Source organism: Mycolicibacterium sp. lyk4-40-TYG-92 (assembly GCF_030209435.1).
GTDB lineage: Bacteria > Actinomycetota > Actinomycetes > Mycobacteriales > Mycobacteriaceae > Mycobacterium.
Genome location: NZ_JARVRX010000010.1, coordinates 56,725 through 114,395, shown reverse-complemented (window position 1 = coordinate 114,395; position 57,671 = coordinate 56,725). Strand labels below are relative to the sequence as shown.

Here is a 57,671-nt window from a genome sequence, read left to right as displayed (position 1 = left end):
TGCCGACCACCATCGGCTTCGCCGACTCCGACATCTACGGCCTGTCGCAGGACGACGTGAACCGGACCCTGGCCCTGATGGCCAACAACCGGGTGAACACCATCAGGTTGATGATTCCGTGGGCCGGGGTCGAGCCGATCCTGGGCCAACTCGACTGGAGTCTGGTCGACAAGACGGTGAACGCCGCTGCCGCCATGAACATGTCGATCATCGCATTCGTCAACGCCACCCCGCCCTGGGCCATGTCGCAGGGCGGCCTGCCGCTGAGCAGCCGGCCGTCGGACCCCGACGCCTACGGGAATTTCATGACGAAGGTGGCCACCCGCTACAAGGGAAAAATCTCCGCGTACGAGATCTGGAACGAGCCGAACGCGGTGTTCTTCTACAGTCCCGCACCGGATCCCGCGGGCTACACCGATCTGCTGAAGTCGGCCTATCCGCGCATCAAGGCCGTCGACCCGGACGCGACGGTGATCGGCGGCGTCGTCGGCGCCGTGGTGGACTTCGGCTCGTGGTCGATCAACCCGGTGCGCTTCATCGCCGGGATGTACGCCGCCGGCGCCAAGGGGAACTTCGACGCGCTGTCGTTCCACCCGTACAACTACAACCTGAAGTTCTCCGACGGCATGCTGATCGCGAATTCGCCTGTCCTGCAGCTGGTTCAGATGCGCCAGGTGATGATCGACAACGGCGACGAGGGCAAGCGGATCTGGGCCACCGAATACGGCGAGCCCACCTCGGTGGTCAACGAGACCACGCAGGCCGCGTACCTCAAGGACATCTACACCAAGTGGCAGGAGATGCCGTACACCGGCCCGCTGATGGTCTACACCACGCGTGACCGCAAGACCGGCAGCAACCAGGCGGACGCCACGGTGGGGCTCTACCGAAGCGACTGGACACCGAAGCCCGCGGCCGCCGAACTGGCGGCGACCATCGCCGCCGGCGTCCCGAAATCGCCGGAGTTCCTGCGCTTTTCGCAGATCACCGACCCGGCGCACGGCTCGGTCCTGAGCCCGGTGTTCAAAGCCACCAAGACGGTGTGGGCGCAGGTCCGCACGATCAACACCATCTACGAGATGCCGAGCGGCTATGTGTCGTCGCCGCGCCCGGTGGCGGACGTCGCGATGCAGAAGAATTCAGTGCCCGCGAGCCTGTTCGCCAACGGCTACCAGGACTTCACCGGCGGTCAGGTGTTCCGCGTGTGGTGGTCACCCGAGACCGGCGCCCATTGGGCCTCGAGCGCTTTCGCCCAGGCCTGGAAACCGCAACTGGGGTTGGCCACGAGCGACGAGCGCTACGTCAACGGCTCCAACCGCGTCGACTTCCAGCACGGTTACATGGTCTGGGCACCGTGGGTCGGCGTGAAGGTCTACTACACGTGACGTTGGGTGGTGCCGCGTAGCAGGTCGGCCACCGCCTGGTGCGGCAATCTGTCCTGCCACCGCTGCCGGTTGATCTCGTACAGCTGGTTTCCCAGGTCGACCGCGGCCGGCACCTCGGTGAGCAGCCGTCGGCACTCGGCGATGAACGCCGCGTCGTCGTCCAGCGGGCGCAGGCCGAAGATCGGCCCGAGCGATCCGATGGCCGCGGCGGTGGCGACCGCCGGCAGCCCGATCCGGATGGTGTCGAGCAGCTTGACCCGGACTCCCCCGCCGGTGCGGATCGGCGCGATCAGGGCGCGGCAGGTGCCGAGGAACGCTCCGAGGTCGTCGACGAACCCGAGATCGCGGACCCCGTCGGGATACGCCGGATCGGCCGCTCCGGGTTTCTTGGCGCCGATGATGCAGAGTTCGGCGCCGGCGATCCCGGCCGAAATCCGCGGCCACAGTTCGAGGGCCCGCAGGAACCCCTCCTGGTTGGGCGGCCAGTCGCGGGTACCCATGAACACCAGCCGCGGCGGGGATGACGCGACGTCGACCTGCGTGCCGGGCGGCATCGTGATGTCCATGAACCGGGCGTCGCGGACGCCGTTGTCACGGTAGTACTCGGCTTCCTCCGCGTCGTAGGTGCTGACGGCGTCCGCCGCGCGTGCGACGCGCAGTTCGTCGCGGATCAGCCGCGGTTCCTCGATGCGCCCGAGCGCGCCGCGCGACGCCCGCCAGACCAGCGACTCGCTCACGTTCGTGTTGACGACGAGTCGCTTCTTCCCGAAATGCTTGCTGCGGAAGAAGGATTCGGCCATGTAGCTGTGTTCGGCGACGAAGACGTCGGCGTCGCTGCGGTCGATGGCGCGGACCAGTTCGTCGGTGTCGAACCGCACGTGCACCAGGCTGCGCCGGCGCCGCAGGGAGTCGATGAGCAGCCGGTGCGGGCGCACGGCCGGCTTGTGGACCCGCTCCAGCGGCAGGCCGCCGGGAATCAGATCGGCGGTGACGGTGCCCGGTTCGGGCGACAGCGCGATGGCCGACACCTCGGATGAGTCGGCGGCCAGTTGCATGAGCATCCGGGCCAGCGCGACGTCACCGGTGTGTTCGAGCACCGGGTCTTTCGACAGGATGAACGCGGTCTTCGGTGTGGTCATGATTCCTGGGTCTGTTCGGATGACTCCGCCGGGGCCACCTCGCGCGGCCGGTAGACCGCCCACGTGAACCCGGCAAGCATGACCGCGTCGGCGACGGTGGCCGCGATGGCCGCACCCACCGCGCCGAGCGGCGTCAGCGTTGCGAACGCCGCGACCATGCCGAGTTTCACCGGCACCAGGCCGACGGCGATGGTGAGCCGGAAGAAGTCGCGGCGCTGGGTGTAGAGGATCACCTGCAACACGAAGATGCAGATGCGCAGCGCGGCGAAGCCGCCCATGATGATCATGGTCGTGGCCAGCTGGGCGGGCGCCCCGAAGGCGAACAGGCAGGCGCCGATGATCAGCAGCAGCGAGCCGCCGAGCGCCGCCATCCGCAGGATGTTGCGCAGCGGCGGGGCGGCCGACAGGTCGCCACCGCTCTCGCGCAGCGGCTCGTGGTAGGTCATGCCGAAGGACTGACCGGCGGCCGCCACGGCAGCGGCGACCACCCAGGCAAGCTGGTAGTAGCCCGCGGCCCTGGTGTCCACGAGGGTGCCGAGCAGCAGCACGTCACCGCCCAGATACAAGGTGGTGCCGAGCATTTCGCCGGTAAGCGCCGCGATCAACCGGGGCGGGCCGGGCGGTGACGGCCGGTGGCCGATGGCCAGCTTGGCCCCGACGAGCAGGATCAGCACGTACGGCGTGCAGTACAACAGCGACGCGTGGGTGAGCGTCGGGTGCGCCGACGTGTACAGGTACACCGCGCCGATGCCGGCGCTGGAGAACTGACGCGCGGTGTCGAGTCGATACACCTTGTCCGGGTGGCCATCTCGCGCGGACTGGCTCTTCACTACATTGAGGGCGATCTCGCCGCCGGCCACCATCAGGCCGAAGCCGATGACGTAGGTGATGTTGAACGTGGCCGCTCCGGCAGTGACGAGGCCCAGCGCGACGAGGTAGCGCATGGTGCGCTCGCGCAGGAAGTGCTCCTCGGATTCCCGGATGGCCCGGACCGCGAAGGCGTTGTCGAGGGTATTGCCGACGATGCCGTTGAGCACGGTCGCCATGGCGTACAAACCGTATTCGGATACGCCGAGTCGCTGGACCAGGATCAGCGTCCACAGCAGGCCCACCCCGCGACCGCCGTAGATCCAGATCAGGGAGATGAGCGTCTTCGCCACATTGCGGGTGGGCGCTTCGGGGGCAGTCAGGTCACACGCTCACAGATGCTCGGGTCAACATGTCGGTCCACACGCGGCCGAACGCCTCGGCCGTCCGCGGCCCGGAGCAGGCCTCGCGGTAGGCCTCGACGTGCCGGCCGAACTCGGCCAGCCGCTGATCGTCGTCGACGAGAGCCACGATGGCCTTGGCCAGCGACGACGCGACCTGTTCGGCGTCCTGGTCGCCGATGCGGACGACGAGGGCACCGGCGCGCTCGTCCAGTTCGGCCAGCGCGCCGTAGTCGGTGCAGACCACGGGCGTGCGGTACGCCATCGCGTGGGCGACGGAGCCGGACGCGGGGTAGGTCTCGGCGTAGAAGTGCCGCTTGCCGTACGGAATCACCACGGCGCGCACCGAATCGAAGAACGCATCCTCGGCCGGACCGTCGACCGGGCCGACGATCTCGACCCCCGGGCCGCCCGTCAACGCCTCGGTTCCCCGGCCCGCGACCCGGATCACGATGTCCTCGGGCAGTTCCCGGCGGATGCGGGAGATCTGCTCGAATCCCTTGCCGCGGTACACATGTCCGAAGAAGCCCACCGCCTTGGGCCGCTCGGTGAGCGGGCGCAGCCGCGGCCGCTCGGAGACGATGTGCGGCACGGCGGCGACGGTGCTGTGGGGGTAGACGGCCTTGATGGAGTCCGCGCCGATCTGACTCAGCGCGACCATGGTCCGGTCCCCGTTGACGACACCCTCGATGCGTCGCGACAGCGGCCGCAGCGGGTAGTGCAGCCCGTGCATGACGAGCCGGTGCTGCGCCACGAACCGGGTTCGCGCCGGCCACCAGATGCCCTGCGGCGGATCGTGCACCGTCGCCGTCACCGGAACCCCGCGCAACCCCGCGATGGACCAGAACGCCGACACCGCACCGGCCGCCAGTTCGGCGTGCACCAACACCCGGCCCGGCTCACCACCGGCAACCAGGTCCGCCACCGCGCGCCGGTGCCCCCGCACCTGTGCCACCGTCTCGGCGCCCGGGCCCAGGGTGCGACGTTGCACGACCTCACCGAACAGGGGCCGGACGGCGTTGACGAAGTTCTCGGCGTAGTCGCCCACCGCGGTCTGGCCTTCGGCCGGACCGATGTAGACCAGCCGGTACTCGCGTAGATCGACCGGCATCAGCAGAACAGTGGCCGGTACTTTGCGCTGTAGCCCAATGCATCCGGATTACGTTTGGCGAACACTTTTGCGGGGTTGCCGCCGACCACGTCGAGCGGGGCCACATCCTTGACCACGAGCGCCTGCGCGGCGACGACGGCGCCGCGGCCGATCAGGGCGGGCAGCACCATGGCCCGGCTCGCGATCCAGACGTAGTCCTCGATCACCGTCGGGATCGGGATCGGCAGGAAATCCGGGTGGTTGATGTCGTGCCCGCCGCCGAGCAGGTGGACATCGCTCGCGATCGTCACGTTGTCGCCGATCCACAGGCCGGCCCGCGCGTCGAGCAGGCAGCGGAATCCGATGGTGGTGCCGTTGCCGATGGTCAGGAATTCGATGTCCAGGATCGTGGTGCCGCGCATGATGGTCGACCACTCACCGATGGTGGCGCCGAACAGCCGCAGGAACCCCTGGCGGATGGTGTGCGACGGGATGTGCGTGATGAACATGTTGAACAGCAGTTCGCCGATTCGGTTGCGCGCCTTACGGCGAACGCTCATCTTCTGCATCTTGTAGTAGGTGACACGGCCGTCCTCACCGAGCTCCCACTCGGGCTCCGGCGGCAATTTCAATGTCGGCGCGGCCGCTTTCTTGCGTGCCACATCTGCCGGGTCTGCCGTTGCCGGCTCGCCAATCACGTTCTTCGCTCCCGTCGTCCCGGATTCCGAGTTAACCACAGTGTTTCGGCCTCGTCAGTGCAGCCGGCCCTGGCGCGTCAGCATCTCCGACCACTTTGCGGCATAGGCGGCGGCGACGTTCTCCGGCGACCGCTCCTGGCGGGTCCGCTCGGCGTTCGCCTCCAGTTCCTTGAGCCTGGTTTCGTCATTGAGCAGGGCCTCGATGGCCGCCGAGAACCCGGCCGGCAGCGCCTTCGGATCGTCGGAGTCCATGGGCACCACGACCGCGCCGGTCTCGGTGCCGAACTCGGCCAGCGAGCCGTAGTCGGTGCACACCACCGGGGTGCGGTAGGCCATGGCGTGTGCCGCGACCGACGACGCGGGGTAGGTCTCGGCGTAGAAATGGCGCTTGCCGTACGGAATCACCACGGCGCGTACCGAATCGAAGAACTCATCCTCGGCGGCGCCGTCGACCGCACCCACGATCTCCACACCGGGGCCACCGGGCAGCGCCTCGGTCCCGCGGCCCGCCACCCGGATCACGATGTCGTCGGGCAACTCGCGGCGGATGCGGGCGATCTGCTCGAAACCCTTGCCCCGGTAGACGTGTCCGAAGAAACCCACTGCCTTGGGACGCTCGATCACCGGGCGGACCTTGGGCCGCTCGCAGACGAGGTAAGGGGCGTAGGCCACGTCGGTGTTCGGATACACGTCGCGAATCGACTGGGCACCGATCTGGCTCAGCGCGAATAGCGTCCGGTCCCCGTTGACCATGCCTTCCAGCATCCGCGACACCGGACGCAGCGGGTAGTGCAGCCCGTGCATCACCAGCTTGTGCCGGGCCACGAACTTCGTGCGCCCAGGCCACCAGATGCCTTGCGGCGGATCGTGCACCGTCGCCGTCACCGGAACCCCGCGCAACCCCGCGATGGACCAGAACGCCGACACCGCACCGGCCGCCAGTTCGGCGTGCACCAGCACCCGGCCCGGCTCACCGCCGGCAACCAGTTTCGCCACCGCGCGGCGGTGCCCCAGGATTTCCCGCGCGCTGTCCGAGCCCGGTCCCAGCGTGCGGTGCTCGACCAGTTCGCCGACGTGTGGCCGCAGCGCACGCGTCAGGTTCTCGGCGTAGTCGCCGACCGCCGTCTCGTGGTCGGCCGGCCCGACGTACACCAGGCGGTAGTCCTTCAGCGTGGCGACCGGAGTCGCGTCTGGCGCCATCAGCACCCGGCCAGCTTGTCGACCGCTTCATGCAGTCGAGCGCTGAACGCGTCCTCGGTGAACTGGGAGACGTGGTGCTTGATCTTCTCCTGATCCCACGTCGCCGACTCGAATCGGTCCAGCGCCTCGCGCACCGAATCCGGTTGCGGTTCATCGAAATACAGGCCGGTGGTGCCCTCGTCGATGGTGTCGAGGAAGCCGCCGAACCGCAGCGCGACGCTCGGCCGGCCCCACACGCCCGCCTCGATCGGGGTGAGGCCGTAGTCCTCGAAACTCGACGACATCAGCGCCCGGCAGTTCTTGTAGAGCCAGGCCATCTGCCCGTCGGTGAGGTTGTGCAGCATGGTCACGTTGTCGGTCTTCATCGACCGCAGCCGCTCGGCTTCCGGCCCGTTGCCGACCACCACGAGCTGCCGGTCGCTACCCGCGAACGCCCGCACGATGACGTCGACGTTCTTGTACGGCAGCAGCCGGCACACGACGAGGTAGAAGCTGCCGTCCGGATCGCCCAGATCGACCTTGTCCTCGAGTTCCTCGACGGGTTCGACGGCGTACGACCGCGACATCGCCACCGGAGCGAACATCACCTCGGCGTCGATGTCATAGGCCTTCTTGACGTACCCGCTGATCATGGTCGAGATCGCGAGGTATTTGTCGGCCGCGAGCGCCTGGCGGCGGTCCCAGTCCAGCAGGCGCTTCTTGGTGAGCTTGAGGCCCAGGCGCTTGATCGGGTTCGCGTGGTCCCCGAGGTAGGCCTCGGTCTGGTACAGCCAGCGCGCCGGGTTGTAGCAGTAGATGAGCTTCTTGCCGTTGGTGCGGAAGCCGTGCGACCAGCCGCTGCAGCTCGCCAGCACGACGTCGGCATCGACGTACATGGACTCGGCGACGCGCGGATAGATCGGCAGCGCCGCCCGGTGGTACTTGCGGGCCAGACCCACCTTGTTGAGCGCCGACACCCGGATGTCCAGGTCAGCAAACTCCGGGTAGGTCAGTTCGGGGTCGTAGAGCATCGTGTAGAGCGGGGCGTCCGGGAACGCCTTCGTCATCGACAGGACAACTTTTTCCGCGCCGCCGAACTGGGTCAGATAGTCGTGGGCGATGGCCACCTTGGGCCCGTCCACTCCGTCGTACTTGCGCGTCGAATGCACTGTTGAATATCCCCTTGCGCCGATCTGCTGATCGTTTCGCGGTCGTAGAGTCAGCTACCCGAAAACAGCGGGCACGCATATCGAACCGCAAACTTACGCAAATGACAAGCTAAATGCATCGAGCCTGCGCAGGGCGCGCCCGCGGCGCTGCGTGTATACCGGACCAGCTAAGGGTGAATCGGTACCCCCGGTCCGCGTTCCGCGGTACCGCACCGGCGCGGCGACCCCCGCATACCGACGGCCCGACCAGGCATTATCGCCCGGCTCAGGCAATCGGGCGCGGTCACGCTCACGGCTCGCTCAGCAAATGCCGCAGCCTGAACGGTGTTCAACCCAGATCACCGGCGGGGACCGCGCGGGAAGTGTATATTGACTTACCAGCAAACTGCTTAGGCAGGACGTGCAAGCCGCGGGGGCGGAAAAATCTATGAACGGTGCGCAAATGAGCGGTACACACGTGGATGTCCATTACAAGGACCTCGACACCCTCTGGCAGGGCTACGACGAGTCTGTCCGCACCCTGGCCGAGCGCGAAGGCGTCAAGGCCGTCGCCGAACTCGGGGGCGGCGCCAACCCGATCATCGGCGGGGACGACTGGAGCTTCGCCGACGAGCGCGTCGTCATCGACATCTCGGCCACCGAACTGGCCAAGGCCAACAGCCGCGTGCACACCCGCGTCGCCGATCTGTGCAAGCCGATCGACAATGAGCTGAACGCGTACGACCTGGTGTTCTCCAAGATGCTCTGCGAACACCTGCCCGACGCCCGCACGTTCCACGAGAACTGCTTCAAACTCCTTCGGCCAGGCGGACTTTCGGTGCACTTCTTCCCGACGCTGTTCGCGTTCCCGTTCGTGGTGAACCTGCTCATCCCGGAACAGGCGGCACGCACCGTCATCGGCAAGCTGCAGCCCGGTCGGTTGCAGAACCCGCACCACGAGAAGTTCCCGGCCTACTACCGCTGGACCACCGGCCCCACCCAGAAGGCCATCAAGCGCTACGAGAGCGTGGGTTTCCAGGTCGAATCCTGGTCCGGCGCCTACGGCCACGGCTACTACCGTGTGCTCCCCCCGCTCGACGCCCTCGAGCGCGCAAAGAGCCGCTTCCTTCTCAAGCACCCGGTGCCGGCGCTCACGAGTTTCGCGGCTGTGGTGCTGCGCAAACCGGCGTGACCCGCCGAGCGAGCACCCCAACTTCACAACTTTCTTAGAGAACCGTTAACATCGTCGCCATGACGAGCGTGACCGAGCCACCGGTGGACAAGGCGATCGACATCCACACCACCGCAGGCAAGCTGGAAGACCTGCGTAGGCGTACCGAAGAGACCCTGCACCCCGTCGGCGAGGCCGCCGTGGAGAAGGTCCACCAGAAGGGCAAGCTCACCGCCCGCGAGCGCATCCTGGCGCTGCTGGACGAGGGCTCGTTCGTCGAACTCGACGCGCTGGCCAAGCACCGCAGCACCAACTTCGGCCTGGCCGACAAGCACCCGCTCGGCGACGGTGTGGTGACCGGATACGGCACCATCGACGGCCGCGAGGTCTGCATCTTCAGCCAGGACGCCACCGTCTTCGGCGGCAGCCTCGGTGAGGTCTACGGCGAGAAGATCGTCAAGGTCCAGGAGCTGGCCATCAAGACCGGCCGCCCGCTGATCGGCATCAACGACGGCGCCGGCGCCCGCATCCAGGAGGGTGTGGTCTCGCTCGGCCTGTACAGCCGCATCTTCCGCAACAACATCCTGGCGTCGGGTGTCATCCCCCAGATTTCGCTCATCATGGGTGCCGCGGCCGGTGGCCACGTGTACTCGCCCGCGCTGACCGACTTCATCATCATGGTCGACCAGACCAGCCAGATGTTCATCACCGGACCGGACGTCATCAAGACCGTCACCGGTGAAGAGGTCACCATGGAGGAGCTGGGCGGCGCCCACACCCATGAGGCCAAGTCCGGCACCGTGCACTACGTCGCCTCGGGCGAGCAGGACGCCCTGGACTACGTCCGCGACCTGCTGAGCTACCTGCCCCCGAACAACTACGCCGAGCCGCCGCGCTTCCCCGCGCCGCCGCACCCGGGCGCCGTCGAGGACAACCTCACCGACGAGGACCTCGAGCTGGACACGCTGATCCCGGACTCGCCGAACCAGCCGTACGACATGCACGAGGTCATCTCGCGCATCCTCGACGACGACGAGTTCCTCGAGATCCAGCAGGGCTACGCGCAGAACATCGTGATCGGCTTCGGCCGCATCGACGGCCGCCCGGTCGGCATCGTGGCCAACCAGCCGACCCAGTTCGCCGGCTGCCTGGACATCAACGCCTCGGAGAAGGCCGCGCGGTTCATCCGCACCTGCGACGCCTTCAACATCCCGATCATCATGCTGGTGGACGTCCCGGGCTTCCTGCCGGGCACCGAGCAGGAGTACAACGGCATCATCCGCCGCGGCGCCAAGCTGCTGTACGCCTACGGTGAGGCCACCGTCGCCAAGATCACCGTCATCACCCGTAAGGCCTACGGCGGCGCCTACTGCGTGATGGGTTCCAAGGACATGGGTTGCGACGTCAACCTGGCGTGGCCGACGGCCCAGATCGCCGTCATGGGTGCCTCGGGTGCGGTCGGCTTCGTCTATCGCTCCGAGCTCAAGGCTGCCGCGGCCAACGGCGAGGACGTCGACGCCCTCCGCCTGCAGCTGCAGCAGGAGTACGAAGACACCCTGGTGAACCCGTACGTTGCCGCCGAGCGTGGTTACGTCGACGCGGTCATCCCGCCGTCGCACACCCGCGGCTACATCGCCAACTCGCTGCGTCTGCTGGAGCGCAAGATCGTGCAGACGCCGCCGAAGAAGCACGGGAACATCCCCCTGTGAGCGCCGACGTGTCAGAAGCCGAAGTCGTGTCAGCAGCAGAAGTTCAGCCGGAAGCGCCTGTCGCGCCGCTGTTCGAGGTCGTCAAGGGCAACCCGTCCGACGAGGAGCTCGCGGCCCTGGTGACGGTGCTGGCCAGCGCCTCCGGCGGCGGCGGTGCCCCCGAAGCCGGCGACCGCAACGACTGGGGCCACCCGGTGTCCAAGCTGCGGTACGCGTACACCAGCTGGCAGCTGGTCACGCTGGTGGAGCGCACCTTCATCCGGCGATGAGACTCATTCTGGGCTCGGCCTCCTCGGGCCGGCTCAGCGTGCTGCGCAGGGCCGGTGTCGAACCCGTCGTGCTGGTGTCCGACGTCGACGAGGACGCGATCATCGCGGCTCTCGGCGACGCCGGTCCCGGTGACGTCGTGCGCGCCCTGGCGACAGCCAAGGCGCAGCGGGTCGCCGAAGCACTCGACGCGAGCCTGTCGGCGGATTGCGTTGTGATCGGCTGTGATTCGATGCTCGAATTCGACGGCCGGCTGACCGGCAAGCCGGGCTCCCCCGATGTGGCACGGCGGCAATGGCATTCGATGGCCGGCCGCAGCGCCGTCCTGCACACCGGCCACTGCGTGCTCCGCCTGAACGACGGCGCCATCAGCGATCAGGTCACCGAATTCGGTTCCACCACGGTGCGTTTCGGCGAGCCCAGCACCGCGGACCTGGATGCCTATCTCGACACCGGCGAACCCCTGTGGGTCGCAGGTGCTTTCACGCTCGACGGCCTGGGCAGCTGGTTCATCGACGGCATCGACGGCGACCCCTCCAACGTCATCGGCCTGAGCCTGCCACTGCTGCGCCGCATGCTGGCCCGGCTCGGGGTGTCGGTCGCCGAGCTGTGGGCCGCGAACCGGCCCACATAGTTTTTTCCCGAATCCACCTATCCGCACCGCATCCCGCACCGAACTCCTGGTGACAAACCAGGAAGGACGGCACAGTGCGGCGGATTGCAGTGATCGGGAGCGGCATATCGGGGCTCACCGCGGCCTGGGTGCTGGCGCGCGACGCGGAAGTCACCCTGTTCGAGGCACAACCGCGATGCGGTGGTCACGCCCACACGCATGAACTGCCTGCCCGCCGCGGCAGCGCCGACCTCGTCGGCGTCGACTCCGGCTTCATCGTGCACAACGACCGCACCTATCCCACCCTGCTCCGGCTGTTCGCCGAACTCGGTGTCCGGACACAGGAATCCGACATGTCGATGTCGGTCAGCTGCGAAGGGTGCGGCCTGGAGTACGCCGGCGCAAAGGGCCTGGCGGGCCTGTTCGCCAGCCCGGGCGCGATGGTCTCCCCGCGCTATCTGCGCCTGCTCGCCGAGGTGACGCGCTTCCACCGGCTTGCCCGCGCCGAACTGGCGCGCGGTGTTGCGGACGGCCGGACGCTCGGCGAATTCCTCGGGGCCGCGAGGTTTTCCGGATACTTCGTCGCGCACTTCATGGTGCCGTTGGTGGCGGCGGTCTGGTCATGTCCCCCGGACGTCGCGCTCGACTACCCCGTCGGCTACCTGCTGGCGTTCCTCGACCACCACGGGATGCTGACGGTGTTCGGTTCGCCGACCTGGCGGACGGTGACCGGGGGCTCTGCACGGTACGTCGAAGCCGTCACCGCGCGCCTGCCGTCGGTGCGCCTCGGCGTGCCCGTACGCACCGTCACCCGCAACACAGACGGCGTGCTGGTGCGCGACGACGGAGACCGGGTCGAGCAGTTCGACGCGGCGGTCATCGCGACCCATCCGAATCAGGCCCTGTCGATCCTGGATCAGCCGACGGCGGACGAGGCCGACATCCTCGGTGCTCTGCGGTACTCGATCAATCACACTGTGCTGCATACGGATACGTCGCTGCTGCCGCGTCACCGTGGCGCTCGCGCGTCGTGGAACTACCGGATGCCGTCCTGCACCGTCCAGGCCGACGAGGTCCTGGTCAGTTACGACCTCAACCGGCTGCAGCGACTCGACGGGAGCACCGACCGGCGGTTCGTGGTGACACTGGGCGGCGGCGCCCGGGTCGACCCGAGCCAGGTCATCGCCACCATGCTCTACGACCACCCGCAGTACTCCCCCGAGTTCCGTGCCGCGCAACAGCGCCTGCACACGCTCGGTGATCACCGGCTGGCGTTCGCCGGTGCCTACCACGGCTGGGGCTTTCACGAAGACGGCGCGGTGTCCGGCGTCGCCGCGGCGGAGCGCCTCGGCGGCAGGTGGAGCGGGTCGGTGCCGCCCCTGCTGCGTCCGGCGGGGAATCTCGCATGAGCCCACCACAGATCGTGCGAACCCGCATCCACCACACTCGCACCGTTCCGGTGCGGCACGCGTTCACCTACCGCAGCTACAGCTGGCTGGTCGACCTCGACGCCGTGCCCGAGTTACCCCGCCTGCTGCGGCCGTTGGCCGGATTCCGCGCCGCCGACCATGCCGGCGATCCGCGCCGCACACTGCGCGAGAACGTCGAGGCCTATCTCGGCGACCACGGAATCGACCTCGGCGGCGGCCACATCCGAATGCTGGCCAATGCCAGGGTCTTCGGCTTCGTGTTCAATCCGCTGACCGTCTACTGGTGCCACGACGCCGGCGGCGCCCTCGTCTGTGCCGTCGCCGAGGTGCACAACACCTACGGCGGACGCCACCGCTACCTGCTGCGCGCCGACCATCGCGGCGAGGTCGTCGTGCCCAAGGTGTTCTACGTCTCGCCCTTCAACCCGGTCAGTGGTCGATACGTGCTACGCGTCCCCGAACCCACCCGGGGCCGGCTCGGCGTGGCGGTCACCCTGCTCGACGCGTCCGGCGGGGTGGTGCTGACCGCCACCTGGACCGGGTCCGTCCATCCCGCCCGTCCCGCAACGGTTTTGACCACCGCACTGGCAGCGCCGCTGGCGCCGCTGCTGGTCCTCGCCCGCATCCGCTGGCAGGGCATGCGCCTCTGGGCGCGCGGACTGCCACTGCACCCCCGACCCCAGGAGGCCGCCCTATGACGAATCAACTCCACGACGGTGCCGCGTACGATCCGTTCCTGCCGGCCAGGTGGACCGAGATCGCGCAGGTGCCAAGCGGTCTGCGCACGCGGCTGGGTGCGCCCGTCACGCGGGCGTTGTTCCGGGCCGCGGTACGCGACCTGCCGTTGCGGGTCGAGTATCCGGACGGCACCGTCCAGGGTGCGGCCGGTGCCGAGGATCCGGCCGCACCGCGAATGTTGTTGCACCGTCCCGATGATTTCTTCGGCCGCATCGCGCATAGCGGCCTCATCGGCTTCGGCGAGGCGTACATGGTCGGTGACTGGTCCGCGCCCGAGCTCACCGCCGTACTCACCGCACTGGCGTCCCGCATCGACACGGTGGTGCCGGCCGCGCTCCAGGGACTGCGCTCGGTCCTGCTGCCGCAGACACCGCGCAACCACCGTGGGGCGCGGGCGGATACCCGCGCGAACATCGCCCATCACTACGACCTGTCCAACGAGTTCTTCAGTATGTTCCTCGATCCGACGCTGACGTACTCGTGCGCGCTGTTCGACACGCTCGACCCGGCGCCGGACTGGCGCGAGCTGCCCGCCGCGCAGCACCGCAAGATCGACCGGCTGCTGGATGCCACCGGCATCGGTGCCGGCACGCGACTGCTCGAAATCGGCACCGGCTGGGGCGAATTGGCGATCCGGGCGGCGCAGCGCGGCGCGCACGTCCACACCGTCACGTTGTCGCGCGAGCAGCAGCTGCTGGCCCGGGAGCGCATTGCCGCCGCCGGGCTGTCAGACCGGATCACCGTCGAGCTGTGCGACTACCGCGACATCACCGGCACGTACGACGCGATCGTCTCCATCGAGATGATCGAGGCCGTCGGGTACCGCTATCTGCCGGCCTATCTGCGCACGATCGAGCGCCTCCTCGAGCCTGACGGCCGGGTCGGCCTGCAGCTGATCACCATGCCGCACAAGCGGATGCTGGCTTCCCGCGACACCTACACCTGGGTGCACAAGTACATCTTCCCGGGCGGATTCCTGCCGTCGGTCAAGCTCATCGAACGGTCGGTCACCGCACACACCGCACTGCGCATCACCGACCGGCATTCGTTCGGACCGCATTACGCCCACACCCTCAGACTGTGGCTGCAGCGATTCACCGCCAACAGCGCCGGCGCCGACGCGCTGGGATTCGACCGCATCTTCCGGCGGATGTGGCGCTTCTACCTCGCCTACTCCGAGGCGGGCTTCGCCTCGGGCTACCTGGACCTGCACCAGCTGGTCCTGCAGCCTAAGGCGCGATCGTGAGCACGCCGTCCGGATCCGACAGGTTGCGGCAGATCGCTCCGGTTCCGGCGCAGCCGTGCGACGATTCCCGCATGGAGGGTGAGCCGGACCGCGCAGCTCTGCTCACCGCGATCGCCGACGGCGACAGTGCGGCTTTCACCGAGTTCTACGACCAGACCTCATCACGGGTGTTCGGCCTCGCCTATCGCGTCGTGCGGGACAGGACACTCGCCGAGGACGTCGTGCAGGAGGTGTTCCTGCAGGTGTGGTCCTCGGCGGCACGACAATACGACCCGGCGCTGGCCAGCCCGATCGGCTGGCTGATGACATTGACCCACCGCCGCAGCATCGATCGGGTCCGCTCCGAACAGTCGGCCGCCGACCGCAACCATGCCTACGGCGCCTCGAGTCTCGGCCGCGAGCACGACACCGTCGCCGATGAAGTGGGGCAGCGACTCGATGAGCAGGAGGTCACCGACTGCCTCAATGGACTGACCGCCATCCAGCGCGAAGCCATCGGCCTGGCGTACTACAGCGGGCACACCTATCGGGAGGTCGCCGAGCACCTGGCCGTCACGCTCCCCACCATCAAGGCCCGTATCCGGGACGGCCTGATCCGCCTGAAGAACTGCTTGGGGGTGGGCACCGATGCCTGACAGCTACACCGACGACGAACAGCAACTGCTCGATCTGGCGTACGTATATGCACTCGATGCGGTGTCCGAAGCCGAGCGCTCGGACATCGCCGGCCGCCTGGGCGTCGCCGCGCCGCACACCGCGCAGGCGTTCGCCCGGATCGTCGGCGACACCCAGGAGACCATGGCATTGCTGACCGCGGGTGACGTCCTGACGCCGCCGGCCGAACTGCGCGCGCGCATCCTGCAGGCCATCGGCCTCCAGTCCGCCGAGCGCAGTTCGGATGAATTGGCGCTCAAGCGAAGCCGGCGCCGCCGGTTGATCGTCCGGCTCGCGGCGGCCGCCGCGGTGATCTGCGCGGTCGTCATCGGCACCACGGTGGTCGCCGAACGCTTCAGGGATCACCCTGGGCAACCGACGGTTTCGCAGGTGCTGGCCAATCCCGACATCCGCACCTTCTCCGCGGAGGTCGCCGGGGGCACGATAACCCTCAGCGCGTCGCAACAGGCGAACGCCGTTGTGGTGGCCATGGCGAATGTGCCTGCACCACCGGCAGGCCACGTCTACCAGATGTGGTTCATCCCGGCGTCGGGCGCCCCGCGGTCCGCCGGCACCATGAGCGCGGACACCATGCCACCGCCCGGCGGCGAGGTGATACCGGCGCTGGACTCGGCCGCCAAGGTCGCCGTGACGGTCGAGCCGGGCTCCGGATCCAGCCAGCCGACGAGCACCCCGGTCGTCGTCGTCTCGCTGACCTGACGATCATGGTCGGCGCCTTCTTCGACGATCTCCTCGACCGCACCGTCGTTCTGGGGTACTCCCGCCTGGGTCTGGCTGTGCGGCAACAGTTCTGGCGGACACCCGAACTGCCGGACAACGCTCTCGCCGGCCGCACCGTGCTGGTCACCGGGGCGAATTCCGGCATCGGCAAGGCCATCGCCACCGAGCTCGCGGCGCTCGGGGCGACGGTGCTGATGACGGTGCGCGACCGGGCCCGCGGCGAAGCAGCGCGACACCACGTGCTGACGGTCGCGCCGGCTGCCGACGTGGCGGTGGAGGTGTGCGACGTGTCGCGCCTGGCCGCGGTCCGGTCGTTCGCCGCGGATCTGCTGTCCCGGCGCTCACGACTCGACGCCGTGATCCACAACGCCGGGGTGATGCCCGAGGAGCGGACAGAAAGCGCTGACGGACATGAGCTTTCGCTGGCCACGCACGTCCTGGGGCCGGTGTTGCTGACGGAGCTCCTGCGGCCGGCGCTGTCTGCCGCGGCGCGGGTCGTCCTGATGTCCTCCGGCGGCATGTACACCCAGGCACTTCCGGTCGATGACATCGAATACCGGCGCGGGCCCTACCGCGGCGCCACGGCGTACGCGCGCAGTAAACGCATCCAGGTGGCGTTGACACCGCTGCTGGCGCAGCGCTGGCCCGAACTGACGGTCGCGGCCATGCATCCCGGCTGGGCCGACACCCCGGGCGTCGCCCAGTCACTGCCCGGGTTCCGTCGCGTGACGCGCCCGATCCTGCGGACGCCCGAGCAGGCCGCCGACACCGCGGTCTGGCTGACGGCGACGAACCCGCCGCCGGAGTCGGGGCAGTTCTGGCACGATCGCCGGATCCGTCCCACGCACTACCTGCCCGGCGCCCACGACGACGACGCCGAGGTGCGGCAGGTGTGGCAGTACTGCGCCGCCGCCATCGGCCTGTGAGAGCTTGCCGCGCAATCAGATTCGCGCGAGTTCACGCCGAAGCCCGCGCGCCCCGTCGTCGAGGAGATGCGTCACCGCAAGCGAGAGCAGGGGCTCGATCCACCGCAGCCACCCCTGGAACGCGAACCTGATCCGGTAGGTGACCTCGGTTCCGTCGGCGTGCGGGGCCACGGTGATGGTGTCCCGTGCGACCAGGTACTGATTGACCCCGCGCAGTTCGATCGACTGCCCTGGCGTCACGCTGGTCACTTCGTAGGTGATTTCCGATGTGCGGCCGGCGAAGCGGGACGTGTTGACATAGCGGGTGCCCACGCCGCCGTCGCCGGCGATGCGTTCAGTGCGCACGGTGCCCGGGTCCCACTGCGTCGTGGTGGTGAAGTCCGCCAGGTACGCGAAGACGGCAGCCGCCGGCGCCGCCACCACGACCTGACGCTGCGCGTCGATCATCGGTCCGCCTTCCCCAACTGGTGGCGCAGGCACTGTTCCAGGTCCGGGCGCCGGAAGCGGTGCCCCGCCTCGATGAGCCGGCCGGGCACCACGCGCTGACTGGCCATGGTCAGCTCGCGGGCCCCCTGGCTGCCGAGCAGCAGCGCCGGCCCCAGGGGCGGCACGGGCAGCACGGCCGGACGGTGCAGCACCCGAGCCAGGGTCCGCGTGTAGTCGGCGTTGCGGACCGGTTGGGGCGCAACGGCATTCACCGGCCCGGAGAGCCCGGTGTCGACCAGGGCGCGGTGGTAAACGTCGATCAGGTCGTCGATGTCGATCCAGGACAGCCACTGCCGCCCGTCGCCGAGCGGCCCGCCCAGACCGGCGGCGAACAGCGGCCGCATCAGCTGCAGCGTGCCGCCACGCGGTGTCTGCACGATGCCGGTGCGGACGTTGACGACGCGCAGTCCGGCACTGGTTGCCGGTGCCGTCGCCGCTTCCCAGTCGGCGACGACATCAGCCAGGAACCCGTCGCCCGGTTGCGCCGATTCATCGAGGTGCTCGTCGGCCCGGTCGGCTCCGTACCAACCGATCGCCGACGCGCTGACGAAGACCGCCGGTCCGTCGGTCGCGCGTGCGGCGCACTCGGCCAGCCGGCGGGTCGGCTCGATCCGGCTGTCCCGCACCGCCTTCTTGTGCGCGTCGGTGAATCGGCCGGCGATCGACGCGCCCGCCAGGTGGACGACCGCGTCGATACCGTCGAGCAGATCCTCGGCGGGTGATTCGGGATCCCAGCGGCGTTCGGTGTCGTCGCGTGGTTCGCGGCGCACCAACCGGATCACTCGGTGACCGCCGGTGGACAGGAAAGCGGTCAGCGCGCCGCCGACCAGTCCCGACGCCCCGGTCACCGCCACCGAGCCTGGACGCCCGCCGTGTTCGCGCGCCCACTGATGGGCGGCCAGGTCGTCGCTCAGCTGGCGATGCCTGTACCGGAACGTCTGCTGCAGCAGATTCCCGGGGACCGGCGTATCGACGCGATCGGTGACCCGGGTGCGCCCGTCGGCGACGGCGTCGAAGCAGTGTTCGTGCCGCCAGTGCCCGACCAAACCGGTTGGCAGCGAACGCAGTCCGCCCCGACCGAGTTCGTCGACGAAACGTGCGGGCGGCGCGTAGTCGGCGGGACTGTGTTGCGCGCTCCAGCGCAGCCCGCCGGGCAGGCCGAGCACGGCGCGCCCGTCAGCCAGCGACGCCGCTTCGGCGACCACGCTCATCGGCTGCCACGGTGGCAGCAGCCGGTGGATGGCCCCCGGCCGGGCATGCCAGGCGAACACGTCGTCGCGCGGCGCGTCGACCACACTGCTGTACTCGATTCCCATCGAACCTCCGAGTCGAACGGTCTCTGGTGGGATTCGGAGCCAACCGGCCGGCGGATGGGTCCGGTCAGTTGATGGGCTTGTAGCTGAACGACACCTTGCCGTCGGCGACGTCGGTGACCGTCAGCGTGTAGGCGCGGTTCTGACCGCCGACAACCGCGGTGCACCGCTGGGTCGCCCCGACCTTGCTGTCCACATCCCCGTCGCACCTGACCGTGCCCGGGCTCTGCCCCAGTTGCGCCGCGAGAGAGCTCTCCGCCACGGACTTCTCCAGCACGGGCGTCAGGCCGTAATTCATTGCGAGGCCGGACACTTCGCTCACCAGCGCGGTGCGCCGGCTGGTGAACCCGTCATCGGTGATGTCGCACAACGCCACCGCACCCTGCTTGCCCTCGAGCCCCGACAGGCACACGACGGCATCCGGCGCGGCCTTACGCGTACGAGTCACCATGTCCGCTACCGCCGCCTCCAGCTGGGTCTTGGACACCGCCGGGGTCATCGAATAGCTGACCTTGCCGCCGTCGACCCCGGACACCGTGATGGTCGGCTGGATTCCGTACGCCGGTGACATGGTGACGTCGCACCGCGTGCTCTGCCCGATCCGGGCGATGAGGCCGCGCTCGCAGATCACCGCCTGCGGCGGCTGGCTGGTGAAGGCGTCGTGGATCGCCCGTTCCAGCGACGCCTTGTCCACCATCGGCAGCTGCGCCGACGGCTTGGCCTGGACGGCTTCCGGTTCCGGCCGGGTGAGGCTGTAGACCAGCGCCGCGAGCCCCGTCAGGAGCAGCCCAGCGATGACGACCAGTGCCAGGATGCGCGCCCTCATAGCCGCTATTGTGCCCCCGCTACATCAGGTCATTTGCGGGCACGTCATTTCGGTGCTCGCGGTACCACGCCACGGTGCGGGCCAGCCCGTCGTCGAGTGCCACCTGCGGCGACCAGCCCAGCGCCCGCATCTTCGAGATGTCCGGGCACCGGCGCGGTGTGCCGCCGGCCTGCAACTCGCCCGGCTTGATCTCGAGCTCGACGCCGACGGCCCGGCCGATCCGCGTCGCCAGCTCCCGGACGCTGAGCTCCTCGTCGCTGCCGATGTGGTAAACCTCGCGGTGGCCGCCCTTTTCGTACATCGTCAAGATGCCCTGGACGATGTCGTCGACGTAGCAGAACGAGCGTGTCTCGCTGCCGTCACCCTGGATCGGGAACGTCGGGTCACCGGCCTCCTGGCAGCCCAGCGCCCGCAGGATGAACTGGGGCTCGACGTGCTTCCACCCCATGTTCGGCCCGAACACGTTGTGCGGCCGGAAGACCTGCACCTGCCGGTAGTGGTCCTGCCCGTAGTTGAAGGCGATCAGCTCGCTGACGATCTTGCCGCCGCCGTAGGAGTACCGCGGGTTGAGGCTGTCCGGCAGCATCAGCGGGATGGTCTCGGGCGTCGGGATGATCGCGGGCGTCTGGTAGACCTCGGCGGTCGAGGCGACGATGAGGTCCGGCACCCCCGCCGCGCGGCCGGCGTTGGTCACCGCGAGCGCACCGCGCAGGCCGACGTCGAGCACCAGTTCCGGTTGCTTGTAGAAGTTCTCGGTGCCGTTGATGGCGGCCAGGTGCATGACCACCTCGGCGCCGGCGAACGCCTTCTCGAGGGCGTCCTGATCACGGACGTCGCATGTGAAAAGCTCGACGTCCGAAGCGACTTCCGCGAAGCGGCCGGCATCGCCGCGGACCATGGAGTCCACCACCGCGACCTGCCAGCCGTCCCGCACCAGCCGCTTGACCAGGTAGGCGCCGATGAATCCGCCACCACCGGTGACCACGACCCGCTCAGACACGCTCGACGACCTTTCCGCTGCGGCCCACGGCGAAGTAGCTGTCGCCGAGTTCGGTGGTCGGCAGGTGGCTGTAGTGGTTCCAGTAGTCGAAGACGAAACCGTCGGGGCTGATGAACTCGCTGATGGTGCGCGGCGAGATGGTGCCCAGCGACGGGTGGTTGTTGCCGAGGACGACGACGTCCGCGCCGCTGACCGCGTCGCCGAACCGGTTGTACACCTTGTGCCCCGGAAAGGCTTCGGCCAGAACGTCATTCGGCGTGACGGGGTCGTAGACACCGATCTCGGCATCGGGGTGCGCCGCCTTCAACTCGCTCAGCACCTTGATGGACATCGACCCACGCAGGTCGCTGGTCTCGGGCTGGCCCTTGAACGCCATGCCCAGCAGGTTGATCTTCAGCGGCCCGTCGGCACCCAGCTTCCGGCGCGCGATCTCGCTGCTGATGAAGCGCACCGTCTCGGCGGGCTGGCGCTCGTTGACCAGGCGGCCGGCGGCGGTGATGTCCAGGGTGACGCCGCGCTCGCGGACGCTCTCCATGAGGATGTGCGGGTCCTTCTCCAGGCACGGCCCGCCCACCAGACCCGGCAACGGGATATTGGTGCGGTTGTATCCGAGCTTGCCTGCCGAGATCACCTCATAGGCGCTGACCCCGAAGGCGTCGCAAATCCGGGCGACTTCGTTGGCAAATGCGAATTGGACATCGCGGAACGTGTTGCTCACCAATTTGATGATCTCGGCGGTCTCGATATCGGAGACCAGCACGATCGAGCTGGTGAGTTTCCGGAACACCGCGGCGGCCCGGTCGGCGACCGCCGGGTCGTCGGCGCCGACGATCTGCGGCAGTTCGCGCAATTCCTGCAGCGCCTTGCCTTCCAGGGTGCGCTCGGGGCACATGGCGATGTCGAAGCTCTTGCCGCTGGCGGCCAGCATCGGCGCCACCACGTCGCGCGTGGTGCCGACCTTGACCGTCGAACGCAGGATGACCAGCGCGCCGTCCTGCATGTTGCCGGCGATGTCGCGGGCCGCGGCCTCGATCATGTCGACGCGCGCGACACCGTCCGCCGACAACGGCGTGCCGACGGTGATGATGTACGTGTCGCACGAGAAGCTGTCGTCAAATGCGGTGACAGCCTTCAATTTCCCGAATCGGGTGACGCCCTCGAGGGCGTCGGGCAGGCCGGTCTCGGTGAAATGCGGCAAACCCTGATTGGTCATATCGACCAATTCCTGACGGGTCTCGATTCCGATGACGGAGTTGCCGGCCTCGGCCAGCACAGTGGCCAGCGTCAGCCCCACATATCCCAGGCCGATGATTCCGACGTCGTATTTCTCTGGCAAATCCTCAATCCCTCCGGTCAGCCCTGTGGGAGACGGCTGATGTCATACCGCAGCGGTCCTCGCGCAAACAAGTTTCGACCTTACGGGTCGGCGGCGCATTTCGGGCCTAGGTACGCTCACAGTGTGCCGCTGCCCGCAGACCCACATCCCGCTTTCGCCACCTATGCGCATCCCGATCGCCTGGTGACCGCCGACTGGCTGTCAGGCAACATCGGACGCCCCGGTTTGGCCATCGTCGAGTCCGACGAAGACGTCCTGCTGTACGACACCGGCCACATCCCCGGCGCGGTGAAGATCGACTGGCATACCGACCTCAATGACCCGCATGTCCGCGATTACATCGACGGCGCGCAGTTCGCCGCGCTGATGGATCGCAAGGGCATCAGCCGCGACGACACCGTGGTGATCTACGGCGACAAGAGCAACTGGTGGGCGGCCTACGCGCTGTGGGTGTTCACCCTCTTCGGGCACCCGGATGTCCGTCTGCTCGACGGTGGCCGCGACCTGTGGATCACCAACGGCCGGGACACCACCCTGGACGTCCCGAGCAAGCAGACCACGGGGTACCCGGTGGTCGAGCGCAACGACGCCCCGATCCGCGCCTTCAAGGACGACGTCCTCGCGATCCTCGGCAAAGAGCCGCTGATCGACGTCCGCTCTCCGCAGGAGTACACCGGCGAGCGCACCCACATGCCCGACTACCCGGAGGAGGGTGCGCTGCGCGGCGGTCACATCCCCACCGCGCGGTCCATCCCGTGGGCAAAGGCCGTCGACGACAGCGGCCGGTTCCGCGGGCGCGCCGAACTCGATGAGCTGTACGGCTTCATCTCCCCCGACGACAAGGCCGTCGCCTACTGCCGCATCGGCGAGCGCTCCAGCCACACCTGGTTCGTGCTGACGCACCTGATCGGCCTGCCCGCCGTCCGCAATTACGACGGTTCGTGGACCGAGTGGGGCAATGCGGTGCGGGTGCCCGTCGCCGTTGGTGAGGAACCGGGGCCGGCGCCGGGCTCCGCATGACCGTCCCCGGCCCCATGCCTGAAGCCCTGGCCGAGGTGGTGTCGGATTTCGCCGACGTTCAGGGGCAGGACAAGCTGGCGCTGCTGCTGGAGTTCGCGAACGAACTCCCGCCGCTGCCGCCGTCGCTCGAAGAAGCCGCGATGGAGCCGGTGCCGGAGTGCCAGTCGCCGTTGTTCCTGCACGTCGACGCCGAAGACCCCGAGCATGTGCGGCTGTACTTCAGCGCGCCGGCGGAAGCCCCGACGACGCGGGGCTTCGCGGCCATCCTCGCGGCCGGCCTGGATGGCCTGCCGGCGTCCGACATCCTCGCGGTGCCCGACGATTTCTACGCGGACCTGGGACTGGCGAAGCTGATCAGCCCGCTGCGTCTGCGGGGTATGTCGGCCATGCTGACGCGCATCAAACGCCGCCTGCGTGACGATCAAGCGGCGAGGTACGAGCCGCGTTGAGGAACGCGGCAAATGAGATACCGCCTGCGGGAAGCGGCGTAGGACGCCGGGGGACGGCTCAGAAGAACGGCAGCTTGAACTTGCCGCTGTAGTGCAGCGCATCCGGGTTGCGCTGGCCGATGATCTTGCCGGGCACGCCGCCGACGATGCCGAACGGCGGTACCTCTTTGTTGACGACGGTGTGCGCGGCCACCACGGCGCCCCGGCCCAGCAGGGACGGCAGGACGATCGCCCGGGTCGCGATCCACACGTGGTCGTCGATCACGATGGGGTCCGGCGGGTTCGGTGCCGGCACGAAGTTGGGGTGATTGATGTCGTGCCCGCCGGCGATGATGTGCGTGTCGCTGGCGATGACGACGTCGTTGCCGATCGCGATGCCGGCCCGCGCGTCGAGAACGCACCGGAAACCGATCGAGACGCGGTCACCGATCACCAGGTACGGAATCGACCAGACGCTCGTGCCGCGGTTGATCGCGGAGCCCTTGCCGATCTTCGCCCCGAACAGCCGGAGATAACCCAGCCGGATGAAGTGGAACGGGATGTGCGTGACGATCGAGCTGTAGAACAGGGCGGCGTAGGTGTCCCGGATCCGGTGCCACAGCGTCTCCCCCGGCAGCTCGTGCTTGAGGATGTTCCCGTCTTCATCGGTCACCCACTGCATCTTGGGTGGGATACGGACGTTCGGGTTGACCGCCCGCTTGCGCGCGATCAATTCGGGGTCTGAGGCCTGCGGCTCGACGAACAACGGTGTCCCCTTACTCGTGGCTCCCCGGCGGGTCCGGTGCGGCACCAGTATCACCCAAGCAGATGTTCGGTGAGAAAGCGCGGGTCAAGCGGGTCGCTTGGGCGATCTCTAAGAAAACGTGCCGGCGCCCGCGTTCCCCGAAGTGGGGATCCGCCGGTTAGGCCTTACACTGCACGCGATACATTCTTAAAGACATTTCTTAGAGAACCGCCGTCAGGAGGCACTGTGGCCAACCACGCCAGTTCCAAGATCTCCAAGGTGCTAGTCGCCAACCGTGGAGAGATTGCTGTCCGGGTCATCCGGGCTGCCAAGGACGCCGGACTGGCCAGCGTCGCCGTTTACGCCGAGCCGGACGCCGATGCGCCGCACGTGCGGCTTGCCGACGAGGCCTTCGCCCTGGGCGGCCAGACCTCGGCCGAGTCCTACCTCGTCTTCGACAAGATCCTGGACGCCGCCGCCAAGTCCGGCGCCAACGCCATCCACCCGGGCTACGGCTTCCTGTCCGAGAACGCCGACTTCGCCCAGGCCGTCCTCGACGCCGGGCTCATCTGGATCGGGCCCAGCCCGCAGTCCATCCGCGACCTCGGTGACAAGGTCACCGCGCGCCACATCGCCGCCAAGGCGAACGCTCCGCTGGTGCCGGGTACCCCGGACCCGGTCAAGGACGCCGACGAGATCCTGGCCTTCGCCAAGGAGCACGGCCTGCCGATCGCCATCAAGGCGGCCTTCGGCGGTGGCGGCCGCGGCATGAAGGTCGCCCGCACCCTCGAGGAGATCCCCGAGCTGTTCGACTCGGCCACCCGTGAGGCCGTCGCGGCCTTCGGCCGTGGCGAGTGCTTCGTCGAGCGCTACCTGGACAAGCCGCGCCACGTCGAGGCACAGGTCATCGCCGACACCCACGGCAACGTCGTCGTCGCCGGCACCCGTGACTGCTCGCTGCAGCGCCGCTTCCAGAAGCTCGTCGAGGAGGCCCCCGCGCCGTTCCTGACCGATGCGCAGCGCAAGGAAATCCACGAGTCCGCCAAGCGGATCTGCAAGGAAGCCGGTTACTACGGTGCCGGCACCGTCGAGTACCTGGTCGGCCAGGACGGGCTGATCAGCTTCCTCGAGGTCAACACCCGCCTGCAGGTGGAACACCCGGTCACCGAGGAGACCTCGGGCATCGACCTGGTGCTGCAGCAGTTCAAGATCGCCAACGGCGAGGCCCTGGACATCACCGAGGACCCGACCCCGCGCGGCCACTCGTTCGAGTTCCGCATCAACGGCGAGGACGCCGGTCGCGGCTTCCTGCCCGCCCCCGGCCCCGTCTCGAAGTTCGAGGCGCCGACCGGCCCCGGCGTCCGCATGGACTCGGGTGTCGAGACCGGTTCGGTCATCGGTGGTCAGTTCGACTCGATGCTGGCCAAGCTGATCGTCACCGGCGCCACCCGCGACGAGGCGCTGGCCCGCTCGCGCCGTGCGCTGGCGGAGTTCAACGTCGAGGGCCTGGCCACGGTCATCCCGTTCCACCGCGCTGTGGTCTCGGACCCGGCCTTCATCGGTGACGGCGACAAGTTCGACGTGCACACCCGCTGGATCGAGACCGAGTGGAACAACACGGTCGAGCCGTTCACCGGTGGCGAGGCACTGGACGACGAAGACGCGACGCCGCGTCAGAAGGTCGTCGTCGAGGTCGGTGGCCGTCGCGTCGAGGTGTCGCTGCCCGGCGATCTGGCCATCGGTGGTGGCGGCGGTGGCGCAGCCACCGGTGCCATCAAGAAGAAGCCGAAGCCGCGCAAGCGTGGCGCCGCCGGCGGCAAGGCCGCCTCGGGCGACTCGGTCACCGCGCCGATGCAGGGCACTGTCGTGAAGGTCGCCGTCGAGGAGGGCCAGCAGGTCTCCGCGGGTGATCTGATCGTCGTGCTGGAGGCCATGAAGATGGAGAACCCGGTGACCGCGCACAAGGACGGCACCGTGACCGGTCTGTCGGTCGAGGCCGGCGCCGCCATCACGCAGGGCACCGTCATCGCCGAGCTGAAGGACTAGTTCCGGTCCGCTGGTTTCGACTCAGGGCTGCGATCCGTCACGGATCGCAGCCCTGAGTTGCATTTGAGGAGGAGTGCTGTGGAACCCATCGAGATCAATGCCGGCGCCTGGTATCTGCGCGCGCTGCGTGCCGACGACCGGATGGACGACCGGCCGTCACTCGCGGATTTGGGTGAGCACTCCCCCGATCACGTCCAAACCCGCACGGCGCAATGGGAATCCGACACGTTGTACTCGTGGGCGGTGTGCGAACCGACGACCGGCGAGCTGCTGGCCGAGATCACCTTGGACCCGGCCACGCGGGAGATTTCTGTGCGGACCCGCGCCGGGTTCGACGACGCGGCCGCGACGGGCGTCGAATCCGTGCGCCGTTTCGCCGCCGCCATGCTCGGTTAGAAGAGCAGCACCGGCAGGCTCATCGTGAGCACGATGGACATCAGCAGCAAGAGGAACCATCCGGCGCCCTGCCAGGCCCACCAGACCTGGTCGCCCCGCCAGGCCCGATAGGTTCGGACGAAGGCCCACACCCCGCTGCCGAAGAGGAACAGCGGACCGGCCAGCGCCAGGACGGTGCGGCCCGGCTTCAAATTCACCCAGGTGCATGCCGTCGTATCAAATCCGTGGCAGTGCCGGACCCAGATGGCCGCCAGCACCATGAACCCGACGCCGAGGCTTCCCATCACGAGACCGAATCGCGCAGCCTCATGCACGCTGGGATCGTCGTCGCGGAACCGATCGGTTGTCGGGCTGAGCATCAATATCACCGCCAACCCCAGTATGCGCCTGGTGGACGCTAGGGCGCTACCCCACCCTCGGCGATCCGTTTGATCGCGGCGAGACGCCGATCCCATTGTCTTCCAATGGTTTCCAGCTCGTTGCCCAGCGCACTGAGTTTGGCGCCCAGCGCCCGGTAGCGAATCTCCCGACCCACCTTCACGGGCTCGACCAGACCCGCGTCGGCCAGGACCGACAGATGTTTGGCGATGGCCTGCCGACTCACCGGCAACCGGCCGGCCAGGGCGCTCGCCGACAGGTCGTCGGCGCCCAGCTCGGTCAGGATGCGCCACCGGGTCTCGTCGGCGAGCACCGCCAGCATCCCCGGCATGTGGGTGTCGGTCACACTGCAGCCTGCAGGTACGCGACCAGGTCGCCGAGTTCGGCGGTCCAGCCGCCACTGTTCTCGGCGTGCGCCGTCTGCGGGTCGGCCAGGTTCTCGAAGCCCGTCTCGCGTAGATCGAGTCGGGTGCCACCGTCGATCTCGGTGAGATCGAAGCGGACGACGGTCGAATTCTGCGGCGTCGGGTCGGCATCCGTTTCGCGGTGCGCCCAGCGATAGACCAGCGTGTGCGGCGCCTCGGCGCTTTCGACCACGACCCGGAACTTGCCATGGGCGTTCCAGCCGAAGAAGCCGGTGCCACCTGGGGTCGCCTCGAGTTCGGCTGCGTCACCGAACCATTGCGCGATGAGCTCGGCTTTGGTCAGGGCATCCCAGACCCGCTGAATCGGCGCGTCGATGTCGATGGTGCGGGTGATGTCGAGCGTGTCCATGATTCCCCTTCGAGCGGCGGTATGTGCAACTCCACAGTTGCACAGTCGCACCCTTATTGCAACCCTCGGATTGCAGTTTGGGTCACGCGCCGTTGCCGCAACAGCACCAGGCCGATCGTGCCGAACACTAGGTTGGCGGCGATCTCGAGAAGCGCGGTCACCCACGAGAACGCCGTCACCCGCGCCCACGGTGGCGGGTTGATGAAGCTGTCGCTGAAGAATCCCCACGCCGGAAGCAGATGTGCCGCAGTGAATCCCACCGCGCCGGCGTAGCCGATCCCGACGGCCGCGAGTGGCGCCCACCGGTTCCGTTTGAACACCAGCGCGATCGTGACCGCCGCGAAGATCAGTTGCAGCGTGCCGCCCACCATCACCGCCGGCGGGACGACGTTCATCCCCCGGCGCATGTGGTCGGCGCCGTGCAGCACCAGCGCGACCGCCAAAAAGCCTGCGGCCCAGTCGAAGTTACGTTGCCAATTCCCGGAGTCACCAGTCATTCGGATCACCTCTACTACGCAAGGTAGTAGCTTGCGGCCGTCCTGTAAAGACCTGTCAGGGGCTGGCTCTACGATGCCTGGCGTGCGGATGAAACTCTTGGGCGCGGCAGGGCTGGTGGCCGGCGGCGCGGCGTATCTGCACGGCTGGGCGTGGGAACCGGCACTGTCCGCGACCGTCGGCGTGCCGCTGCTGCTCGCCGCCATCCCGCACGTCCTGACCGGAATGCGCACCCCGAGCCGTCACGAAGATCCCGTACACGACATGTCCGGCACTGAATTCGAGGATTACGTCGCCCGAATCGCCCGGTCCTGTGGCGTGCCCGTCATCATGACGGAGCTGTCCGGGGATTGGGGCGTCGACCTGATCGTCGGCACGCGGCCCAATCGCCTTGCCATCCAATGCAAGCGGCTGTCCCGGCCCGTCGGCCCCGGCGCCGTCCAGGAGGTGGTGGCCGGCGCGCCCATGCAGGACTGCGCGCACACCATGGTGGTCACCAACAACGACTTCACCCCGGCCGCAAGGAAATTGGCCGAGTTGCACGACTGCACCCTGGTCAGCGGCACCGAATTGACCCGATTGCGCGGGTTGATCCGCCAGCAGGTCCTAGAGCGCCGCTAGCACGTCCCGCAGCGCTTGAACGGCCTCGTCGATCTCACTGCGCGACACCGTGAGCGCCGGCCGGAACCGCACCGAGTCGGCGCCACTGGCCAGCAGGATGACATGGTGCTGCCACAGCCGGCGGATCACCTCGTCGCGCTGCGCAGCCGACGGCATGCTGAACGCGCACATCAACCCCCGCCCGCGCGCGTCGAGCACCAACGACGGGAATTCACTTGCCAGGCAACGCAACTGCCCGACCAGGTACCAGCCCATGCGCACGGCGTTGTCGATGAGCCCGTCAGCTTCGATGACCTCGAGGACGCGGCGGGCCCGCACCATGTCGGTGAGGTTGCCACCCCAGGTGGAGTTGATCCGCGAGCTGACATGGAAGACGTTGTCGGCGACGTCGTCGACGCGGCCGCCCGCCATCACCCCGCACACCTGCGCCTTCTTACCGAAGGCCACCACGTCGGGCGTGACGCCCAATTGCTGGTAGGCCCAAGCGGTTCCGGTCATCCCGACGCCCGTCTGCACCTCGTCGAAGATCAGAAGCGCGTCGAACTCGACACACAGATCTCGCATCGCGGCGAAGAACTCGGGACGCATGTGCCGGTCACCACCCTCGCCCTGGATCGGCTCGGCGATGAAACACGCGATGTCGTGCGGGTAGGCCTCGAAGGCCGCCCGGGCCTGCCGCAGCGATTCCCGTTCCAGTGCAACGATATCCACGCCGGGGGCCACCACCGGGGCATCGATGCGTGGCCAGTCGAACTTCGGGAAGCGGGCCACCTTGTTGGGGTCGGTGTTGGTCAGCGACATGGTGTAGCCGCTACGGCCATGGAACGCGCCACGCAGGTGCAGGACCCGGGTGCCCAGCGCCGGGTCTATACCGCGCGATTCGTTGAGCCGGCTCTTCCAGTCGAAGGCGACCTTCAACGCGTTCTCCACGGCCAGCGCCCCGCCATCGACGAAGAACAGGTGCGGCAGCGCCGGGTCACCCAGCACCCGCGCGAACGTCTCGACGAAGCGCGCCATCGGCACGCTGTACACGTCGGAGTTGCTCGGCTTGTTGACCGCCGCCTGCGCCAGTTCGGCCCGGAAGGCGGCATCGGTGAGCGCTGGGTGGTTCATCCCCAGCGCCGACGACGCGAAGAACGTGAACATGTCGAGGTACCGGCTGCCGTCGCGCGCGTCGACGAGATAGGAGCCACCGGACCGGTCGAGATCGAGAACGAGGTCCAAACCGTCGGTCAGGATGCTGCGGCCCAGCACGTCGCGAACGTTGCGGGCGCTGCCCGCGGACAGTCCGTCACCAGAAGTCAGAACAGCGGTCATGCCGCCATCCTAACGCAATATTTACACTCTGCAGGACAAGAAACAGGAACTATTCCGGTAGCGAGACCTGATCATCGTAAAAAGTCTGTAAGATGATGGTGCTTCGCGTGCGAACGTTGGCCACCGTCCGGATGCGCTGCAGCAGGCCTTCCAGCGCCCGCGCCGAAGCGACACGCACCAGCAGGACGTAGCTCTCCTCGCCGGCCACCGAGTGGCAGGACTCGATTTCGGGGAACGGCTGCAGCCGCGCCGGGGCATCATCAGGTTGGGAAGGATCGAGTGGGGTGATCGCGACGAACGCCGACAGCATGCGGCCGACGGCCTCGGGGTTGATCCGCGCCGTGTATCCCGTGATCACGCCGCGGGATTCCAGTCTGCGCACCCGCGACTGCACCGCCGACACCGACAGCCCCGCCGCCGTCGCCAAGTGCGCCAGCGTCGCGCGGCCGTCGGCCACCAGCTCCCGCACCAGGATTCGGTCGACATCGTCAAGCTGCTCGGCTTCGGCCATGGCCGGAGACTACTCGCAGGCGTTGCCATGATGGTTCAGACGTGGGAGCTGCGCGCCGCGTTCGCCGCCGCCCTGTCCCGCATGTACGGCACCGAGGTGCCGGCCTACACGACGCTCGTCGACGTCACCACGGCGGTGAACCGGGACTGCGCGACCGACGGCCGGCTCGGCTCCATCGACCGGGTCACCGCGGAACGCCACGGCGCCATCAGGGTCGGCAGCCCCGCCGAACTCGCCGATGTCGCAGCCCTTTTCGCCGCTTTCGGCATGTACCCGGTCGGGTTCTACGATCTGCGCGAGGCCGCCTCACCGGTGCCCGTGGTGTCCACCGCGTTCCGGCCCATCGAGGCAGAAGAGCTGGACCGCAACCCGTTTCGGGTGTTCACCTCGATGCTGGCGACCGAGGACGCCCGCTTCTTCTCCCCCGACCTGCGGGACCGGGTGCAGCAGTTCGTCGACCGCCGCCGGCTGTTCGACCCGGCGTTGATCGCCCAGGCCCGCCGGATCGCCGCCGACGGCTGTCCGGCCGCCGACGCCGACGACTTCGTGCGGCGCGCCGTCGCCGCCTTCGCGCTGTCGCGCACGCCGATCGACAAGGCCTGGTACGACGAGCTCAGCGCCGTCTCCGCCGTGGCCGCGGACATCGCAGGCGTGACCACCACCCACATCAACCACCTGACACCGCGCGTGCTGGATATCGACGAGCTGTACCGCCGGATGACGGCCCGGGGCATCACCATGATCGACGCGATCCAGGGGCCACCGGCCACCGACGGCCCGCCGGTGCTGTTGCGGCAGACGTCGTTTCGCGCCCTCGCCGAACCGCGCACCTTCCGGACCCCCGACGGCACCGTCTTCGACGGCAGTCTGCGGGTGCGCTTCGGCGAGGTCGAGGCCCGCGGGGTGGCGTTGACCCCAGCCGGCCGGGAGCGCTACGACGCCGCGATGACCGATCAGGAGCACTGGGACCGGTACTTCCCTGCCACCGACACCGAGATTGCGGCCCAGGGCCTGGCCTACTACCGCGGCGGCGATCCCACGAAACCCGTTGTCTACGAGGACTTCCTGCCAGCTTCCGCGGCCGGCATCTTCCGGTCGAACCTGGACCGGGACGCGCACCCGACAGCCGCCGACGACACTGGCGACTACAGCCTCGACTGGATGGCCGGCGCCATCAGCCAGCACATCCATGACCCTTACGACCTCTACGAGAAAGCGGCATCATGACCTCTGTGCAGAATCAACTTTTGCCCACCGCCGATCAACTCCGCGACCGCGTGCGGACCGCGCTCCAGGCCGTCGGTGCTCACGTGACGCTGGGTGAGCCCGGCGCCCACGGCCTGCATGCCAGCACGCCCATCACCGGGGAGGTGCTTTTCACACTTCCCGAGAGCACGACCGAGCAGGCCGATGCGGCGATCACCGCAGCGGCACAGGCGTTCACCACCTGGCGCACCACCCCGGCACCGGTGCGCGGTGCGCTCGTGGCCCGCCTGGGTGAGCTGCTCGTCGAGCACAAGGCCGATCTGGGCACGCTGGTGACGATCGAGGCCGGCAAGATCACCTCCGAGGCGCTCGGCGAGGTGCAGGAGATGATCGACGTCTGCCAGTTCGCGGTGGGTCTCTCGCGCCAGCTGTACGGACGCACCATCGCCTCCGAACGGCCCGGGCACCGGCTCATGGAGAACTGGCATCCGCTCGGGGTGGTCGGCGTCATCACCGCGTTCAACTTCCCCGTCGCCGTCTGGGCCTGGAACACCGCCATCGCGCTGGTGTGCGGCGACACCGTGGTGTGGAAGCCCTCCGAGCTCACCCCGCTGACCGCCGTCGCCTGTCAGGCGCTGCTGGAGCGCGCCGCGGCCGACGTCGGCGCCCCGGAGCATGTCGGCCGGTTGGTACTGGGCGGCCGCGAAATCGGCGAGCAGCTGGTCGACGACCCCCGCGTCGCGCTGCTGAGCGCGACAGGGTCGGTACGGATGGGCCAGGAGATCGGCCCGCGCGTGGCCCGGCGGTTCGGCAAGGTGCTGCTGGAGCTCGGCGGAAACAACGCCACCATCGTCACGCCGTCGGCCGATCTCGACCTCGCGGTGCGCGGCATCGTGTTCGCCGCCGCCGGCACCGCCGGCCAACGGTGCACGACGCTGCGCCGCGTCATCGCGCACCACAGCGTGGTGGACACGCTTGTGCAGCGGATCGTCACCGCGTACCAGAGCCTGCCGGTCGGCGACCCGTCCGCCGAAGGGACGCTGATCGGGCCACTGATCCACGAGCGGTCCTACCGCGACATGGTGGGTGCGCTGGAACAGGCGCAAGCGGAGGGCGGCGAGGTGACCGGCGGCGAACGCGTCCAGCTGCACCCCAGCTCCTACTACGTCACACCGGCGGTGGTGCGGATGCCGGGGCAGACGGCCATCGTGCACCAGGAGACGTTCGCGCCGATCCTGTACGTCCTGACCTACGACACGCTCGACGAGGCCATCGCCCTCAACAACGCAGTGCCGCAGGGTCTTTCGTCGGCCATCTTCACCACCGACATCCGGGAGGCCGAACGCTTCATGGCCGCCGACGGGTCGGACTGCGGTATCGCCAACGTCAACATCGGCACCTCGGGCGCGGAGATCGGCGGCGCGTTCGGTGGCGAGAAGCAGACGGGCGGCGGCCGCGAATCCGGCTCCGATTCCTGGAAGGCCTACATGCGGCGGGCCACCAACACCGTCAACTACTCGTCCGAGCTGCCGCTGGCTCAAGGCGTGCAGTTCGGTTGAGGTAGACATGAGCCCGTGAAGATCGAAGGTGCGGTGGCTGTCGTCACCGGAGCGGGCTCGGGCATCGGCAGGTCCATCGCGACGGCGCTGGCCGCCGCGGGCGCGTCGGTCGTGGCCGGCGACATCAACGCCGAAGCCGCCGCCGAGACGGCCGCGGGTTACGGAGGTGTCGGCGTCGGTGCCGACGCGTCGTCGGTGGACGGCATCGCGACGCTGCTCGCCGCCGCCCGCGAGACGTACGGCCCCGTCGACATCTACGTCGCCAACGCCGGTATCACCGGGCAGCCGGGACTGGGCGACGACGAAGCCGCGTGGGACCGCATCATCGACATCAACCTGCGCGCGCACATCCGCGCCGCCAAAGCTGTTGTGCCCGAATGGGTTGAGCGGGGCGCCGGCCACTTCGTCGCCGTGGCCTCGGCCGCCGGTCTGCTCACCCAGCTCGGCGCGGCCGGCTACAGCGTCACCAAGCACGCCGCTGTCGGCTTCGCGGAGTGGCTGACCATCACCTACGGCGACCAGGGCATCGGCGTCAGCTGCGTCTGCCCGATGGGCGTCGACACCCCGCTGCTGCGCGGGATGACCGATTCCCCCGACGCCGCGATTCGGGTCGCCGGCAACGCCGTGACCCACGCGGGCAACGTCGTCGGGCCTGACGACGTCGCCGCGCTGGTGGTCCGGGCCATCGAGGACGGCACGTTCCTGGTCCTCCCGCACCCCGAGGTCTTGGAGATGTACCGGCACAAAGGCGCGGATTACGACCGCTGGATCGCCGGCATGCGCCGCTATCAGCGCACGTTGGGGTAAAACGGCTCTCGTTCTACATCTTGGCGGGGTCGCTGTTGCCGATGGTGGTGCCGTTCTTGTCGAGGGCTTGGATTTGGAAATAGGCGCCGGCGGTGACAGTTGTGGCCGGTAGGGAGACGGGGGTGTTGAGTCCGTTCCACGGGGCAGTCAGCAAGGGTTTCAGCGCATCGGGTGTAGGCCCGGTGAGGATTCTCCACTGGGTGACTTCCGTGGCGCCGTTCCAGACCGCATGCAAGGTGGGCCGGCCATTGCCGGTGGTTATGGCCAGTTCTGGTTTCTGAGTGGGGTGTCCGACCCAGGGCTGCAAGAACGCGCGGTAGGTACCGATCCCACCACTCCCCACGTTGCCCTCTAGTTTTTGTGGAGCATGTGCGGGTTGGCTGGCGCTCCACAAGACTCGGCCGTCGGCCGCGAATTCGGTGATCCGGTTCGCATCACCCCAGCCGGTGAACGTGTTGCCACCGGGAAGGCTTTGCACGCTGCCTTGGGTGAACGTTCCCAGGTTGTCCGGCTGGGTCCACTCGCGGACCAGCGTCGCCGTACGGGTCTGGTGGTCGAGCCGGATCCATTTGATACTGGACGGGCCGTGCCGGGTTCCGCCGAGGTCCACGTTGTTGTTGAACAACATGATCGTGTTTGCGTCCACGAATTGTGGATCGTGCTGGCCCGCGAAGTCCGCCCCAGGGCCAAGGGTGAAGGTCGAGTCTTTCCCGCCGAGTTTCCACTTGATGGCGCCGGTGTGTGCGTCGACGGCGACCAGCTCGTTGGCCGCGCGCACCGACACCAACAGATCACCGTCGGGGTCCAAGGCCACCGAATTGATATGCAAGGGAGCCACCGCAGCCTGCCCCGGAATATTAGACAGATCACGGTAATTGAGTGCGCTATCGGTCACCGGTAGATGCTGTGCCGAATCCCACTCGAGCAGGGTGTCACCGGAAGCGATATCGACGACATTGACGATGCTGTTGTTGATCTTCCCGTTCTTGGGTCCGCCGATGCCGGTGAGATCAGCATCAATGGTTTTCACTGACGTGATCAACGCCCGCCCGTCCGGGGTGATGCGGAACTCGTGAAAGTCAGACGGCGCGCCATGCGGAGTGATCTTCTTGATGATCTTGTAGTTCGTATCCGCGATGTAATCGGCACCGGCGAGTTTGGTGCCCTGGAACCAGGTCAGAACAGGCTTGCCCTGATACGTCTGGACCTGAAAATTCCCCGCATCCTGGTCATTGGGGATCTGCAGGAACCAGACCGGCCGACCTTTCTTGTCCAGAATCTCCGGGCCGGACGCGATTTCGGGGGTCCCGCTGCCAAAAAGATTGGCCGCTCCCGCCCCGCCACCGTTGATGAACACAAAACCCGGATCCGAACCGGGCACATCGGTGGTGACAGTGAGCGGCGGGGCAGCCAACTGTGTCTGCGGGATCGACCCAGCATCCTGTGCGAGTGAACCCGCCGCCTCAGAAGACACCTGAGTTGAAGACGAACAGCCTGTCGCCAGCAACATCAGCGCTACCGCCCCCACGCGAAAACCTTTAACCGCGCCAAGGTAATTCGGCAGCTCGTGATCGTGTAACCGCATCATCTGCCCAAGACTAAACCACCCCTGTGAGGTCTCTGTGAAGCGTCCCCGGACGCGCCTCGCCCGGCTAGCGGCGGCGGGCGATGATCTGCGCGCTCTTGAACAGGGCGAAGGTAACGCCCGGATCGTCGAGCACGCGCCGCAGATATTGGCGGTAGGCCTCGATCCGCTCAGCGGGAGCACCGATTTCGGAGAGGTACGCGGGTGCACATTGTTCGAACCCGAGCGCATGGACGAGTTTGGCCTCGCGGGCCGAGGAGATCGGTTGGTATTGGTCGCGGCGGTGGATTGCGAAACCGGCTGCCTCGAGCTCGGTTTCGATGGAGTCGGCCACGTCGAAGCACAGACCGCGCGCCCGGCCCAGGGCGTACCACCAGGACAGCCAGAGATCGCTGCCGGCGTCCGCCGGGCTGAACTGCGCCGAGCCCACGTCGGCGATCTCCAGCAGTAGCGCGCCGTCGTCGGTGAGCATGTCGGCCATCGCAGCGAGAGCACGACGCAGGTCGCGAACGTGCATCAGCAGGAACCGGCTGTACACCCAGTCGACACGCTGCCCGCGCAGCGGGTCGTCTTCGAGCGCGCCGGCGACGAAGGTGACGTTGCGGTGCCGACTCAGCGTCGACCGCGCGATCTCGATCTGCTCGGCAGAGGCATCGACTGCGTACACCCTGCCGGATTCGCCGACCCTGCTCGCCATCCGATCGGTGACCCCGCCGTGCCCGCAGCCCAGGTCGACGATCGAATGCCCTTCTGCCACACCGGCTGACTCCAGAAATGCGCCCGAGTTGGGATCGTAGAACCGACCGAGCAGCCGGAGACGTTCACTGTCGTCGACACCAACGTGCATGGCGTATGTTTCAGCGGCCATCCTCGGTCGCCTTTCTTCGTTGTTGCGATGTGCGGTCTGCGCAAGGACGGCGCGCAGCACGTCGTCGATGAGTGTCATCTCGTTGTCGGTCAGGTCGGCGCGGGCGGTGATGCGCAGCACCGGGGGCCGGGGCCGTGTCGAAGATGAACGTGCGCGCCGAGTTGACGAGGTGCGTTCAATTCTCGCTGCAAGCCGGCATTCACGCGCTGACCTGCCCGTTCTTCCAACCACCCCGATACGTCGGTCATAACCACAGTTCAGGACCATACTTGAACACCGTTCAATTGCAATACCCGCGCACCGCCAGACCGCGCGCCACCTACCGCCGAAAACTTGTCGTACCCACCGGGCAATATGGAGCCGTGGCTCCGGACGACCCGATGGCCCGGTTCAGTGACCTGACCCGGGAGTGGTTCGCTGCTGCCTTCAGCACGCCCACCCCCGCGCAGGCGCAGGCGTGGCAGGCCGTCGCCGACGGGCACAACACTCTGGTCATCGCACCCACCGGGTCGGGCAAGACGCTCGCGGCGTTCCTCTGGGCCATCGACCAGCTGGCGCAGCAGCGCACCGACACCGCTGGCGTCAAGGGCACAAAAGTCCTCTACGTCTCGCCGCTGAAGGCCCTCGCGGTCGACGTCGAGCGCAACCTGTCGACGCCCCTCACCGGCATCACGCGGGTCGCCGAGCGCGTGGGTACACCGGCACCCGAGATCACCGTCGGCGTGCGGTCGGGCGACACCTCCCCGGCACAGCGCCGCCAACTGATCGCGACGCCGCCGGACATCCTGATCACCACCCCCGAGTCGCTGTTCCTCATGCTGACGTCGGCGGCCCGCGAGACGCTGGCGACGGTACGGACCGTCATCGTCGATGAGGTGCACGCCGTCGCAGCCACCAAACGCGGCGCGCACCTGGCGCTTTCACTGGAGCGTCTCGACGAGCTGCTCGACAAGCCGGCCCAACGGATCGGCCTGTCCGCGACCGTCAAGCCGCCCGAAGAGGTCGCGCGCTTCCTGTCGGGCGCGGCGCCCACCACCATCGTCAAGCCGCCGGCCGCCAAGACCTTCGACCTGAGTGTCGAGGTGCCGGTGCCCGACATGGCCAACCTCGACGGCGGCACCATCTGGCCCGATGTCGAGGAACGCATCGTCGACCTGATCGAGTCGCACAATTCGTCGCTGGTGTTCACGAACTCCCGGCGGCTGGCCGAGCGGCTCACCGCGCGGCTCAACGAGATTCACGCCGCCCGTTCGGGCATCGAGCTGCCCAACGAGCGCAACCCGCAGATCGGTGGCGGCGCGCCGGCCACAATCATGGCCAGCGGCCAGACCTTCGGCGCACCCAGTCTGCTGGCCAAGGCCCACCATGGCTCGGTCAGCAAGGAGGCCCGAGCGCAGGTCGAAGACGACCTCAAGAGCGGCCGGCTCAAGGCCGTCGTCGCCACGTCCAGCCTGGAACTCGGCATCGACATGGGCGCCGTCGATCTGGTGATTCAGGTCGAGGCACCGCCGTCGGTCGCCAGTGGTCTGCAGCGCATCGGCCGCGCCGGCCACCAGGTCGGCGAGATCTCCGAAGGCGTGCTGCTACCCAAGCACCGCACCGATCTGATCGACTGCGCCGTCACCGTGCAGCGGATGCGCGCCGGTGAGATCGAGACGCTGCAGGTACCCACCAATCCGCTCGACGTGCTGGCACAACACACGGTCGCGGCGGCGGCCCTCGAACCGCTGGATGCCGACCGCTGGTTCGACGCGGTCCGGCGCAGCGCACCGTTCGCCGCCCTGCCGCGCAGCGCTTTCGAGGCGACGCTCGACCTGCTGGCCGGCAAGTACCCGTCGACCGAGTTCGCCGAGCTGCGGCCGCGGCTGGTCTACGACCGCGACACCGGCACCCTGACCGCGCGGCCCGGCGCGCAACGGCTCGCCGTCACGTCCGGCGGCGCGATCCCGGACCGCGGCATGTTCACCGTCTACCTGGCCACGGGTGACGAGAAGCCCTCGCGTGTCGGCGAACTCGATGAGGAGATGGTCTACGAGTCGCGTCCCGGCGACGTCATCTCCCTCGGCGCCACCAGCTGGCGGATCACCGAGATCACGCACGACCGGGTGCTGGTCCTGCCCGCGCCCGGCCAGCCCGCGCGGTTGCCGTTCTGGCGCGGCGACGCCGTCGGCCGTTCCGCTGAGCTGGGTGCGGCCATCGGCGCCTTCACCGGGAAGCTCGCCGGACTGCCGCGCGCCGAATTCGACGAGTACTGCAGCACAATGGGTTTCAACGGCTACGCCACCGACAACCTGTGGCAGCTGCTCGACGAGCAGCGGCAAGCCACCGGCACGGTGCCCACCGACACCACATTCGTGGTGGAACGGTTCCGCGATGAGCTCGGCGACTGGCGAATCGTCCTGCACTCCCCGTACGGGCTGCGGGTGCACGGGCCGCTGGCGCTCGCAGTGGGCAGACGGATCATGGAACGGTACGGCATCGACGAGAAGCCCACCGCGTCCGACGACGGCATCGTGCTGCGGCTGCCCGACACCGGGGAAAACCCGCCCGGCGCAGACATTTTCGTCTTCGAGGCCGACGAGATCGAGTCCATCGTCACCGCAGAGGTCGGCGGGTCGGCGCTGTTTGCCTCCCGCTTCCGCGAGTGCGCGGCGCGGGCACTGCTGCTGCCGCGGCGCCATCCCGGCAAGCGGTCGCCGCTGTGGCATCAGCGGCAGCGAGCCGCCCAGTTGCTGGACATCGCCCGCAAGTACCCGGATTTCCCGATCGTGCTGGAGACGGTGCGCGAATGCCTGCAGGACGTCTACGACGTCCCGATGCTCATCGAGTTGATGCGGCGTGTCGCGCAGCGCCGGATCCGGGTGCTCGACGTTCAGACCGCCACACCGTCGCCGTTCGCCGCGTCGCTGCTGTTCGGTTACGTCGGTGCGTTCATGTACGAGGGTGACAGCCCACTCGCCGAACGGCGTGCTGCCGCACTGTCGTTGGACGCCACGCTGCTGGCCGAGCTCCTGGGCCGCGTCGAACTGCGCGAACTGCTCGACCCGGACGTGGTGGCGTCGACCATTCGGCAGCTGCAGCATCTGACCGAAGACCGGGCCGCCCGCGACGCCGAAGGCATCGCCGACCTCCTCCGGCTGCTTGGACCACTGAGCACCGACGAACTCCGGCAGCGTTGCACCGCAAGCGATGTCGAGGCCTGGTGCGCCACGCTGCAAGCCGCCAAGCGCGCGGTCTCGGTGACCTTCGCCGGCCAGAGCTGGTGGACCGCGGTCGAAGACATGGGCCTGCTGCGCGACGGCCTCGGTGTCGCGGTGCCGGTCGGCGTGCCGGCGAGTTTCACCGCGGCGGTGTCCGACCCGCTGGGTGAACTACTGGGCCGCTACGCCAGAACCAATGGGCCGTTCACGACAACGCAGGCGGCCGCCCGGTTCGGCCTGGGACATCGGGTGACCGCCGACGTGTTGAGCCGCATGGTGTTGGACGGCAAGCTCATTCGCGGTGAATTCACCGATCTGCCGGACAGCGTCGACCAGCAGTGGTGTGACGCCACGGTGCTGAAGATTCTGCGCCGCCGGTCCCTGGCCGCGCTGCGGGCCCAGATCGAACCGGTGAGCACCGCCGCGTACGCCCGGTTCCTGCCGGCCTGGCAGCAGTTCGGCGACGCCCGCGGCATCGATGGCCTGGCGTCAGTCATCGAACAGCTTGCCGGCGCGCCGATTCCGGCATCCGCGGTCGAGCCGCTCGTTTTCGGCCAGCGGGTGTCCGACTACCAACCGGCGATGCTCGACGAACTGCTGGCCTCCGGTGAGGTCACCTGGTCGGGCGCCGGCCAGATCGGCGCCAACGACGGCTGGGTGGTCTTCCACCGCGCCGACTCCGCGCCACTGTCCCTGGCGCCGGGCGCCGAGATCGAGTTCACCGACACGCACCGCATGATCATGGACACCCTCAGCTCAGCTGATGGTCCAGGCGGCGCCTACTTCTTCCGGCAGCTGGCGGCTGAAGACAGTGCCGATGCGAAACAGGCTCTGTGGGAACTGATCTGGGCCGGCTGGGTCACCGGCGACACCTTCGCCCCGGTGCGGGCGCTCCTCGGCAACACCGGACGCAAACCGGGAGGTGCGCACCGGCAACGACAGCAGCGCCCGCCCCGGCTCAGTCGCTACAGTGTCGCCCGGCCGCAGGCCCGCACCGTCGACCCGACGGTCGCCGGCCGGTGGTCGGCGCTGCCACCCGCCGAACCGGAATCCACCATGCGGGCGCACTTCCAGGCCGAGCTGCTGCTGAACCGCTACGGCGTCGTCACCCGCGGCGCGGCCGACGGCCTGCCCGGCGGGTTCGCGACGCTCTACAAGGTGTTGACCGCCTTCGAAGAAGCCGGCCGCTGCCAGCGCGGGTATTTCATCGAATCGCTTGGTGGCGCACAGTTCGCCGTGGCCTCGACGGTGGACCGGCTGCGCAACTATCTCGACAACGTCGACCACAGCAGCCCCGACTACACCGCCATCGTGCTCGCCGCCACCGACCCGGCTAATCCCTACGGCGTCGCGCTCCCGTGGCCCGAGGCAGCCGGCCACCGGCCGGGCCGCAAGGCGGGTGCGCTGGTGGCGCTGGTCGACGGCGAGTTGGTGTGGTTCCTGGAGCGGGGCGGAAAGTCGTTGTTGTCGTTCGACGCCACTCCGGAACAACAACGCGCCGCGGCCGGTGCGCTGGCCGACCTGGTGAGCGCGGGGCGGCTGCAGTCGCTGTTGATCGAGAAGGTCAACGGAGAACCGGTCTTGGCCCCCACACCCGACGCCGAACAGGCGCGGGTTCACGCCGTGCTCACCGACGCCGGGTTCTCCCGGACCCCGCGGGGTTTGCGGCTGCGCTGATCTGGGTTTTCCATCACGGCCCAGCGGCTGATCCGGTGGGTCGAGTTGGGGCACCACGGCGACGGCCGCCGATGCCCTCCTGGCAGCAGGCGGCCCAACGGGTCTGTCTAGCCTGCAAGCTCCCGATTCACTGCTTACGATGTCGATGAGCTCGGAAATCATCAACCGGCGTCCTGCACGCCGGTCGATGTGGCGAGCGTCGCCACCAGCTGGCCGACCATCTAGTTAGGTTAGGCTAATCTGGTTGATTGCGTCGGCTGCCGGCCTGGCCGTGTCGGCCATGGCGGGTCGCTCAATGACGAGAACCCACGGGACACGCCGGTAGGCGGCGTGAAGGGTTTGAGGAGACGCGATTGCCCGGACTGTACGACCCGAATCAGGACAAGAGCAGTTGCGGTGTCGGCTTCTTGACCCGGAAGGACGGCGTCCAGACCCACGACGTCATCCGCAAACTTCACGAGGCGTTGTGCGCCGTACCTCACCGCGGCGGCATGTCCTCCGAAGGCGTGGGCGACGGCGCGGGCGTCAACCTCGATCTGTCACTGCGATTCTTCGCCGAACTCACCGGTCGGTCCGACCTACGCCTCGGCCAGTTCGGCGTGGGCAACTTCTTTCTGCCGAATGATCCTGCCCACCATGACCAGGCCGAGGCGGTTATCGAGAAGGCGCTCCTTGACCAAGGTTTCGAAATTCTGCTCAAGCGCGATGTCCCCGTGGATGATTCCGCAATCAGGGCCGCCGCGACGAAGTACCAGCTACCCATCCGGCAATGGGTGTTCCTGTCGGATTCGGATCGCAAGATTCACGACGCCCTTATGGCCATCGAGGCCATTGCCTACACCCGCCCCGAACTGCTCGGCCTGTACCCGCTCTCCTTGAGTGCGCGCACGCAGGTGCTCAAGGGCCGCCTCAATTCGAACGAAGTGGTGCCGTACTTCCGCGATCTGTCCGATCCGCGGATGGAGGTGCACTCGATGTTCTTCCACACCCGCTTCTCCACCAACACGGCGCCCAATGCCACCATGGCCCAGCCGTTCCGGTTGATGGCTCACAACGGCGAGCTCAACACCGACAAGAAGAACCGGCTCTCCGACAACGCTATGGCACGGGCCCACAACCGCGCCATCATCCGCCCCGCCGGACAGTCGGACAGCTGCCGGCTGGACCAGACGCTGCAGCACCGGGTGCTCGAGGACGGACTGGACCTCGTCACCGCCGTCGTCGCCATGATGCCGCCGGCGTGGGAGAACGACACCACCCTCTCACCTGAAGTCCGCGCCATGCTCGAGTACTTCAGCCTCTACGAGGAGAAAAACGACGGTCCCGCCGCGCTGATCTTCGGCGACGACAGATTCATCGGCGCCCGCCTCGACCGCTTGGGGCTGCGCCCGCTACGCACCGTGGAAACGGCCGACTATCTCGGCGTGATGTCCGAAGCCGGACAGGTGTACTTCCCGCCGGAGGAAGTGATCAAACGGGGCCGGATCGAAGCCGGCGGAATGCTGTACTACGACCATAAAGAGCAGCGGTCGTACGGCTCCACCGAAGCCCTGGAAATGCTTGCCGCACAGCATGATTATCCCGACATGCTGGCGCAGGCCCGCGTCAACCTTGCCGACCTGCCCGCCGTGCCGCCGGAAAGCCAACTCTCCCCCGCCCGCTACAGCGGCGACCTGAACCGCTATCAGCGCTACGTCGCATATTCCATGAGCCAAGAAGATTTCAAGTTCCTGATGGACCCGATGCTGGCCACCGGGCAGGAGAAGATCTCGGCGATGGGTTACGGCGCGGCGATCAACGCGCTGTCCAACCACGAGGGCGGCATTGCCCGCTATTTCTCGCAGCGGTTCGCTCAGGTCACCAATCCACCGCTGGACAGCATTCGCGAGGCCGACGGAATGACGCTGCGGGTGGCACTCGGCGCCAAGCCGGGTAGCGGCGGCACGCCGGCGCCGCAAATCATCATCCCGTCGCCGATCGTGTCCCACCTGGACATGTTGATGATCCGCGACCAGACCCACACCCCGGTGCGGATATTCGGCATGCGGTACCGGGTCGACTTGGAGGGCGGACCGTACAACTCCGAGGTCCTGGTGCATTCCATCGACAAGCTCTGCGATGAAGTCGAGGCGTTCGCGCGCGAGTCGGGCGGCATCGCCGTCATCTCCGACCGCCACGTCGAAAGTGTCCGGGCGCCGATGCCCCTCACGATCGTGATTTCGGCGATCAATCAGCGGCTCATCGAAGAAGGTCTGCGGTTGCGGGTTTCGCTGATCGCCGAGAGCGGTCAACTGGCGTCCTCGCATCACATCGCAACGGTGCTCGGATTCGGTGCATCCGCGGTGTATCCGCTGACGGTGCAGATGCGCGCCGAGGAGAAGTTCGGCCCCGACGAGCAGTCGATCGCAGGCGCCTTCAAGCGGTTCGCCAAAGCCGCGGAAAAGTCGTTGATGAAGACCATGGGCCGCGTCGGCCTGTGCACCGTCGAAAGCTACATCGGCGGCGAGTTCTTCGAGCCCAACTACCTCGACACCGCAGGCCCGGTGTTGCGCAAGTACTTTCCGAATGTGACCGCCGTCGTCGGCGGCGTCGGCTTCCGCACGCTGTCGGACACGTCGGCAGAATGGCATGCCCGCGCACTCCAGGTCCAGACCGAAAAGGACATACCGCTACTCGGTCTGTTCAAAGAACGCGCGGAAGGTGCCGGCCACTCCTACGGCACCACGGCCGTACGGGGATTCGTCGACATGACCGAGGAAACCATCTCGTTCGGCGACGACGCCCGGCCCAAGAATCCAGATATGGCCGACCCGCTGTTCCTGCGGACTCTGCCACTGAACCAACTCGAAGGCGCATTCGGTCTGAACGACGAGGCGTACCGCAACAACAGTTTTGAGGAGCTGACGCCGCGAGATGTCAACAGCTTCGACATCACTCCCGGCTACCGCAACTTCGTGTTCGCCATGAACGCCGAACGTGCCCGCCGGCCCGCGGCCCTGCGTGACGTGCTGGCGTTCCCCGCCGACGTCACGTTCGCCACCACGGCCGACGAATTCCGGTCCGAGATGGGCAAATTCGCGCGCTTCGGCAACAACTCCTACCTGGTGCGGGGGCTGACGGTCGACCGGGCGGGAGACGCGTTCACGCTGCGGCTGAGTCACTCACCGGAGCGGCTGCAGGCACTCGCGGACTCGCTGATTCAGCGGTTCGGTGACGAAATCATCGACTACCAGGTCACCGGCGACCAGCTGTGGCTCGTCGCTCGTGCGCGAGCCAGGCATTTCCTGGGAATGACCCTGACCGCACCGGAAGCGATTCCGCTGGACTCGGTGCAACCGGCCGACGAGATCGCGGCGACGCTCACCTCCGGCGCCATGAGTCACGGTGCGCTGGTGGCGAACGCCCACGAGGCTGTCGCGCACGGCACCAACATGGTCGGTGGCTTGTCGAACTGCGGTGAAGGCGGCGAGCACATCAGCCGCTACGGCACCATCCGCGGCTCGCGTATCAAGCAGTTCGCGTCGGGCCGGTTCGGGATATGGGCCGGCTACTTGGCCGATCCGATGTTGCGTGAGCTTGAGATCAAAATCGGGCAGGGCGCCAAACCCGGTGAGGGCGGCCAACTCCCGGCACAAAAGGTGACGGTGCAGATCGCCGCTGCGCGTGGCGGCACCCCCGGCGTCGAACTGGTGTCGCCGCCGCCGCACCACGACACGTATTCGATCGAGGATCTGGCACAGCTGATCCACGACTGCAAGGCCGCACGCGTGCGGGTGATCGTGAAGCTGGTGTCGAGTGAGGGAATCGGCATCATCGCCGCCGGTGTCGCCAAGGCCGGCGCCGACGTCATCAATGTGGCCGGCAACACCGGTGGCACCGGCGCGGCCGCCGTCACGAGCCTCAAATACGCGGGCCGCTCGGCGGAGATCGGCGTCGCCGAAGTGCATCAGGCCCTGGTGGCCAACGGGATCCGGCAGAAAGTCGTCCTGCGATGTTCAGGCGCGCACCAAACCGCCAGTGACGTGGTCAAATCGGCACTACTCGGAGCGGACAGCTACGAGTTCGGCACCACCGCCCTGATGATGCTCAAGTGCGTCATGGCGAAGAACTGCAATATCAAATGCCCGGCAGGCCTGACCACGAACGCCGAGGCGTTCGAGGGCGATCCTCGTGCCTTGGCGCAGTACCTGCTCAACATCGCCCATGAAGTCCGCGAAATTCTCGCCACGCTCGGTTTGCCGTCACTGCGGCACGCCCGCGGCCGCAGCGACCTGCTGCACCTGCTGGATCACCCGTCGAGTATCGGCCGACTCGATCTGCGGGCAATGCTCGCCCCCGCAGAGGGTTTCGTCCCAGAAGACCCGATCTACATGGAACGGGACTACTCCGTCGACGACGCGTTCCTGGCGCAGCTCGACCTGGCGGGCGTGACGATGGAACCGGTGACGCTGAGCAACCGGAACAAGAGCGTCGGCGGACAGCTGGCCATCGACATCGAACGCATGCTCAACCACGAGGGTGCCGACGGTCCGGCGGTGGCGACCGACGATCGCGGGCGCCGCTTCCTGAAGCCGGACAGCGTCGTCATCACCACGTCCGGATCGGCCGGACAGAGCTACGGCGCATTCTGCAACGACGGAATGCTGTTGACGCACACCGGAACCTGCAACGACGGCGTCGGCAAGAGCGCCTGCGGCGGCACCATTGCGGTGCTGTCCCCCGGCGGCGGATCGGACGAGCCCGGCGGCAACGTGCTGATCGGTAACTTCGTGCTGTTCGGCGCATCGGGCGGCCGGCTGTTCGTCGCGGGTGAGGCTGGTGACCGGTTCGCGGTGCGGAACTCCGGCGCCAGCGCAGTAGTCGAAGGCGTCGGCGAATTCCTCTGCGAGTACATGACCAACGGCGCGGTGTTCAACATCGGCGAGTTCGGCAAGGCTGTCGCCAACGGCATGAGCGGCGGATTCCTGTACCAGTACGACCCCGACGGCGAGTTACCCTCGAAGGTCAGTACCGACTCGGTCGTCGTCGCCCCGATATCGGAGGCACCGTTCCACGAAGCGGCGGCACTCACACTGCTGCAGTGGCATGTGGAGGCCACAGGTTCGGCGAAAGCGCGGCAGCTGCTGGATGACTGGCGCATTACCCGCCAGCATGTGGTGTACGCCATGCCGCGAGCGCTGCTGCAGTACCAGGACGCCGACGCGATCCTGGCGGCCAAGACCCGCAAGGAACTGCTCGACGAGCTGGCCACGGCGCTGGCCGGCCACCAGGTGGCCAAATTCAAGCGGTCCTACCGCAATCAGGAAACGGTGCTCGGCGGTGCGGTACCCGGCTACGGCGATACCGACACCGAAGAGATGTACGCGCTACTGAATACCTACACGGTGCTGAACATGGCCCAGCAACTCGCCATGTCTCGCACCCCAGGGGTGACCGATGTGGCCGATCCGCGGATCGGAAAGACCGTGCGCAACCTGGTGCTCATCGAGGACTTCTTCCTCGTCCAGAAGCTGCAGCGCTACGCCCGCGAGGCCATCGACGGGTTCAGCGACGAGGACCTCGCGGTGTTCGTCGCCAACAAACGGATCAACGACTACAAGGAGGCGCTGGCCCAACGCAACGTGCTGTCCATGGACAGTCCCGGCACCTACGGCTGGATCCTGTACCAGGATGCGAAGAACGTCGAGAAGATCGGCCGACTGCCGTCTTTCGAGGAACTGTTTGCCGCACAAGCTGTTCCGGATGTCGCCGCCTCGTTCGATTCCCTGGAGAGCGCACAGTGAAGATCGCCTACATTCCCGAAGACGCCCCGTTCAACGAGGACCAGCGTGCCTGGATCTCCGGCTTCCTGGCCGGTCTGCATTCCCGGCTGGCGATCAATGTCGCTGCCCCGCCGCCCGTGGTCGTCGGTGACCAACCGGCCTTGCTTCCGCAGCTGCGTATCCTGTACGGCACCCAGACAGGCAACGCCGAGGGTGTCGCGAATGATGCTGCGGCAGCGGCCAAGTCGCAGGGTTTCGACGTCAGGGTCAGCGGACTCGATGAGATCGAACTGGGCGAGTTCGCCGGCCTGAAGTTCGTGCTGATCGTCACCTCGACCTATGGCGAGGGCGAAATGCCCGACAATGCCGAATTGTTCTGGGAGGCCCTGTCGGCGTCGACGGCGCCGCGGCTGGAGGGTGTCTCGTTCGGTGTGCTGGCCCTCGGCGACACCGGCTATGACGGCTTCTGCCAGGCCGGCAAGCTGTTCGACATGCGCCTGGAGCAACTCGGCGCGTCCCGCGTCGTCCCACGCACCGACTGCGACGTCGACTACGAGGCACAGGCCGCCGACTGGATTCAGAGTGCACTGATGGCGCTGGTGCCGACATCCGGTGCCAGTGGGCGGCCGTCGGCGCCTCCGCCCAGTGCGGTTGCGCGCTCCGGATGGACGCGGAAGAACCCGTTCGTCGCGGGGGTGGCGGTCAACCGCTTGCTGTCGGGCTCGGGTTCGGACAAGGAGATCCGGCATTACGAATTCGCGTTGGCGGACAGCGGTATCGAATACGAGGCCGGTGACGCGCTGGCCGTGCTGCCCCAGAACAATCCTGCTCTGGTGGAGGCCATCGCCGAGCATTTCCGGGTGTCCGTCGACACGATGGTCGACGGCGAGCCGCTGAGCGAGCTCCTTGGGAATCGCTACGAAATTAGTTCTCCATCAAAGGATTTGCTCGGCGAGGTGGAAAGCCGCGCCGAAAACGAAGAATTGTCGCACGTGCTGCGCGGCGGCGTGAAGGAGAGACTGGACCGCTGGCTGTGGGGTAAGGACATCCTCGACGTGCTGCGCATCGCCGGCGACGACCTGAGCGTCGAAGAATTCGTCGGATTGCTCAAACCCCTGCAGCACCGGGCGTACTCGATCTCATCGAGTGCGCTCGCGCATCCTGATCGTATCCACCTGACGGTAGCCAGCGTGCGCTACGAGATGGGCGGGCGCATGCGCGGCGGCGTGTGCTCGACGTTCCTGGCCGACCGCAGCGAGACAGCGAAAATCTTTCTGCAACCGAACAAGTCGTTCCGAGTACCGGCCGATAACGACGTGCCGATGATCATGGTCGGTCCAGGCACCGGCATCGCACCATTCCGGGCGTTCCTGCAAGAACGCGAAATGCGCGGTGCCGGCGGCCGCAACTGGCTGTTCTTCGGCGACCAGCATCGCGCGGACGACTACGTCTACGAAGACGAACTGACGGCGTGGCAGGCCTCCGGCCTGCTGTACCGGCTGGACCTGGCATTCTCGCGCGATCAGAGCGAGAAAATCTATGTGCAGCACCGGATGCGCGAAAACGGCAAAGAACTGTTCGGCTGGCTCCAGGACGGCGGCCACTTCTACGTCTGTGGCGACGCGCTGCGAATGGCCAAAGATGTCGACCAGGCACTGCACGACGTGGTTGCCGAACACGGCGGACTGGATCATGACGCTGCCACCGAGTACGTCAACGAACTCAAACGCGAAAAACGGTACGTGCGCGATGTGTACTGACGGTCGACCATGCCCGAACTGCCCCGCACAACGGCTTGCGGCTAGCAGCCGCGCACTGGCCGAAGCGCTGCCCGCGCTGGGCACGGTGGTCACGGTGACCGCCAATGATGCTGCGCTGCTGTCGCATACCGGCGAGTATGGCGTGATCGCACACCCCGGTGAGGCGCTCGTGTACAACGAGGATCGGATCGGACTACGGATCTCGCCCAGTGTGGTCGGGTACCGGACATCGCGGGCACTGACACTGCTCGACGACTTCGGCACGCACCGCGCCTATCTGACACCGTTGACGGACCACCTTGTGGTGGAGGCGCTCTCGGCTGCATCGGCCGAGGCATCGGAGCCGGTCTCGCCTATCGACTGGGGTGCTGTCAACTGGGACGACACCGATCAACTCGACCATCTCGACGATCTGACGCAGGCGCGCTACCAGGTGCTTCCGTTTCAGGGCGCCCGGCGGATTGTTCCCGCAGTGGTTCCTCACCTCTTGGCATACCTGGTATCCGAGGGGCTGGGTTTCACGGTCGCTGTGCGCGGCGGCGGGTGTGTGCAGCTACACCGCGGCCGGGCGTCGATGGCAGATGGGGCAAACCAACATTTCGCGGTGATATTTGGAGCGGCACGATATGCCGTTGACCCCGTGCAGCTTTCGGAATGCTGGGTGACTCGCGCGCATGGAATATCCGGGCCGACGTCAGCGATCGAGCTGTACGACCACAGCCGCCACTGCGTCACGGTTCTGACGCAGACCGGAGCCGTGTGTGAGCACGTCCGGAAAACATGGGAAGCCATGGTGGCATCGTTGCCGACCTGCGAGGATTAGCAGCGTCCGACTGTCATTGCGCGCACGTCGTTGCCGGGTCGGCGGCGACCATCCCCTGGCTCCTCAAGCAGCAGCAGGGTTTTCGATCACGATGGCGACGCCCTGGCCGGAGCCGACGCAGACTCCGATGGCCCCGTAGCGGGCATTGCGCTCGCGCAGTTCGGTGGCCAGGGTCAGGACGTAGCGGGCACCGGTGGCACCGAAGGGATGGCCGATCGCCACGGCACCGCCGTTGGGCGTGAGCTTCTCATCGGGCACGACGAACCCGCCGAGCTGATTCGGCAGCTCCCGCAGCACGCCGAGAGCCTGCGCGCTGAACGCCTCGTGCACTTCCCAGACGTCGATCTGTTCCGGCGTCAGCCCGGCTCGCTTGATGGCAAGGGGCAGCGCCCACGCCGGGGCGAGACCCATGAACAGCGGATCGATCCCGTACACCGCCGAGGACACCACGCGCGCCAACGGCTCGACGCCGAGTTCCGCCGCACGCTCCCCCGACGCCAGCACGAGGGCGCTGGCGCCATCGGTGAGCGGCGTCGAGTTGGCCGCCGTCATCTGGGTGGTGCCCGGCTGCGGACGCAGCGCCGCCAGTTGCTCGGCTGTGGTTTCGTCGCGGATGAACTCATCGTGCTCGAACACCCTCGCCGGTGACTTCTTCGTCGCGGCGATCTCGACCGGCATGATCTCCTTGGCCAGCCGCCCGGAATCACGGGCCGCCTTGGCATTTCGCTGCGTGCGCAGCGCGAAGGCGTCGATCTCCTCGCGCGACAGACCGTAGCGGTCGGCCACCTTCTGCGCGGTCTCGATCATGCTGATGTAGGCGTTACGCGCCAGCAGCGCGGGGTTGGGTGGGCCGCCGGCGCCGGCCCACATGGTGTCGAGGAGGATGACGGGCCCGCGCGGGGCGAACGGCGCGTCGCCTTTCATGTAGGCCCAGCCCGATCGGGACATCGATTCGACGCCGCAGGCCATGCCCACGCCCAGATCGCCGGCCCGGATCGCGTGCGCGACGTTGATGGTGGCGCTCAGCGACGATCCGCAGAACCGGTTGATGGTCGTCCCGGCCACGGTGTCGGGGAATCCAGCGGCGAGCGCCGCCCAGCGCGCAACGTCACCCATCCCCTCATGTGCGGGATTCACACAGCCGGCGACGACGTCCTCGATGGCTCCGAGTTCGACGCCGACGCGTTCGCACGCGCCCTTCATCGTCATGCCGAGGAGGTCGTCGGTGCGGATGTGCGACAGCGAACTGCCGTACCGCGCAAATGGAGTGCGGACACCCCCGAGCACAAATGCTTCTGTCATCAGCCGTCTCCCGCTCGATGTCGAGGCGAGCGTACCGCTGACGCCGCCCTGGCAGCGGGCAAATCCGTGAGGGCCGCGCGTCAGCGGTCTCTAGACCGGATGTGCGCGCAGCCAATCGAGTACCTGCTGGGCGTGCGTGTTCGGCGGGAAGATCGGATAGAAGACGTGCTCGATGCAACCGTCGCGGATCACCATCGTGAGCCGGGTGTAGAGCCGCGGATGTCCGTCGGCGGCGAACGTCGGGAGTCCCGCGGCCTCAGCGAGGGCGAACTTCTCGTCAGACAGCATGTGGAACGGCAACCGCAGCCGCCGCACCACTTCCGCCTGATAGTCGACGTCCTGACTCGACATGCCCCAGACCTGGCTCGCCCCAGCGGCTTTCAGCTCGGCGAAGTGGTCGCGGAAGTCACAAGCCTCGGTGGAACATCCGCGGGCCCCGGGGATCGCGTCCCACCCCTCGGGGAGGTCGACGCCGGGACGGCCCGTCAGCGGGTACAGGTACAGAATCGTCCGCCCCGCCGGCAGATGGCGCAGCGGGACTTCACCACCGCCACTCGACGGCAACGTGATGTCCGGGACCTGCAGCCCGACCAGATGATCAGCCGCACCGTCGTTTTCGGGCACCGGAAGGCCGGCGGGGAGCGTCGTGAAATCTGTCAACGGTTCGTCCTTCTTGTCGAATGCTCGGCACGCGGCAGCGTCGAGCCGTGCTGTGAGGTCCTGCCGGCGTTGTGTCAGCGAGGCAATGGTGTCGTCGAGGACCGCGATGCTGTCCCGATAGGCCGCAAGCGACTCGGGACACTCGTCGCTGTGTTCGTGGCCGTGCCGGAGGCAGTCGATGAACGGCCCGGCCTTCGACGGCGCGATGCCCACCGCGGCGAGCGCACGCACCTCGCTGACGATCTGCACGTCCTCGTCGGTGTAGTCCCGGTAGCCGTTGGACAGGCGCGACGGCTCCAGGAGGCCGAGGTCCTCGTAGTACCGCACGGCCTTGGTCGACGCGCCCGTTCGCCGGGCCAGCTCGGAAATCTGCATGGTCAATGTCCTCAGCCCAGAGGGTAAACATTGCCGCCGGGGGCAAGGTCAAATTTCCAGCCCGCTGGACCCACTGACGCCGATTCCCGGTCCTATGGCGAGTGTGCAGCTTTACTCCGCGTTGACGTGCCAGGTCGTTCCGAAGCTGCACATTCGTCGTAGGGCCCGCCGCGACACATGACGACACCGAGCCGTCCCCAACCGAGTCATAAAGTGAGACCCATGGCCCTGCACACCCCACTGACGGAACTGTTCGGCATCGAGCACCCGATTGTCCTGGCCCCGATGGGCGACGTTTCCGGTGGGCGGCTGGCAGCCGCGGTGTCCGAAGGTGGCGGCCTCGGCCTGATCGGCGGCGGCCGTGGCGACTTGACCACGCTCGCCACCGAATGCGCCATAGCCCGCGAAAACACCCAAAAGCCGTGGGGCGTCGGCCTGCTCACCTGGGCGATCAATCAGGAGATCATCGACTGGGTCATCGCGCAGCGGCCCGCCGGCATCATCTTGTCGTTCGGTGACCCTGCTCCGTTCGCCAAGGCCATCCACGACGCGAACATCCCGCTGCTGTCCCAGGTCCACAGCCTCGATGAGGCCAGGCAGGCGCTCGACACCGGCGTCCAGGCACTGGTCGCGCAGGGCCGGGAGGCGGGCGGCCACCACGGCGGCCGGTCGACGCTGCCGTTCGTCCCCGCCGTCGTCGACCTGGCGCACGGCATTCCGGTACTGGCTGCCGGCGGGATCGCCGACGGGCGCGGCCTGGCTGCCGCACTGACCCTCGGCGCCGCGGGCGCCATGATCGGCACCCGGTTCGAAGCCACCCACGAGTCGCTGCTCAGCGCCGCCGAGTCGAAGGTCATGCTCAAGGCCACGGCCGCGGACACCACCACGGGCCGCGCCATCGACATCGCCGCCCGGCCCGTCGAAACGCGTTGGCCGGCGCAGTATCCGGCGCGCACCCTGCGCAGCGTCTTCACCGACCAATGGCAGGACCACGACGCCGAGCTCGACGCAGATCTCAAGGCGCAGCAGGAGTTCCGTGACCGAGTGGCCAAATCAGACATGGACTACGTCCCGATCTGGGCCGGCGAGGCCCTCGACCTGATCGATGACCTCGAACTGGCGGCGCCGCTGGTCCAGAAGATCGCGCATGACGCCGAACGCACCCTGACCCGGGCCCACGCCTACATCCGCTGATGCCCGAAGGCGATACCGTCTGGCACACCGCAGCCATCCTCCGCGAGGCGCTGCAGGGAAAGACGCTGACGCGCTGCGATATTCGCGTGCCGAAGTTCGCCACCGTCGACCTCACCGGCCAGACGGTCGACGAGGTCATCAGTCGCGGTAAGCACCTGTTCATCCGCACCGCCGAGGCCAGCATCCACTCGCACCTCAAAATGGAAGGCAAGTGGCAGGTCAACACCAGACCCCGCCGCCCCGACCACAGGACGAGAATCATCCTGGAAGCAGGCGACATCCAAGCGGTCGGCTCCGAACTCGGCACCCTGGAAGTCCTGCGACGAGACCACGACGACGAACCCGTCAAACACCTCGGCCCGGACCTCCTCGGGCCGGACTGGGATCCACAAACCGCCGCAGCCAACCTCACCCGGGAGCCCGACCGGCCGCTGCACCAGGCGCTACTCGACCAACGCAACCTCGCGGGCGTCGGCAACGTCTACGCCAATGAGCTGTGCTTCATCGTCGGCCGCCGCCCGACGGCCCCGGTGGGCACAGTGAAAGACCCGCTGCGGCTGGCGCAGCGGGCCCGGGACATGTTGTGGCTGAACAGAAACAGATGGAGTAGGACCACAACGGGCGATACCCGACCCGGCCGTCAACTCTGGGTGTACGGCCGGGCCGGGCAGGCGTGTCGCAGGTGCGGGACGCTGATCGAATCAGCCGACCGAGGCCGGCACCAGAACCTCGACGTCGTCGACGACCTCAACCTGACTGACCGGATCACCTTCTGGTGCCCGCTTTGTCAGCCATGAGTCCGGCAGGGCCAGGCGGCAGATCTTCTTGACCACCGAGAAGAACTGCTTGTGGATCGGACCGCTGTTGTAGGGCAGGTCGTACTTCTCGCACAGCGCCTCGACCTCCGGCGAGATTTCCGCGTAACGGTGCGCCGGGATGTCGGGGAACAGGTGGTGCTCGATCTGGAACGACAGGTTGCCACTGAAGATGTGGAACCACTTGCCACCGGTCAGGTTCGCCGAGCCCAGCAGCTGGCGGTAGTACCACTGCCCGCGGGTTTCGCTCTTGGTCTCCTCGACGGTGAACTCGTGGGTGCCCTCCGGGAAGTGACCGCAGAAGATGATCGTGTAGGACCACACGTTGCGCATCAGGTTCGCAGTCATGTTGCCCGCGAAGACGAACGGCGCGAACGGACCGGCCAGCAGCGGGAACGCCACGTAATCCTTGACGGTCTGCTTGCGGACCTTCGCCCACATCTCACGCAGCATGTCCTTCTTGTCCCGCAGGCGGATTTCGCCGGTGCGGATACGCTCGGCCTCGAGTTCGTGCAGCGCGACGCCGTACTGGAAGAACACCATCAGCAGGAACGCGTAGACCGGGTTGCCCAGGAAGTACGGGCTCCACTTCTGGTCCTCGCTCATCCGCAGGATGCCGTAGCCGATGTCACGGTCCATATCGACGATGTTGGTGTAGGTGTGGTGCATGTAGTTGTGCGAGTGCCGCCACTGGTTGGACGGGCAGGCCGAATCCCATTCGAAGTTCTGGCCGCGCAGCGCCGGGTCACCCATCCAGTCGTACTGGCCGTGCATGACGTTGTGGCCGATCTCCATGTTGTCGAGGATTTTCGACAGACCGAGCATCACGGTGCCGACGGGCCAGGCCGGCGGCAGGAACAGCAGGGCGCGGCCACCGACCTCGAGCTTGCGCTGCATGGCGATGATGTTGCGGATGTACTCGGAGTCGCGATCACCGAGGTCGGCGAGGTGGCGTTCGCGGATGGCGTCGAGTGCGCGGCCGAACTCGTCGAACTGTTCGGGGGTCATGGGGGCGGGACGTTGAGTCATGGTTCGTCTCCTTTTTGTGTGTGGGCTGGTGGGGTCTAGAGATCGATCTGGACGTCGCCGCACGGGGCGGTCACGCAGATTTCGATGTTTTCGTCGGGCGCGGTCGAGACGGCGCCGGTGATCAGGTTCTTCACCGGGCCACTGATCTTCTTGCGGGTGCAGGTGTGGCAGATGCCCATCCGGCAGCCGTTGGTCGGGTTCAGGCCGGCGGCCTCGGCCTGCTCCAGGATCGAGCGACCGTCGTCGACGACGTCGACCTTGCTCCCGGTGAAGGCGACGCTGCCGCCGGAGGCATCGGTCGGGACCGCAATGACCGGGGGCACGAAGCTCTCGGACTGCGTGCCCGGCAGCAGGTCCTTGACGGCGTCGACCAGTGCCGGCGGGCCGCAGACGAACACCGCATCGGGGTTGGGCATCGCGGCTGCCAGGTGATCCGGGCCGAAGTGGCCGCTGAGGTCGCCCCGGTTGGACCGGGTGTAGCTGTGCAGCACCTTGACGCCGGGAGTCGCTGCCAGCTCGGTGGCGTAGGCGGCCTCTTCGGGGTTGCGGGCGTAGTGGAGGAACGCGACCTCGCCGTCGAAGTTCTCCTCCCGCAGCGTCCGCAGCATGGAGAGCACCGGGGTGATGCCGCTGCCACCGGAGACCAGGAGGATGCGACGCGGGCGAACCGCCGGGAGGACGAAGTCGCCGCCGACGGAGTCGAGGTGGACGACCATGCCGGGCTCGGCGTGCTCGAACAGGTGAGTCGAGACCAGGCCGCCGTCGTGGAGGCCGACAGTCAGCTCGATGACCGGGCTGCCCTCGGAGTTCGCCGGCGAGTAGCACCGGGTCCGGCGGCGGCCGTCGATCTCGACGGTCAGGTTGATGTGCTGGCCGGCTTTGAAGCCCTGCCAGGCGTCGTTGGGCTGCAGGGTCAGGGTGACGCTGCGCGGCGTCTGCCGACGGACCGCGACCACCTTGGCGCGGGCATCGTTGACAGTCCAGGTGCGGTCGAAAACCTCGGTGTACCGGTCCACGCCATGCGGGCCGGTGAGGATGCCAACCAGGGCGGAGCGCCGTACCCGGCGGCTCAAAGTTTCGGTGAACATGTGTACACAGTGACCCACTTCAACCGTTCGCGTCAAGACTTAAACCGCAGGTTGTTGCTCGGATCACATGGTGAACATCCGTACCGACAACTCATGCACATCTGTATCAACATGCCCCGTCGCCACGCTGTGTAAACTTTGTTCGGTGAACAGTCGTACCCCTGGTTCACGCGACCGGAGGTCCAGCCGCTCATCCAGCTCCCGCGTCCAGGACAACCTCTCGCGCGAAGAGCGCAAGGAAGCCACCCGCCGCGCCATCATCGCGGCCGCCCTCAAGCTGCTCGACGAGGACAGTTTCAGCGCGCTCAGCCTGCGTGAGGTCACCCGCGAGGCCGGTATCGTGCCTGCGGCCTTCTATCGGCATTTCGAAACCATGGACGCCCTCGGCCTGGTGCTGATCGACGAGTCGTTCCGCGCTCTGCGGGAAATGCTCCGCGGTGGCCGCGCCGGCCAACTCGACCCCAAACGCATCATCGAGTCCTCGGTCGACATTCTGTTCAGCAGCGTCGCCGAACGCCCCGAGCACTGGCGCTTCATCAGCCGCGAACGCAACAGCGGCGTCACCGCGCTGCGCTACGCGATCCGGACGGAAATCCGGTTGATCACCTCCGAGCTCGCGATCGACCTGGGCCGGCTGCCCGGGCTGACGACCTGGAGCGCCGAGGACCTGAACATCGTGGCCGGGCTGTTCGTCAACACGATGATGACCACCGCCGAATCCATCGACGACGCCAATGACGCCAAGGCACTGGACGACGTCAAGCGGACGGCGCGCAAGCAGCTGCGCATGATCGCCGTCGGCGTGGCCGGGTGGCACAGCGGCTAACGTCAGGACACCAGGGTCGGACTTACAGGCACGCGCTTCTTCAGTCGTGCCACCCGGTGCAACTGCCCGAAGATGTTCATCGACGTCAGCATCGGGATGCC

General features: G+C 67.4%; 51 protein-coding genes (2 of these 51 only partly in view). 26 read left to right on the top strand and 25 right to left on the bottom strand.

The features are described from left to right. Positions 1 to 1,385, top strand: the 3' portion of a protein-coding gene (locus QRN63_RS15325; protein WP_267318155.1) for a cellulase family glycosylhydrolase. It extends 160 nt beyond the left edge of the window; 1,385 of the gene's 1,545 nt are visible here — the last part of the coding sequence; its start codon lies beyond the left edge, outside the window; the stop codon is at positions 1,383 to 1,385. Here the strand turns inward: QRN63_RS15325 and QRN63_RS15320 are convergent. The 6 genes from QRN63_RS15320 to QRN63_RS15295 are packed head-to-tail and all read right to left on the bottom strand — an operon-like array spanning position 1,376 to position 7,868. Next, positions 1,376 to 2,524, bottom strand: coding sequence for a glycosyltransferase (locus QRN63_RS15320; protein WP_285031545.1), 1,149 nt, complete (start codon positions 2,522 to 2,524; stop codon positions 1,376 to 1,378). The genes QRN63_RS15325 and QRN63_RS15320 overlap by 10 nt on opposite strands. After that, entirely contained in the window at positions 2,521 to 3,684 is a 1,164-nt protein-coding gene (locus QRN63_RS15315) for a polysaccharide biosynthesis protein (RefSeq protein WP_267318157.1), read from the bottom strand. The genes QRN63_RS15320 and QRN63_RS15315 overlap by 4 nt, the downstream gene beginning before the upstream one ends. Positions 3,685 to 3,715: 31 nt before the next feature. Further along, positions 3,716 to 4,843, bottom strand: coding sequence for a glycosyltransferase family 4 protein (locus QRN63_RS15310; RefSeq protein WP_285031544.1), 1,128 nt, complete (start codon positions 4,841 to 4,843; stop codon positions 3,716 to 3,718). After that, a complete protein-coding gene (locus tag QRN63_RS15305; protein WP_267318159.1) occupies positions 4,843 to 5,520 on the bottom strand; it encodes an acyltransferase in 678 nt (225 codons plus the stop codon). The genes QRN63_RS15310 and QRN63_RS15305 overlap by 1 nt, the downstream gene beginning before the upstream one ends. A gap of 54 nt (positions 5,521 to 5,574) precedes the next feature. Further along, entirely contained in the window at positions 5,575 to 6,720 is a 1,146-nt protein-coding gene (locus tag QRN63_RS15300; RefSeq protein WP_285031842.1) for a glycosyltransferase family 4 protein, read from the bottom strand. Further along, positions 6,720 to 7,868, bottom strand: coding sequence for a glycosyltransferase (locus tag QRN63_RS15295; protein WP_285031543.1), 1,149 nt, complete (start codon positions 7,866 to 7,868; stop codon positions 6,720 to 6,722). Before QRN63_RS15295 ends, QRN63_RS15300 begins: the two co-directional genes overlap by 1 nt. 442 nt (positions 7,869 to 8,310) lie before the next feature. Here QRN63_RS15295 and QRN63_RS15290 point away from each other — a divergent pair, with 442 nt between their 5' ends. The 10 genes from QRN63_RS15290 (at position 8,311) to QRN63_RS15245 (ending at position 17,342) form a co-directional block, all read left to right on the top strand. Next, on the top strand, positions 8,311 to 9,039 hold the full coding sequence (locus QRN63_RS15290) for a class I SAM-dependent methyltransferase (RefSeq protein ID WP_225433606.1): 729 nt from the start codon (positions 8,311 to 8,313) through the stop codon (positions 9,037 to 9,039). 59 nt (positions 9,040 to 9,098) lie between these two features. Beyond that, positions 9,099 to 10,727: an acyl-CoA carboxylase subunit beta gene (locus QRN63_RS15285; RefSeq protein WP_267318162.1), complete on the top strand. Its 1,629-nt coding sequence runs from the start codon at positions 9,099 to 9,101 to the stop codon at positions 10,725 to 10,727. Beyond that, entirely contained in the window at positions 10,724 to 10,996 is a 273-nt protein-coding gene (locus QRN63_RS15280; protein ID WP_410506085.1) for an acyl-CoA carboxylase subunit epsilon, read from the top strand. The genes QRN63_RS15285 and QRN63_RS15280 overlap by 4 nt, the downstream gene beginning before the upstream one ends. Then, positions 10,993 to 11,628, top strand: coding sequence for a Maf family protein (locus tag QRN63_RS15275; RefSeq protein ID WP_285031542.1), 636 nt, complete (start codon positions 10,993 to 10,995; stop codon positions 11,626 to 11,628). Before QRN63_RS15280 ends, QRN63_RS15275 begins: the two co-directional genes overlap by 4 nt. 74 nt (positions 11,629 to 11,702) lie before the next feature. Then, complete coding sequence (locus tag QRN63_RS15270; protein ID WP_502888141.1) at positions 11,703 to 13,016, top strand: NAD(P)/FAD-dependent oxidoreductase; 1,314 nt, start codon at positions 11,703 to 11,705, stop codon at positions 13,014 to 13,016. Then, the gene (locus QRN63_RS15265; protein WP_285031541.1) at positions 13,013 to 13,735 is read left to right on the top strand and encodes a DUF1365 domain-containing protein; all 723 of its coding nucleotides are present in this window, start codon (positions 13,013 to 13,015) and stop codon (positions 13,733 to 13,735) included. Before QRN63_RS15270 ends, QRN63_RS15265 begins: the two co-directional genes overlap by 4 nt. Beyond that, the gene (locus QRN63_RS15260; protein ID WP_285031540.1) at positions 13,732 to 15,021 is read left to right on the top strand and encodes an SAM-dependent methyltransferase; all 1,290 of its coding nucleotides are present in this window, start codon (positions 13,732 to 13,734) and stop codon (positions 15,019 to 15,021) included. The genes QRN63_RS15265 and QRN63_RS15260 overlap by 4 nt, the downstream gene beginning before the upstream one ends. Continuing rightward, entirely contained in the window at positions 15,018 to 15,656 is a 639-nt protein-coding gene (gene sigK, locus QRN63_RS15255) for an ECF RNA polymerase sigma factor SigK (protein WP_267318166.1), read from the top strand. The genes QRN63_RS15260 and sigK overlap by 4 nt, the downstream gene beginning before the upstream one ends. After that, on the top strand, positions 15,649 to 16,395 hold the full coding sequence (locus QRN63_RS15250) for an anti-sigma factor (RefSeq protein ID WP_285031539.1): 747 nt from the start codon (positions 15,649 to 15,651) through the stop codon (positions 16,393 to 16,395). Before sigK ends, QRN63_RS15250 begins: the two co-directional genes overlap by 8 nt. 5 nt (positions 16,396 to 16,400) lie before the next feature. After that, positions 16,401 to 17,342: an SDR family NAD(P)-dependent oxidoreductase gene (locus tag QRN63_RS15245; RefSeq protein WP_285031538.1), complete on the top strand. Its 942-nt coding sequence runs from the start codon at positions 16,401 to 16,403 to the stop codon at positions 17,340 to 17,342. A 15-nt stretch (positions 17,343 to 17,357) separates the two neighbouring features. Here the strand turns inward: QRN63_RS15245 and QRN63_RS15240 are convergent, their stop codons facing one another. The 5 genes from QRN63_RS15240 to QRN63_RS15220 all read right to left on the bottom strand — a co-directional run bounded on the left by QRN63_RS15240 (position 17,358) and on the right by QRN63_RS15220 (position 22,303). Then, on the bottom strand, positions 17,358 to 17,789 hold the full coding sequence (locus QRN63_RS15240) for an SRPBCC family protein (protein WP_267318169.1): 432 nt from the start codon (positions 17,787 to 17,789) through the stop codon (positions 17,358 to 17,360). Then, positions 17,786 to 19,144, bottom strand: coding sequence for a TIGR01777 family oxidoreductase (locus QRN63_RS15235; RefSeq protein ID WP_285031537.1), 1,359 nt, complete (start codon positions 19,142 to 19,144; stop codon positions 17,786 to 17,788). Before QRN63_RS15235 ends, QRN63_RS15240 begins: the two co-directional genes overlap by 4 nt. Before the next feature lie 64 nt (positions 19,145 to 19,208). After that, the gene (locus tag QRN63_RS15230) at positions 19,209 to 19,967 is read right to left on the bottom strand and encodes a DUF4333 domain-containing protein (protein WP_285031536.1); all 759 of its coding nucleotides are present in this window, start codon (positions 19,965 to 19,967) and stop codon (positions 19,209 to 19,211) included. 19 nt (positions 19,968 to 19,986) lie between these two features. Beyond that, positions 19,987 to 20,967 carry an NAD-dependent epimerase/dehydratase family protein gene (locus QRN63_RS15225; protein ID WP_267318172.1) on the bottom strand — a complete coding sequence of 327 codons (981 nt, stop codon included), beginning with the start codon at positions 20,965 to 20,967 and terminating at the stop codon, positions 19,987 to 19,989. Beyond that, the gene (locus QRN63_RS15220; RefSeq protein WP_267318173.1) at positions 20,960 to 22,303 is read right to left on the bottom strand and encodes a nucleotide sugar dehydrogenase; all 1,344 of its coding nucleotides are present in this window, start codon (positions 22,301 to 22,303) and stop codon (positions 20,960 to 20,962) included. Before QRN63_RS15220 ends, QRN63_RS15225 begins: the two co-directional genes overlap by 8 nt. A 123-nt stretch (positions 22,304 to 22,426) precedes the next feature. On the opposite strand from QRN63_RS15220, the gene QRN63_RS15215 reads away from it, so the two are divergent. Continuing rightward, positions 22,427 to 23,323, top strand: a complete 897-nt coding sequence (locus tag QRN63_RS15215; protein ID WP_285031535.1) for a sulfurtransferase — start codon at positions 22,427 to 22,429, stop codon at positions 23,321 to 23,323. A 14-nt stretch (positions 23,324 to 23,337) separates the two neighbouring features. Next, the gene (locus QRN63_RS15210; RefSeq protein ID WP_502888140.1) at positions 23,338 to 23,772 is read left to right on the top strand and encodes a SufE family protein; all 435 of its coding nucleotides are present in this window, start codon (positions 23,338 to 23,340) and stop codon (positions 23,770 to 23,772) included. Between the two features lie 58 nt (positions 23,773 to 23,830). Here the strand turns inward: QRN63_RS15210 and QRN63_RS15205 are convergent, their stop codons facing one another. Next, complete coding sequence (locus tag QRN63_RS15205; RefSeq protein WP_267318176.1) at positions 23,831 to 24,562, bottom strand: acyltransferase; 732 nt, start codon at positions 24,560 to 24,562, stop codon at positions 23,831 to 23,833. Positions 24,563 to 24,742: 180 nt separating this feature from the next. Here QRN63_RS15205 and QRN63_RS15200 point away from each other — a divergent pair, with 180 nt between their 5' ends. After that, entirely contained in the window at positions 24,743 to 26,542 is a 1,800-nt protein-coding gene (locus tag QRN63_RS15200) for an acetyl/propionyl/methylcrotonyl-CoA carboxylase subunit alpha (RefSeq protein WP_267318177.1), read from the top strand. A gap of 78 nt (positions 26,543 to 26,620) precedes the next feature. Beyond that, entirely contained in the window at positions 26,621 to 26,938 is a 318-nt protein-coding gene (locus tag QRN63_RS15195) for a hypothetical protein (protein ID WP_155901807.1), read from the top strand. Here QRN63_RS15195 and QRN63_RS15190 read toward each other — a convergent pair. Genes QRN63_RS15190 through QRN63_RS15175 form a run of 4 tightly spaced genes read right to left on the bottom strand, consistent with a single transcriptional unit; the run spans position 26,935 to position 28,587 of the window. Continuing rightward, positions 26,935 to 27,297 (bottom strand): hypothetical protein, encoded by a 363-nt coding sequence (locus QRN63_RS15190; protein ID WP_267318178.1) that lies wholly within the window; start codon positions 27,295 to 27,297, stop codon positions 26,935 to 26,937. The genes QRN63_RS15195 and QRN63_RS15190 overlap by 4 nt on opposite strands. A 38-nt stretch (positions 27,298 to 27,335) precedes the next feature. Next, the gene (locus QRN63_RS15185; RefSeq protein WP_267318523.1) at positions 27,336 to 27,638 is read right to left on the bottom strand and encodes an ArsR/SmtB family transcription factor; all 303 of its coding nucleotides are present in this window, start codon (positions 27,636 to 27,638) and stop codon (positions 27,336 to 27,338) included. Between the two features lie 20 nt (positions 27,639 to 27,658). Further along, positions 27,659 to 28,090: an SRPBCC family protein gene (locus QRN63_RS15180; protein ID WP_267318179.1), complete on the bottom strand. Its 432-nt coding sequence runs from the start codon at positions 28,088 to 28,090 to the stop codon at positions 27,659 to 27,661. A 53-nt stretch (positions 28,091 to 28,143) separates the two neighbouring features. After that, positions 28,144 to 28,587, bottom strand: a complete 444-nt coding sequence (locus QRN63_RS15175; protein WP_285031533.1) for a hypothetical protein — start codon at positions 28,585 to 28,587, stop codon at positions 28,144 to 28,146. Positions 28,588 to 28,660: 73 nt separating this feature from the next. Here QRN63_RS15175 and QRN63_RS15170 point away from each other — a divergent pair, with 73 nt between their 5' ends. Next, positions 28,661 to 29,206: a restriction endonuclease gene (locus QRN63_RS15170; RefSeq protein ID WP_502888139.1), complete on the top strand. Its 546-nt coding sequence runs from the start codon at positions 28,661 to 28,663 to the stop codon at positions 29,204 to 29,206. On the opposite strand, the gene lat is transcribed toward QRN63_RS15170, so the two are convergent. Continuing rightward, entirely contained in the window at positions 29,192 to 30,523 is a 1,332-nt protein-coding gene (lat, locus tag QRN63_RS15165) for an L-lysine 6-transaminase (protein WP_285031532.1), read from the bottom strand. The genes QRN63_RS15170 and lat overlap by 15 nt on opposite strands. A gap of 49 nt (positions 30,524 to 30,572) precedes the next feature. Next, entirely contained in the window at positions 30,573 to 31,034 is a 462-nt protein-coding gene (locus tag QRN63_RS15160; protein ID WP_267318182.1) for an Lrp/AsnC family transcriptional regulator, read from the bottom strand. Between the two features lie 27 nt (positions 31,035 to 31,061). Here QRN63_RS15160 and hglS point away from each other — a divergent pair, with 27 nt between their 5' ends. Genes hglS through QRN63_RS15145 form a run of 3 tightly spaced genes read left to right on the top strand, consistent with a single transcriptional unit; the run spans position 31,062 to position 34,606 of the window. Beyond that, the gene (gene hglS / locus QRN63_RS15155; protein WP_285031531.1) at positions 31,062 to 32,261 is read left to right on the top strand and encodes a 2-oxoadipate dioxygenase/decarboxylase; all 1,200 of its coding nucleotides are present in this window, start codon (positions 31,062 to 31,064) and stop codon (positions 32,259 to 32,261) included. Continuing rightward, complete coding sequence (amaB, locus tag QRN63_RS15150; RefSeq protein WP_285031530.1) at positions 32,258 to 33,799, top strand: L-piperidine-6-carboxylate dehydrogenase; 1,542 nt, start codon at positions 32,258 to 32,260, stop codon at positions 33,797 to 33,799. The genes hglS and amaB overlap by 4 nt, the downstream gene beginning before the upstream one ends. Positions 33,800 to 33,814: 15 nt before the next feature. Further along, positions 33,815 to 34,606, top strand: a complete 792-nt coding sequence (locus QRN63_RS15145) for an SDR family oxidoreductase (protein WP_285031529.1) — start codon at positions 33,815 to 33,817, stop codon at positions 34,604 to 34,606. Between the two features lie 13 nt (positions 34,607 to 34,619). Here QRN63_RS15145 and QRN63_RS15140 read toward each other — a convergent pair whose 3' ends face one another. Further along, the gene (locus QRN63_RS15140; protein ID WP_285031528.1) at positions 34,620 to 36,194 is read right to left on the bottom strand and encodes an arylsulfotransferase family protein; all 1,575 of its coding nucleotides are present in this window, start codon (positions 36,192 to 36,194) and stop codon (positions 34,620 to 34,622) included. Between the two features lie 64 nt (positions 36,195 to 36,258). Next, positions 36,259 to 37,179, bottom strand: a complete 921-nt coding sequence (locus tag QRN63_RS15135) for a class I SAM-dependent methyltransferase (RefSeq protein ID WP_285031527.1) — start codon at positions 37,177 to 37,179, stop codon at positions 36,259 to 36,261. A gap of 260 nt (positions 37,180 to 37,439) precedes the next feature. Here QRN63_RS15135 and QRN63_RS15130 point away from each other — a divergent pair, with 260 nt between their 5' ends. The 4 genes from QRN63_RS15130 (at position 37,440) to QRN63_RS15115 (ending at position 50,281) form a co-directional block, all read left to right on the top strand. Next, complete coding sequence (locus tag QRN63_RS15130) at positions 37,440 to 41,936, top strand: ATP-dependent helicase (RefSeq protein WP_285031837.1); 4,497 nt, start codon at positions 37,440 to 37,442, stop codon at positions 41,934 to 41,936. 353 nt (positions 41,937 to 42,289) lie between these two features. After that, entirely contained in the window at positions 42,290 to 47,719 is a 5,430-nt protein-coding gene (locus QRN63_RS15125; RefSeq protein ID WP_285031526.1) for a glutamate synthase-related protein, read from the top strand. Further along, the gene (locus QRN63_RS15120) at positions 47,716 to 49,458 is read left to right on the top strand and encodes a sulfite reductase subunit alpha (protein ID WP_267318188.1); all 1,743 of its coding nucleotides are present in this window, start codon (positions 47,716 to 47,718) and stop codon (positions 49,456 to 49,458) included. Before QRN63_RS15125 ends, QRN63_RS15120 begins: the two co-directional genes overlap by 4 nt. Continuing rightward, positions 49,448 to 50,281 (top strand): ChuX/HutX family heme-like substrate-binding protein, encoded by an 834-nt coding sequence (locus QRN63_RS15115; protein ID WP_267318189.1) that lies wholly within the window; start codon positions 49,448 to 49,450, stop codon positions 50,279 to 50,281. The genes QRN63_RS15120 and QRN63_RS15115 overlap by 11 nt, the downstream gene beginning before the upstream one ends. A 63-nt stretch (positions 50,282 to 50,344) precedes the next feature. Here the strand turns inward: QRN63_RS15115 and QRN63_RS15110 are convergent, their stop codons facing one another. Both QRN63_RS15110 and QRN63_RS15105 read right to left on the bottom strand, forming a co-directional pair. Beyond that, entirely contained in the window at positions 50,345 to 51,583 is a 1,239-nt protein-coding gene (locus QRN63_RS15110; RefSeq protein ID WP_285031524.1) for a thiolase family protein, read from the bottom strand. Between the two features lie 90 nt (positions 51,584 to 51,673). Continuing rightward, positions 51,674 to 52,618, bottom strand: a complete 945-nt coding sequence (locus tag QRN63_RS15105) for a MerR family transcriptional regulator (RefSeq protein ID WP_285031523.1) — start codon at positions 52,616 to 52,618, stop codon at positions 51,674 to 51,676. A 222-nt stretch (positions 52,619 to 52,840) separates the two neighbouring features. Between QRN63_RS15105 and QRN63_RS15100 the strand changes: the two genes are divergently transcribed. Both QRN63_RS15100 and nei2 read left to right on the top strand, forming a co-directional pair. Next, positions 52,841 to 53,812, top strand: a complete 972-nt coding sequence (locus QRN63_RS15100; protein WP_285031522.1) for an NAD(P)H-dependent flavin oxidoreductase — start codon at positions 52,841 to 52,843, stop codon at positions 53,810 to 53,812. After that, positions 53,812 to 54,609 (top strand): endonuclease VIII Nei2, encoded by a 798-nt coding sequence (nei2, locus tag QRN63_RS15095; RefSeq protein WP_285031521.1) that lies wholly within the window; start codon positions 53,812 to 53,814, stop codon positions 54,607 to 54,609. Before QRN63_RS15100 ends, nei2 begins: the two co-directional genes overlap by 1 nt. Here nei2 and QRN63_RS15090 read toward each other — a convergent pair. Together QRN63_RS15090 and QRN63_RS15085 are read right to left on the bottom strand one after the other, a co-directional pair. Further along, entirely contained in the window at positions 54,514 to 55,656 is a 1,143-nt protein-coding gene (locus QRN63_RS15090) for a fatty acid desaturase family protein (protein WP_285031520.1), read from the bottom strand. The two genes, nei2 and QRN63_RS15090, sit on opposite strands and share 96 nt — an antisense overlap. 35 nt (positions 55,657 to 55,691) lie before the next feature. After that, positions 55,692 to 56,744, bottom strand: coding sequence for a ferredoxin reductase (locus tag QRN63_RS15085; RefSeq protein ID WP_267318194.1), 1,053 nt, complete (start codon positions 56,742 to 56,744; stop codon positions 55,692 to 55,694). Positions 56,745 to 56,889: 145 nt separating this feature from the next. On the opposite strand from QRN63_RS15085, the gene QRN63_RS15080 reads away from it, so the two are divergent. After that, a complete protein-coding gene (locus tag QRN63_RS15080; protein ID WP_061007110.1) occupies positions 56,890 to 57,570 on the top strand; it encodes a TetR family transcriptional regulator in 681 nt (226 codons plus the stop codon). Positions 57,571 to 57,572: 2 nt separating this feature from the next. On the opposite strand, the gene QRN63_RS15075 is transcribed toward QRN63_RS15080, so the two are convergent. Continuing rightward, a protein-coding gene (locus QRN63_RS15075) for a hypothetical protein (protein WP_285031519.1) crosses the window boundary here: on the bottom strand, positions 57,573 to 57,671 show its 3' end. Its footprint extends 348 nt past the window's final position; 99 of the gene's 447 nt are visible here — the last part of the coding sequence; its start codon lies beyond the right edge, outside the window — the gene reads right to left on this strand; the stop codon is at positions 57,573 to 57,575.

Bases quoted from the DNA above. Each gene is read 5' to 3' on its own strand.
- QRN63_RS15320 (WP_285031545.1), bottom strand. From the start codon at position 2,524: ATGACCACACCGAAGACCGCGTTCATCCTGTCGAAAGACCCGGTGCTC.
- QRN63_RS15310 (WP_285031544.1), bottom strand. From the start codon at position 4,843: ATGCCGGTCGATCTACGCGAGTACCGGCTGGTCTACATCGGTCCGGCC.
- QRN63_RS15300 (WP_285031842.1), bottom strand. From the start codon at position 6,720: ATGGCGCCAGACGCGACTCCGGTCGCCACGCTGAAGGACTACCGCCTG.
- QRN63_RS15290 (WP_225433606.1), top strand. From the start codon at position 8,311: ATGAGCGGTACACACGTGGATGTCCATTACAAGGACCTCGACACCCTC.
- QRN63_RS15285 (WP_267318162.1), top strand. From the start codon at position 9,099: ATGACGAGCGTGACCGAGCCACCGGTGGACAAGGCGATCGACATCCAC.
- QRN63_RS15275 (WP_285031542.1), top strand. From the start codon at position 10,993: ATGAGACTCATTCTGGGCTCGGCCTCCTCGGGCCGGCTCAGCGTGCTG.
- QRN63_RS15265 (WP_285031541.1), top strand. From the start codon at position 13,013: ATGAGCCCACCACAGATCGTGCGAACCCGCATCCACCACACTCGCACC.
- QRN63_RS15260 (WP_285031540.1), top strand. From the start codon at position 13,732: ATGACGAATCAACTCCACGACGGTGCCGCGTACGATCCGTTCCTGCCG.
- QRN63_RS15250 (WP_285031539.1), top strand. From the start codon at position 15,649: ATGCCTGACAGCTACACCGACGACGAACAGCAACTGCTCGATCTGGCG.
- QRN63_RS15245 (WP_285031538.1), top strand. From the start codon at position 16,401: ATGGTCGGCGCCTTCTTCGACGATCTCCTCGACCGCACCGTCGTTCTG.
- QRN63_RS15240 (WP_267318169.1), bottom strand. From the start codon at position 17,789: ATGATCGACGCGCAGCGTCAGGTCGTGGTGGCGGCGCCGGCGGCTGCC.
- QRN63_RS15235 (WP_285031537.1), bottom strand. From the start codon at position 19,144: ATGGGAATCGAGTACAGCAGTGTGGTCGACGCGCCGCGCGACGACGTG.
- QRN63_RS15230 (WP_285031536.1), bottom strand. From the start codon at position 19,967: ATGAGGGCGCGCATCCTGGCACTGGTCGTCATCGCTGGGCTGCTCCTG.
- QRN63_RS15210 (WP_502888140.1), top strand. From the start codon at position 23,338: ATGCCTGAAGCCCTGGCCGAGGTGGTGTCGGATTTCGCCGACGTTCAG.
- QRN63_RS15190 (WP_267318178.1), bottom strand. From the start codon at position 27,297: ATGCTCAGCCCGACAACCGATCGGTTCCGCGACGACGATCCCAGCGTG.
- QRN63_RS15185 (WP_267318523.1), bottom strand. From the start codon at position 27,638: ATGCTGGCGGTGCTCGCCGACGAGACCCGGTGGCGCATCCTGACCGAG.
- QRN63_RS15180 (WP_267318179.1), bottom strand. From the start codon at position 28,090: ATGGACACGCTCGACATCACCCGCACCATCGACATCGACGCGCCGATT.
- QRN63_RS15175 (WP_285031533.1), bottom strand. From the start codon at position 28,587: ATGACTGGTGACTCCGGGAATTGGCAACGTAACTTCGACTGGGCCGCA.
- QRN63_RS15170 (WP_502888139.1), top strand. From the start codon at position 28,661: ATGCCTGGCGTGCGGATGAAACTCTTGGGCGCGGCAGGGCTGGTGGCC.
- lat (WP_285031532.1), bottom strand. From the start codon at position 30,523: ATGACCGCTGTTCTGACTTCTGGTGACGGACTGTCCGCGGGCAGCGCC.
- QRN63_RS15160 (WP_267318182.1), bottom strand. From the start codon at position 31,034: ATGGCCGAAGCCGAGCAGCTTGACGATGTCGACCGAATCCTGGTGCGG.
- hglS (WP_285031531.1), top strand. From the start codon at position 31,062: ATGATGGTTCAGACGTGGGAGCTGCGCGCCGCGTTCGCCGCCGCCCTG.
- amaB (WP_285031530.1), top strand. From the start codon at position 32,258: ATGACCTCTGTGCAGAATCAACTTTTGCCCACCGCCGATCAACTCCGC.
- QRN63_RS15140 (WP_285031528.1), bottom strand. From the start codon at position 36,194: ATGATGCGGTTACACGATCACGAGCTGCCGAATTACCTTGGCGCGGTT.
- QRN63_RS15130 (WP_285031837.1), top strand. From the start codon at position 37,440: ATGGCCCGGTTCAGTGACCTGACCCGGGAGTGGTTCGCTGCTGCCTTC.
- QRN63_RS15115 (WP_267318189.1), top strand. From the start codon at position 49,448: ATGTGTACTGACGGTCGACCATGCCCGAACTGCCCCGCACAACGGCTT.
- QRN63_RS15110 (WP_285031524.1), bottom strand. From the start codon at position 51,583: ATGACAGAAGCATTTGTGCTCGGGGGTGTCCGCACTCCATTTGCGCGG.
- QRN63_RS15105 (WP_285031523.1), bottom strand. From the start codon at position 52,618: ATGCAGATTTCCGAGCTGGCCCGGCGAACGGGCGCGTCGACCAAGGCC.
- QRN63_RS15100 (WP_285031522.1), top strand. From the start codon at position 52,841: ATGGCCCTGCACACCCCACTGACGGAACTGTTCGGCATCGAGCACCCG.
- nei2 (WP_285031521.1), top strand. From the start codon at position 53,812: ATGCCCGAAGGCGATACCGTCTGGCACACCGCAGCCATCCTCCGCGAG.
- QRN63_RS15090 (WP_285031520.1), bottom strand. From the start codon at position 55,656: ATGACTCAACGTCCCGCCCCCATGACCCCCGAACAGTTCGACGAGTTC.
- QRN63_RS15085 (WP_267318194.1), bottom strand. From the start codon at position 56,744: ATGTTCACCGAAACTTTGAGCCGCCGGGTACGGCGCTCCGCCCTGGTT.